Source organism: Plebeiibacterium marinum (assembly GCF_026013615.1).
GTDB classification, from domain to species: Bacteria; Bacteroidota; Bacteroidia; order Bacteroidales; family Marinilabiliaceae; genus Saccharicrinis; species Saccharicrinis marinus_A.
On the sequence record NZ_JAPDPI010000015.1, the window covers coordinates 57,672 to 111,637 of the forward strand.

Sequence of the window (53,966 nt, forward strand, 5' to 3'; positions counted from 1 at the left end):
AATCTCTAAAGCAGCAGCTAATTGTCGTTGAACCATTCCTTTTTCCTCACGGAGTTCTTTGATACGTTTTCCTACAAACATGCTAATTATTTTAAGACTTGTCAGAATTTGACTAAAAGTACAAAAGAATAGAAATGTAATAGCAAAGTGTAGAATAAAGTTATCAACAATATAAAAACATACTCTTTAATAATTATTTGGGACAATATGGATTGTGTATTAAGGATCTTAATTAAGGAGAAGTGAATCAATTAGTACACTGAATCAAATAATAAATAATGGAATGGCTTTATTAAATTTCAAATGGATATGGTATATTGGTATTGATTTAAAATTAATTGTATCATGAATCTATATCACAAATACAAACAAGTTCTTGGTTAAGTATTCATCATTACTTAACTAAAAATGAAACATTTTGAAGAAGATTTTCCTCTTAGATTAAAAGTAAAAACGAAAAAAGAATTTCGTCTTAAAAAAGCGTTTGGATGTTATTATCCTGGAGTAGTTGATATCCCAAAAAAGTTCAATAATGTAAGAATTTCAAGAATTCAGAACTATATTGAAATGGGTGGTTGTCAGTATTGTTTTCCTCATGGCAGAGAAACACCCAACTCAACTATTTCAAAACAACGAAATAAGAATTGGAAAAGATACCGCAAAACAAGATGGAAATGATTTAAAAGGCATCAGTTATGGTGCCTTTTTTTTTAATAATATCTGGCTTTTTTGTATTCCATATTTACATCTTCAATATCAGAATGTACTTCTTTATTTGCTAATGAAAGTCTGGCCTTCAATCTATTTTTTTTATTTTCAGATCTGTTATGAAGTGTTTTCATTCTGCACCATTTACACCCACAATTTAGTGAATGATTTTTGCTCAGATAGTTTGTCCCCCTGTATCCCCAACCAAAGGAATCCCATAATTTCTTTCTTTTTTCTGCGTAATGACGGTCTTTGTTAGTAAGCATCAAGTATAATTTAAATTATATTTCAAAAAAGGCAGAGGTTTTAAATTCATGATGTTCATTTAAATGTACATATCCTAGTTGATTTGTAACTAATTTTGTACCATTAATTTCCTTTTCAGGCATATTATCATGATGATGGCCATAGATCCAGTAATCAACATCTATGTCATAAATCAATGGATGTAATTCTGTTACAAAAGCAGGACTGATAATTGATGTTTTGTACTTCTCTGGATTACACAGCTGACTTGGAACATGATGAGTAACAATTACTTTTTTAGAGGCTTTAGATTTGACAATTGATTGCTGAAGAAATGCAATACTTCTTTCATGTAATTCATTAAAAATGTCTGTATTCAGATCTTTTCCATGATAAGTGATTTTATAAAAATCACTTACGTTATTTTCAATATATAGAGATTTTTCTATAGGTATATTTGACCATAAAGTGCTAAAAAAGAATTCCACTCCTTCAATAGCAATAGATGTGTTGTTAACCATCCATATATTTTCCCTTATGGATTCAAATACAGGTTTATCAATAATTCTTAAATCTTTACCGGTATAGAACTCATGATTTCCCGGAACATAATATACAGCTTTAAAACGTTTTGAAATATAATCAAAGAAAGAGTGTTTAAAATGCTTCTTTCCCCAATAAGTTATATCTCCAGCCAGAACTAGTATATCTCCAACTGGATTAATTGGATTTTTATGAAGATATAAACTATTCTGGATAAACTCCAGATGTAGATCGGAACAATATTGAATAACCATAAGGGAAAAAAGAATTTGAATTCAAACAAAATAAATAAAAAGTTCAATAGTCAACAATGATTTACTATTTTTGAAGCTGAAATATTAAAATAATTGTTGCGTCACTGACGCTTCTCCGTAGATAAAATCGCCAAAATAAATCGAGAGAGAAGCCAGGAAGTGAATGCACCCTGACATGGGTGTGTTCCTTTCGCTTATATGGTTCTCTCAGGTGTTTGGCGATACCTATCTGCGGCTATATATAGCAAAGGTTCACGCCCACCTTCATTTTTAAGGGGTTCGTGAACCAATTAAGGAACGAGCCTATGACCAGTTACCATTTCGATGAATCAAAAATAGATCCGTATTTTAGTAAGTTATCTTATGATGAACTCAAGGAGGTAATTTGCCACTTTCATAAAAAAGATTGTACTCTTCCCAAGATTATGGAAAAGTACAATCTTGAAAAGGTTACTTATACTCAATTCCTAAAATTATTGCCTCCTATTGTGCATACAGATAATATATGCATAACATGTGGAGAAACCTCTCATAAGCTTCATATAAAAAGAGGAAATCTATCGAATCCAATTTGTCTATCTTGTCATAAAACAATGTTTTCAGAGGTTGATCCTTATGAAAAGTTATTTCCAGATGACGGCTTTTGGGATGGAGCAGCGTATTCTTACAAAAAGGGTAACGTCAAAACAATTAAAATCTCCAGAGAAAAATATGAAACGCTTGATCTTGATGTCAAATTATTTTTAGGGAGTTTAATTCATACAGGTATTTCAAAAGACTTTTCTGTAATTGGTGCTGGAATAGTAGGAGATGGAGATCCAGCACCAAATATATTTTACCTTAAACATTTAATGACAGAACTAGGAGCAGGAAACCATTCTCCTTATGCAATTTATATTGAAATTGAAGAAGATATAGCCAGAAAATATTTTATGCCATTTAGAAGACTAGATCTTTCATTGGAAGAGCAAATGGAACTATGGGGAAAAGTTGCATTAAATGAGGTGATTGAGATTTTTTATGGTAGTCTGGACTCTAAAGGCCTTGTTACGAACCAGAAAGAAGCAATTGCACCAATTATGACTGATCTGCTCAAACTATATTCTGTTGGACAAATGGTGAACCTGATATGGCAAGCATTAAATTTCAAATACGATGAATACCTAAAAGGTATGAGAGACAAAAATCATACTGCTAATTCCATTATTTATGCATGTCTGAACTTTGGAGAATCCAAAAAAAGACGAAATCAAAAAGTTCAATGCTTTAATAGGCCAGCACAATTTCCTCAATCAGAATTATCAAAATATCTTTTTAATGATGTATTGAAAATTGGAGATATTGGATATAGAGAAATTCCTTCTGAAATGGAATTAATGAAAGATCCTAATATTACCAAACAAGGAGATAATCTCACATTTAAATAATATAAAATCTAACAATTTACAATTGGGATGCATACATGCATTCCAATACTTTTTGGTTTTCAAGGGAGGCAACGGCCTCCCGATTTTTTATAGCTTTATTGCTTATGAAAAAATATACAGTAAAAGTGCCATATAGCATCATATATAAATAGAGTTCTAGTGTTATTTACTAATAAGAACCATGTGTGATTAGGTGGGTTATGATATCGTATGTAATATAACAACGCTGATAAATAGATGTATAGTGGGATTCACCTAGAAGATGCATGTGTAATTAGGTGGATTATAAACCTAAGTGTAATATAATGCCTCAGATATCATCTTTATAGAATAGTTATCAATTTTATTTTACAAAATATTAAAATGCAAATAATTATAAATTTTCTATATTTAACTGTCAAAAATTAATATAGCGACACAGTATGACTCACCCCATATTTATTTTTGAAATAAGGGTTACCGAAAACTTTTTAGAGTAGGTAAATTTAAAATTTTATGATTATGCCAAGTTTTTGTTGGAAAATTAAAGCATTAAAAAGTAATGGACCAATCGCACAAGGAATGGAAGTTGAAGTAATAAAACAAAACAAAACACAACAGGTGGACCAACGCAAAATGAAATTCGAGATGCTTTTAATTTAAAATATAATATAAAGGCTCAGACTGGTATTTATACTAATAAACATATGTTTGAAATTATTAAACCTAAATAGTTATTTTATGAACATGGAAGATATAAAAACTCAACAGGAAGAGTTATATCAACAGTGGGAGGAACATGCAAAATATGAGTATTTTGTCCGAGATGGGATTCTCAATTATGAAGTATGGAATACTACAAAACCTAAAATTATGTTTCTTTTGAAAGAGACTGCTGATGATTTTGTAAATATTGCAGATAATGACATTGATATTAGAAATGGTAATGGAAGTCATTTTTGGTGGAATATTTGCTATTGGAAGTATGTAGTTTCAAACAAATATATTAATAAGGATATAGTTTTTATTCCAACACGTGAACTTCCAGAAGCACAGAAAGACTACGTTTTAAATGATATTGCATATGTAAATGTGAAAAAGCAATGCGATAATAAAACTAAAACTAGCGATAGTGAAATTCTTGAATATGCAAATAGAGATAAACAATTATTAGTAAGTCAGATAGAGTTGATTAATCCAGATATTGTTTTTTGTAATTCAGTAACGCTTAAGGTATATCTCATAATGTATGGAGATCAATTAACGAAATTAAATGATATATGCTATAAGCATAATAATCGATTGATACTAAACTTTAGGCATCCTAGCTATTTTCAAATAGCAGGAGGAAGACAAACTCATTTTAGCGACTTATACAATGCAATTGATGATTCTGTAATAAAGCAATTTTCTTGGTAATATTGATTTGACACTTTCTGAAAACCAGTTAAGAAATAACAAAAGAAGATAATCTTTTAGAAAAAGATAAGAAAATAGCGACATTCTTTGACAAACCAACTCTTTAGTTTTGTTCGGAACATAACGGAGTGAACCGAAAATCCTAAAGAGTAGGTAAATTTAAAATGTGTCAAATAAAAAAAAAGGTCGTACCAATAACTATTCTTGTAGGCGTAATCCTTTCTTCTTGTTCTGAACCATTTAGTGATTTTAACAAACTAAGCATTAATTATATATTAATTGATGTGCAAAGAATTAATAATCAGTCAAAACAAAGTTTTGTAATAATTGATTATGTGCAGTTAATCCGAGATTACAAAGACAAAAACATCTGGAAAACCTTAAAGGAATTTGCTGAAAACGAAAATTTGATAATATTTATATTATCTCAACTCAAAATAGATTTTGATCCTCAGAATGTATTAAAGGACTTGCACATGCTAAATGTTGAACTTCAATATGTATCCCATACTTAACTTTTAAATGAATAAGCAAATGCAAGACAATCATTTAATAGATATACTTTCCTAATTTTTCTCTAACTGCTTCTGTGATAAATTCCTTTATAGAAAGTCCTTTGTTTTGAGCTACATATACTTTTAGTTCTGTATGTAATGTTTTGGGTAAATAGATTGTTGTTCTAAAATAATCTTCCATTTCTTTTTTTCTTGAATGATGTATTTCAGAAATATCGTCTTCAATCTTTCTGATTTGTTTAGGCTGCTTTGTAAGCTCGACTTTAGGTTTTAATGTACTGCGTATATTTAGACTTTGCTTTTTCATAATTATGTTTTGATGTTTTAGCATAAATATGTCCAGACATATTTATGCTAAAATGTTATTATGCTTTTATGTTTATATGTTTTCGTTAGAAATTAATGTTAGGACTTCATTAGCTAGTAAAGTAATTTCTTCCTTTGCCTTAGGATCCTTGTATTCATAAACACCAAGACCGCAAACAACAGACTCTGAATAGGCAACTCTATTATTGAGCTTAGACTCTAAAGTGGATATGCTAAAATCTTTTAGCACTTCATTAACCTCATTAGTTAATTTTGCGCGAGGATTCACTTGGTTTAGAATAAAATAACCATTTATATCCTGCTTAATTAATAATGCTTGCTCATATTTTTCAATAAACATTTCAGTAGCCCAAAGATCGAGTACTCCGGGTTTTATAGGTATTAATAATAGATCAGATATTAAAATTATAGTACTGGCTAATTCTGAAAGGGCAGGAGTTCCATCTATAATAACGATATCATAATCCTTTTGAAAAGAATTAATATTCTTTCGTAATGCCTTTGGGTCAGTAATGGATACTGATAATACTTCTGGTAAATCGTCAGCTCGTAATCCGGACCACCTTATGGATGAACCATTGGTGTCGGTATCTATAATAATTGTTTTATACCCCATGTGTGAAAAACACACGGCTAAATTTGTTGAGAGGGTACTTTTGCCGGTTCCTCCCTTGAGGGAGCTTATAGATATAATCATTTAATTAAATTTTTGGTTTTAGTTTTTTTACTTTCTTCTTTTTCTTGAATTTATCTTCCTCCTTATATGCTGAAGCATTTGATGAGCTTGTACTCAACGATAAGTTTGAAGTTAGTTGTTCAACCTGATGTGATATACTCTTGTCAACAGATTGAGAACGCATGTTATCTAGATCATCAAAATAGGCTTCCTTTTCTTCCAAAGATGCGTATTTCCAGACTTGATCTGTTTTAAGCTTACTTTCTACTCTGTGATAATTAAATATTTTGTCAAATGCTTTTTCACTTTCAAGGTAGAAATCAACTCTTTTAAATCTGGATTTATCATTTGTATTAGGGGAGAGGGCTATTTTTTGTTCTTTATCACGAGCAGAAACAATTATATGCACATGCATGTTGTTCCCATTGTTATATTCTCCATTTCTTTCATATTCTAACTTGCCAGCCCAAACCAGATTGTCAATCCCTAACTTTTTGCCATCTTTTAAGTTAAAACTTGCGGCGTATTGTTGCATTACCTCACAAGCATATTGCTTAAATTTTAGTGGACTATGGTTTATGTGTTTTAATTCATGTTCGTCCGGAGCAATAACTAATGAATGAAACTTGGTTCTGTTTTTAGCATTCCGTTTAGTGTTATTATCAATCATGCTTATAACTGCATTGGAGCTTAATTCATCATCTATATGATTGAAAAACATTTCTCGTTTGTCTAATGGGTGCTTTTCATTTTCTTTACTTAGGTAGTCAGCCAGAGATTTACAGGAACCCGTATTTGAATAAGTCGTTTTTCCATGAATGGAAGGATTAATTATCTTTATGTACATTTTCTTTCTGTTTAGTATCATTTGATTTTCGAGCCTGTTCGAGTTTTTTGTCAAAAGGGGCTAATATCTTTATTCCCTTATGGACTTTTTCAATTTTAGTGCAGTGTTCTCTTAAAGCTTTGTAGTTTTTAGAATTCTCTCTGTTGGCATCTTCTAACCATTGAAAAGATAAATTGATGGCAAAAAATAAACCTATTAAGACAACTAATACTTTTGAAATCTTTTTTAAATGATTGAACAGCTCAATTCTACTTTCTATCTTTTCGTGTAATAAAGATTCATAGTGTTGTAAAGATTTATTGGTAGTATTTTCTATAGTTGCAATACTATCTTTAAATAATTGCTCATTTTCGGTCCTAGTTGAAACATCTTTTAGTCTTTTAGAAAGGATTAATAGATCTTCAGAAATCCCTCGTAGATGTGTTTTTTCTTGTTGCTTCATCCATCCTCTAAAAGTTGAATCAAGACTCTGTATTTGGTTAAATACATTTTGTTTGACCTCTTTTAATGTTCCTTTTTTTAAGGCTGAATTAATCAGTAATTCAGCTCCTTCTGTAATGCCCTTTTTTTCTCTTGAACATAGTTTTTTAAATGCATCATGTATTTCCGGGGATACTCTTATAATTTTCATAATATATGAAGCGTTATGTATAAGGGTGTAGCAAGAGGGAATGTAACAGCGTTACATTCAGTTTCTGAAAACAGTGTTTTCAGGGCATAATAGATGTTACATTATTAATTTTAATGTAACATCTATTGCTACACCCCTTATTTTAGTTAAAACTTAGTGTTATTTTCTTCCTAATTTCTTTTGTAATGCTATGACGCTTGGTAGTTTGTCAATATTTCTTGCTATGAAGAATAACCTGTCATTTAATGTTGTTATTTCTTTTTTAGATTCCAATAAGGCAGATTTTCTAGTTTCATGTTTTCTTATTGCGTCAAAAACATATTCACTAGAAAGAGATTGATAGAAACTACCATTTTCAGCTTTTGATATTGAAATAATAATAAGTGCAAATTCATCAATCTTAAGATTTCCATGATCCTTTAAGATTATTAATGAAATATAGTTAATAGCATCTTTGGACAAGCATCGTTTAATATTAACCATTTGATTAGCCAAATTTAGCCAGCTTCCAATTAATGCAATTGCAATCTCATATGAAAAATGGATAGTGATTTCATTTAGAGTTGGATTTTTTGAATTGGAGGCATCAATTGGATGTTTGTATCGCCAAAGGTGTTTGATTGAATTATTTGGGCTAAAATCACTAATTGAGGATATGTTAATTTGGTTAGTGCTACTCATTGTTTTTGTCGATTAGTTGATTTATAAAATTAAATTCTTGGCTATTAACAGGATATAAGTCTCTTAATTCGTTAAAATGAGATTGTTCTAATAATTGATTTAAAAAAAAATCATTTTCTAAATGTTTAAAAAGTTTATTTTCTTTTATGTGTTTTATAATGTCTTTATTGTTTTTAATACAGGGCACTGCTGAGTCTTTGGAAAGATTATGCTTGTTGTTTGCTTTGGATGTGTCAAGCTCTTGCTTCGAAAGTGCCTCGTCGAATTTGCCCCAGCATATTTCAATAACATTTTTTGTATATTGGTTAATGCACTTCTCCAATATTATAATAAAACCGAGTTCTTCAATTTCTAAAAGTGTTTTGTTATATGTTTTAGAATTTGAGAAACCTGCAACAGACATGGCTGATTCTGTATATAACGTGAAACTAGATTGCCACATTTTGCTATTCGATAATTCAATTATATACCAAATCAAAGCCATGTGTTGATGTTTTATTTTAGGATTTTGACCAGATATTCGCATAACGGATTTTGTCAGTTGGAATAAATCCACTGATTTTGTACTTTTGTTCATATTATTTCAAGAAAAAGAGTTAATGAATTGGCGTCCTGCAAGGCGCCTTTTTTTTATGCACCTTATTTTCTGTTACGCAATAAGAAGTTGCTTGCTTCTTGATCCAAGTCGCTTTCTGTTAGTATCCTGTTGGTTTCCAGAAGCCAACGGTCAATTTCGTCCTTATCAAAGAATAGTTTGCCACCGCCTGGTTTGCTGTATGGTATTGAGTATGAACTAGTTAGTTTATATAAATACGATGGTTTAAAGCCGGTGTACTCAACAACTTCGTTAAATGTAAGAGACTTTTTCTGACTCAATAGTAGCTTTTCGATTTTCGTCAATCGATCATTTATACATTCGTAATGATTCATTTTATTCTAAATTTAAAATTAAACTTTAATACTGGCCAGTATTTTTTAATTTAGATCTGAAACGAAAGTATAGAAGTCAAAAGAAAGAATAAGGTCACAAATAAATTGTGAAAAAATATTTAGTTAAGGTATTTATTATTAGTGTGTTTTGGATCTAGTGAAATTAAATAGTATGTCACAATTATTAAAAGGTGACATGTTATTTTTGCTTATTAACATATGGTAGTTTAGAAAGATCTAGGTCAAATTCATAGAATTTAAGGTCATTTTTTATTTTTAAGAGCAAATTATGTTCTATGTATTTAAAGGTTCTACTTTTTGCCTTTTTCATATTTTTTATGCTATCACCATCAAACGTAAATCGCGTATGAAGTACTTCGTTTGTGTTTCTATTTACAAAACAATTTCTCTGACCTATTGTGTAAAATATATAAAATAAATCTTTGCTTTCTATTTTATAGTTTATACCTCTAGTTTTAATTGTAATTTTTTCAGATGGAATATCAAATATAGTTTTTGATTCAGGATCGATTAAACCTTTTAATTGAGTAATCGAATAATTTTTAAATAATTTAAGATCTTGAATAAAGTATCTTAAAAGGTTTAGAAAATCTTTCTTTGCTTGTTCGTTTTTAAGTTTGAGATATTTTATATTCAAATCAATATTTTTATTCACATTTTTATTTAAAATCAAGTCAACCCTTGGAGACCATATTACAATTGAAATTATACAAATAATAATAAAAACAATTGATTGAGATATTTGGGATAATTGGATAATTGTGCTCTCGTTATCTAAAGGTTGATTTATATCCTTATAAGAAATATATAATAGAAGTGATATTAGGGAAAGAAGAGTAATTCTAGGTAGCTCAACTTTAGTGTTAAATAAAACCTTTTCATTCAATATTTTATTCCATAATTTTCCGAAGTAAATTGTTGAAATTTTGTAAAAATTATAAATGATAGAAATTATAAATATTGTGATAGTAATAGTATTTAAACTCATATTGTTATAGGTTTATGATTGGAATAATATTGGCCGCCTCCTTTTGTTTTGCATCAACAATTCGGGCATAAATCTCTGTAGTGCGTAACTCTTTGTGGCCTAGGCGTTTAGATACTATATATATGTCGGCACCGTTAGTTAGCATCAATACGGCATTGGTGTGACGACTTGAATGAAAAGTAAATTCTTTATATATCCCAGCGTTATATGCCCATTTCATTAAAATGTTGGTAGTCTGAGCTGTATATTTTAGATCAGGAATAACTAATTCATCCGGAGTACCTCTTTCACCAAGTAAATCTCTTGCATTTTGATTGATGTATAAATACTCAAGTCCATCTGTTTTCTTTTGAGTAAATACGATGCGTAATTCATCCTCGTTTTCACGAACTTCTTTCCATGTAAGTTTTTCTATGTCTGAATATCTTAATCCAGTTAGGCAAGCAAATAAAAAAGCAGTTTTAATGCTTGGGATTCTACATTCAGCTTTTGCTAGTTTTTGAACTTCGCTATGAGTGAGGTAGGGGCGTTCGACTTCTGCTTTTGGAAAACCCTTTACTCTTTTTCCTGGATTTTCGAAAATTATTCTGTCATCAAAAGCTTGGTTTAATGCAGCTTTTACTTTTGCAAAATATGTTAGTTTTGTATTAGGAGATAACTTTTTTCCTTGTGGTGTTGTCGCACTCTTATCAAGATAGTCCTTAAATTCTTTAACTTTTTCTACGGTAAAGTCTGTAAAAGTTAATTTTTCACCAAAAAAGTCGGTAAAGTGTTTATATGCACTATCCCAATTGCCATAATTTCCTTGGCTATCGAATCGCTCATCTGTAAGTTTTCTGAAATACTCTACGAAATTTGCATTAACTATGATATGATTCTGGAAACCATATTTACCAGAGTCGTATTCTGCTTGTTTTTTAGTCCTGATTTTTTCAGCTAAATCCTGATTTGTTTTGTTGTCTTGCTTTTGTTTGGGAGTTTTGGGTTTATCGTATAGATACAATTCAAGATTCTCAAATTCTCGATCATGTTTTATCTTACCATTTGAATCTTTTGTATACCCTTTATAGTATTCCAGGAACAAACTCCTTCGACCATCTTTTAGTTTACGCGATCTTAAATTTATTTTCATCTTTTTACAACTTTTGGTGAGGAATTGTAAAAATAAAGTAAATAAATGTAAAATAAAATACAATTGAAGTAAAATGTCTTAGCCATTAATATACGACTGTATTTTATTGTGTCGTGTGTTAAGAGGTTGTAAATCAGTAGTTATTTGACTTTGTTGTGACTTTAGTTTACTTTGTTTGACCTATGTGAAAAATGAAAAACTCAATCGTTACTTTCCGATACAAAAGTTCTTAAAGATATTGCCTAAAACTTCATCAGTTTGGATTTCACCGCCTGTAATGTGTCCTAAATAAATCAACACTTCCCTGATATCTTGCGCTAGAAAATCGCCTGAAATACCATCTTGCAATCCTGTTACAACTCTAATAATTGACTCATGGGATTGTTTTAAAGCTTCATAATGCCTGGCATTAGTTACAATAACTTCATCATTATCCACAGCTTGTATGTTGATGGTTTTTATTAATTCATGTTGTAATTGTTCAATTCCTACTTGTTTTTTAGCTGATAAGGTGACAATTGCATCGGATCCAGAAAGCTCTTTAAATTTATTTTGATCAAATCGGGTATCTATTTCATCATCATTTAACAGGTCTATTTTATTAATGGCAACAATTAACTGCTGATCCTCTTTCATTTTGTTTTTAACAGCAGAAATAGCTTCATGAATTTTCTCAATCGGATCATTGATATCAAGCATAAGAATTACAATAGAGGCTGATTCTATTTTACTAAAAGTACGGTCAATACCTATTGTTTCAATGGCGTCTTCAGTTTTTCTGATTCCTGCAGTATCAATAAATCGGAAAGTGATTCCTTGAATATTTAAAGTATCTTCAATAACATCACGGGTTGTGCCATGAATGTCAGAAACAATAGCTCTGTCTTCCTGTAAAATAGTATTAAGCAGTGTAGACTTCCCTGCATTTGTATGACCTACAATTGCTACAGGGATACCATTTTTAATAGCATTACCTAAAGAGAAAGAGTTAATTAACTTAGAAAGTAATTGTTCTATTTCATTTACCAATTCTACTAATTGTGAACGATCTGCAAACTCAACATCTTCCTCGCTAAAGTCAAGTTCCAATTCAATTAATGAGATAAAATTAAGCAGTCTTTCCCTCAAATGAATTAATTCAGTCGAAAATCCACCCTTCATTTGTTTAAGAGCAACCTTACGTGCCGCTTCAGATTGAGATGCTATTAAATCAGCAACAGCTTCTGCCTGCGACAGATCCATTTTACCATTAAGAAAGGCACGTTGCGTAAATTCACCAGGTCCTGCTAATTTGGCACCATTTTTAATAAATAACTCCAACACTTTTTGTTGAATATAAGGTGCACCATGACAAGATACTTCAACAGTATTTTCACCGGTAAATGAATTTGGTGCCTTAAAGATACTTACCAGAACTTCATCCAGTTCTTTTTCATTGTCTATTAATGAACCAAAGTGTACTGTATTGGCTGATTGATCAATTAATTTTTTTCCGGATTTAACTGATTTAAAAACATTGTCGCAAATAACAATGCTATCCGGACCAGTTAATCTGATAACAGCAATAGCTCCAGCTCCCTGTGCAGTTGAAATAGCAACGATAGTATCTTCTAAATTTATCATAGATTCAAAATTTGTCACAAAAATAAACAAAGCGTTCCATAGTTAATCCTATGTTGAAAAAAAAGCAAGACCTTTTTTAAAATCTTGCTTTATACTTTTCTTTTTTCATCATCCTAAAAAGAAATATACTCTTCTTTGCTTGTTTTCTTTTCTGGGGATTTATAACCAGATTTGGAGGAGGGTACAATGCTTGGTAATTTCATGTCTGAAAGTTTTTTGTTAATGTCTTTAAGACTGTCTTTCTTTTGACTGTTCTGAGAATTCACGTTTGCTTTTTTTTTATGTTTCTGTTTCTTTTTTTTCTTTTTGGCACTATCCTCAATTATTACAGTTCCATCAACAGAAAAGAACTCAAGCATTTTTTGTAATACTTGTGATTCTTTCCTAAGTAACTCTGATTCTGCCGACATATCTTCAGACATCATGGCAATACGTTGAGTATGCCCATTGAATTCAGACACAGCATTTGAAATTTGTGTAGCTTCACTTTGCTGTTCAATAGCTGAATCTGTTATCTTATAAATATATTCGGTTGTTTGCTCACTTTCCTTTTGAATGCGCATCAAACTAGCCCCTGCAAGCGAGGAATATTCTTTACCTTCGGCAGATATAGAGTTCATATCGCTTGATATTTCCTGGGCTTTTTCAGCTAATTCCCTGATTCCTTTTGCCACAACACCAAAACCTCGTCCATGTGAACCTGCTTTAGCTGCTTCAATACTTGCATTTAGTGCAAGTATATTGGTTTGCAAGGCTATTTCTTTAATATTTACAGATTTAGCAATTAGCTCATCCATTATTTTCATGGCATGTTTAGTTTGAATCATCTCTTGTTCTATTGTATGAGATGATTCTTTATTTATTGTTGCAATTTGTTGAGCATCATTAGCATTTTGAGTAATTAAAGAAGCCATTTCCTCCATAGCAGCAGATAGTTCTTCGGAAGACGATGCCTGTGACGCAGAATGTGTATTTAAACTAACTGCTTTTGTATTAAACCTGTCACTCGAGTTACGGATGCTTTTAGCTGCGTGAGCCAACTTTACAACCATTTCCTTAATTATCCTGTTACTGGTTAAAATACTATGTGCCAACTGACCAATTTCATCTTTTTGAAGCATTTCAAATTCATGATTTAACTCTCCTTTGGCCTGTTGGTCTGCAAATTTCACTAAATTGTGAATAGGGGAGGTGAATGATTTTGTTAAAAACCTTGATGTAACAATACTAACAACCAAAAGTATTAAAACCCCACAGAATAAAATTAAAGTAGAATTATAAGCCAGTACAATATTGTTATTTACTGCTATCTCAGCTTTTCTAAACAAAGCCTCTGAGAGTAGTTGTATTAATAAAATACCATTGTCCATTTGATCCGAAATCAGCAAATTACTTTCGTTGACAGGTTCGGCTTTTTGAGCTTTTGCTACAATGCCTGAAAATGAATCCAATTCAGAGGATAGAATGCTAAGTTGCCCATTCATAGAAGGATCATCTTTTAATTGCAACTTAATTTCCTCAAGAATGTTTTTTGTAAACTGAAGGTGTGTTAATCCATCATATAAGAACTGTTGATTTTTACTATAACCATAGCTCCTTAAATAAAATATAGCCTGCTGCCAATTGCGTTCCAGCTCGGCAACCATTTTTACTGTAGGTAGTTGTTCAACAGATACAGAACTTGCCGATTTTTCGATTTCGTTCATCCGAATTATGGCTAATGTTCCAAACAATACAAACATGGCAAGAAACGAAGAAAAGATAAAGGTTAGTTTTTGGGCAATCTTAAAATTTTTCCATTTCATTTTAATCCCTTTTAGAGTTTTTGTGTGTAAGTGTAAATAAATGTTTCTCTGCGTGTGTGTGATTATCCTTTGCAAATATATTTTTGCAAACTGGTAAGTATGTTATGTAAATATTATCCTGATGTTATCATATTGATTAAACATTTTTTTTACACACTGGTTAATTATCTACTAGTATATTGGGTTACTGTTGAAATTATTTTTAATTTGGAAAGTGTAAATATTTAGATAAACATATATCACATGAGCGTATTAGTTTCAGAAAAATCTAAAGTCATAGTTCAGGGATTTACCGGGAGTGAAGGCAGTTTTCATGCTTCACAAATGATAGAATACGGAACCAATGTTGTAGGAGGTGTAACCCCTGGAAAAGGAGGAACTACCCATATGAACCTACCTGTTTTTAATACTGTTGAGGAAGCAGTAAATAAGACCATGGCTGATGTGTCTGTAATTTTTGTTCCACCACCATTTGCTGCAGATGCAATTATGGAAGCTGCCAATGCCGGTATTGGTGTGATCATCGCTGTTACAGAAGGAATACCGACCTCAGATATGGTAAAGGTAAAAAACTATATTGCAGGTAAAAATGTACGTTTGGTTGGCCCCAATTGTCCCGGAGTCATTTCTCCTGGGTTGGCCAAGGTAGGAATCATGCCTGGATTCATTCATTCAAAAGGCAGAATCGGTGTTGTTTCACGATCAGGAACATTAACATATGAGGCTGTTGATCAGCTTACAAAAGAAGGACTCGGACAAAGTACCTGTATAGGGATAGGGGGAGATCCTATAATTGGAACCACTACAAAAGAAGCTGTGGAGCTATTGATGAATGATGCAGAAACAGATGGAATTATTATGATAGGAGAAATAGGCGGCAGTATGGAAACAGAAGCTGCTCTTTGGATAAAAGAACATAGTACTAAACCTGTTGTTGGTTTTATTGCAGGACAAACAGCTCCTAAAGGTAGGCGGATGGGACATGCCGGAGCTATTATTGGTGGGGCAGAAGATACTGCAGCGGCAAAAATGAAGGTAATGCAGGAGTGCGGTATACATGTAGTGGAATCTCCGGCTGATTTGGGAATCACTATGAAAAACGCACTTTCATAAGCATTTTTACTTTTGAATTAAGGATATAATAATCAAATTCATCTATTGCTTTGAATAGATAGAAAATTCAATACTTTAAAAGGAGGGAAGGGATTTTATTTTATTCTCTTTTCTTCTATTTTAGTTTTATAGGCTTTAAAACCTGCCTTTTTGTATGTAGAAAGCGCGTTAGGGTGATCTAAATCGCAAGTATTTAACTGAATCCATTCAGGATTTAAATTCCATGCTAATTCTATAGTTTTATTGAGTAAGTATTTTCCAAATCCTTTACCGATAAAAGGTTCTGTAAGTCCAAAATACAGGATTTCTACATATTGAGATTCCTTGATTAGTTCACAATATCCAGCAAATTTTTTATTAATGCTGAATGTGTGAATATGTGTATTAGGATGGTTTATCTTTGAGTTAAGTTCTGACGTATCCATAAAAAACCTGTCTAACCAATTGAGTTCAGCTCCAACATCACGGTACATTCTCAAATACTCTGCAATATCAATAGGTTTAGCAAATTCTTTTATAATAATATGCTCCTGAGAGTCTTCCCTTTTTACAGGAGGATTGTCCATTCTTAAAAAAGTGATTACCGATTCAATTGTTTTATAATTCATCCTTTAGCTATAAAGCCTCTAAAATAAAACAAAAATCCCCCGCATTTATAAATGAGAGGGATATTATATATATTATTAGTAAATACTATTAATATTAAGAAAGAATCATACTTTCTATATCAGATTTCACATCTGAAATTCCTCCAATTCCAAAGTTCTCTACTAAAACATTAGCAACATTTGGAGATAGGAACGCAGGCAACGTTGGTCCTAAATTGATATTTTTAACTCCCAGGCTCAATAAGGCAAGCAATACTATAACTGCTTTTTGCTCATACCAGGCAATGTTATATACAATAGGAAGATCATTGATATCTTCTAAACCAAACACTTCTTTTAATTTAAGCGCAGTTACCGCCAACGAATACGAATCGTTGCACTGTCCAGCATCCAAAACCCTTGGTATTCCACCAATATCACCCAGTGGCAATTTGTTATAGCGGTATTTAGCACATCCTGCAGTTAAAATAACCGTATCGTTTGGTAATTCATTTGCAAAATCGGTATAATAGTTTCGGCTATTCATTCTTCCATCACAGCCGGCCATCACAACAAATTTCTTAATAGCTCCTCCTTTAACAGCATCCACAACTTTATCTGCCAATTGAAGTACTTGGTTATGTGCGAATCCTCCTACAATTTCACCTGTTTCAATTTCTGTTGGAGCCGCACATTTTTTAGCATGCTCAATTATTACACTAAAATCTTTTGGCTGACCATCAACCCGGTTTGCAATATGTGTACATCCATCAAAACCACTAGCGCCTGTAGTATAAACACGGTTTTTATAACTGTCATTTGGTGGAACAATACAATTGGTTGTAAACAGAATAGGACCGTTAAACGATTCAAATTCCTCTTTTTGCTTCCACCATGCATTACCATAGTTACCAACAAAATGCTCATACTTTTTAAAGGCAGGATAGTAGTTTGCTGGTAACATTTCACTGTGTGTATACACATCTACACCTGTTCCTTCAGTTTGCTTAAGCAATTCTTCCATATCCTTTAAGTCATGACCGGAGATAAGAATTGCAGGATTGTTTCGCACACCCAGGTTTACCGAAGTAATTTCAGGATTACCATAGCTTTCAGTATTGGCTTTATCCAATAATGCCATAACATCAACACCATATTTACCACATTCTAATACCAAACCTACCAATTCGTCTCCACTTAAAGAGTTATTGGTAGTTGCAACCAAAGCTTTTTGGATAAATTGGCAAATTTCTTTGCTTTCATATCCCAAATTTAAAGCATGCTCTGCATAAGCAGCCATTCCTTTAATACCATATGTAAGCAGTTCTTTCAAAGAACGAATATCTTCATTTTCGATTGAAAGAATACCAATGGCAGGCGCAACTTTTAAGAAATCATCTTTTGATTTACCTGCATATGTAATACTTTTATCATCAGAAGTTACCGAAGCTCCGGCCTTATTTAGTGAAGCTTTAATCTGATCTCTTAACTCAATACCTTCAGTAATCTTAGTTACAATTTTACCTCCATCAAAATTGGCATTAGTAATTGTAATGAATAAAGCATCAATCATGAATTTATAGGCTTTCCCATTTTCTAAATTATGATCTACTGCAACTGTATTTACATGAGCAAGGCCTTTTGTCACAAATAATAATACATCCTGAAGAGCGGCAACCTCGTCGGTTTTTCCACAAACTCCTTTTATTGTGCAGCCGGTTCCCTTTGCTGCTTCCTGGCACTGATAACAAAACATCGACATAGTTTTCGTTTTTATATTAGATATTTTTAAATTACTTACAGATTATTGTTTATTGATAATATTCTATATCCACTCCTCGGAAAGAACCTCTCCTTCAATAGAAATTACTGCCTTTTTAATTGGAATTTTTCGAGAGGCTAATTGCACAGCTTGTTGAGCTAAACCAAGCAACCCTCCACAACAAGGAACTTGCATAATTACAACAGTTAATGAGTTAATTCGGGCATTATCAATTAAGGCAACTAACTTCTGCAAATAAATATCCATACCACTGTCAAGCTTTGGGCATGCATTTGCCATTACCTTACCTTTAAGAAATTTTTGATGAAAATTGCCCATGGCAAAAGGAACGCAATCTGCAGCTAATACCATATCCGCTTCATTAAAAAAACTTGCGCCCGGATTTACCAAATGCAATTGGGTTGGCCACTGACGTAGTTCAGATGTTTGAGGTATTGCAGTTGTTTCTGATGCTAAAGAAAAAGTATTCCTTTTAATTTCCCGATTTTGTGACCCGGGACAACCACCTCCCATATGATGTTCAGCTTGTGGTTTTTCATTATTATGCATAACATTTATAATTTCTTGTAAATCAAAATCATATTTATCCGGATTCTTTTTCAAAAATCCCATAGCTTCTTTTAAAAAATCAATTTCATTATGATCTTTTAAATGCTTTAAGTGGGCTATAACAGTATTTTTCCCCTTTTTAACCATGATCTCCATTACCTTTACTTCATCATAAGGTTCAGCCTCCCTTCTCTCAATTTCCATAGCTCCCATAGGACAATGACCTAAGCAAGCTCCCAAACCATCACACATCAGGTCGCTGATTAATCGCGCTTTACCATCAATAATTTGTAACGCTCCTTCATGACATCCAGGGACACACTCTCCGCATCCATTGCATAATTCTTCGTCTATTTTTATTATATCTCTTTCCATCTTTATGTCAATTATAGTTTTCTTTAATGCAAAGATGTACCTAAATGCACTACCAAGTCTGTAACATATGTTACAATCATGAAAAAAAAATGTATCTTTCTTTATGTTTTTAAAAAAAACATGATAAAAAGCTTTTATAAATAACATGACACAAGATTTTACAATACTTGAAAAGAGTCCCCTGTTTATGGGATTAAGCCTGGATGAAATTGATAATACATTTGATGGAATCCATTATCAGTTAAAAAAATATAGTAAAGGACAAATGGTAGTTTATTCAGGGCAACAGGTGGATAAACTATATATTGTATTATCAGGCAGTGTAAAAGGGGAGATGATAGATTTTTCAGGAAAAACAATTAAGATTGAAGATATTGAAGCTCCTCGGCCCTTGGCTGTAGCCTTCTTGTTTGGTAAATCAAATACATTTCCGGTTAATATAATTGCAAATATTGATTCCCAACTACTAATTATCCCTAAACCTTCTGTATTAAGAATATTTCAAAAAAATGAAAAGATACTTTTGAACTTCTTAAACACAATTTCAAACCGCTCTCAGTTTTTATCACAAAAAATAAAATTTCTTACATTTCAAACAGTAAAAGGTAAAATAGCAAATTACATTTTACAATCCTCTAAAGGGAAAAGCCAAGTAGTACTCGACAAATCACAAAACGAGCTATCTGAATTGTTTGGGGTAACCAGACCTTCTGTTGGCAGGGGAATGCGTGAACTACATAATGAAGGAATTATTTTAGCAAACGGAAAGAACATTGAAATAATAAACATAGAAAGACTGAAAGAGTGTCTGAAATAAAAACTATCAAACGCAACCTCTATATTTTTTTATAGTCATCTTGATATATAATAATTTAAAAATATTGAGTAATGAAGAAGTTGAAGTTTTTTTTGTATACAATTACTACTTTATTAGTTATTACTGCATGCGACGACATTGAAAACTATGATGCCTATGAAAATTACGCATTAAGTACAGGTACTGTCATATTTGAAGACAACTCATTCCATATTATTACTGATGATGGTTTTAAGTTTTTTCAAAAAGATGATATTAATGATGTTGAAGATGGGATGCGTGTATTGTTTAAATATACAATTGTTGAAGAAATTGAAGGTGGGGAAACTAATGATTATTATGTAGTTATAAAAAATATAAAAGAAATATTGACAAAACCAATATTTAATTTCACTAACGAAACTACAACTGAAATCACAGATTCAATTGGGGAAACTCCAATTCATATTGTAGAAACTTGGTTTACGGATAATTATTTAAATGTTCATTTTGAGTATTATGGAAACTACAAAGTCCATTATGTGAATTTAATACATGATATATCAAATCCTGTTACGGAAAATGGCGAAATAATACTAGAGTTAAAGCACAATGACAATGGAGATATGTGGTCATCTGTTATTTGGGGCGTTGCATCTTTTGATATTTCAGAACTAAAAAAAGAAAACCAAAACTCTGTTAACCTGCTAATAAGAAGCTATGATTATAACCAGGATTATGAATATAATAAGGTTTTAACATATAAATATGAGGACGGAGATAATACGCAGTCGGCACATATTTACAGTAGATACAGAAACTTATTAGACAAAATCTATATTAAATAATCCCAAAGGATAAAAAAAGGCAAAAAAAGAACAGTTTAATGACTGTTCTTTTTTTTAGTTAAAAATCTGAATACCTTATTGTTATTCAGATCTACATTTTGGTTAGTCAAAATATTGTTAAGTTTTTAAGTTTTTTAGTTGGTATGATAAAAATAAATTCCCTATATTTGCACCGCATTTGAGAAAAACGATTGCTCAAATATATTAATTGGATCTGTAGCTTAATTGGATAGAGCACTGCGTTACGGCCGCAGAGGTTAGGGGTTCGAGTCCCTTCAGATTCACTTTTTTAAGATGTAATAATCTGAAAAAAATATTTAAGATGGACCTGTAGCATAACTGGATAGTGCACTGCGTTACGGCCGCAGAGGTTAGGGGTTCGAATCCCTTCAGGTTCACAAAAAAAGTCATAACTGTAGTTATGACTTTTTTTGTTTTATGTGTTAGAATACATTTTTTCTATTAAAATTTAAGCCCTCCTTAAAACAAATAAGAAGGCCATAAAAATTTATAAGGATATTAATCCTTCAATTTTTGATGCTTCTGCAGTAATTTTAACAATACTTTCAGCGTCTTTCATAGAAGCTTTACAGGTGATTGATACAAACTTCAGGTTTTTTGTATGTTTAAAGGATAAAGAACCATGTTTGGGGAGCAAAGCTTTTACCTGATCAACTTTGCCACCTTCATTTGGTACAATAAATTTAAACATGTATAGCATTGGCCACTTTTTGTTCTCCTTTAGTTTTTCCAACAACTTTTGATATTCTTGCATTTTCAATCCTTTTATTTAAATGCAAAAGTAATTAATTATGTTTGAATTTGTTTTTATTTCCGTTTCATTAATCCGTAATAATAAAGCACCTTGTCAGTTTTTACAGGAATTTCATAGGAAACCATTAATCCATTATGCATGGGGGATACCCTTAAAACCAGTTTGAATTCTTCTTGTTTAGAAAAATACACAGAGTATGGCATATTATGGTTGAACTCTGAAATTGAGTAAAAGCATTTCTGCTCTTTACCATCACTAAAAAACAAGGTTGCTAAATCATCTTGCTGTATTTCAATTTTAAAAATATTATAACAACTGATACTATCTGCTACATCTAAAACATTGATACCAACAATTCCCGATTCAAAAGGATCTCCTTTAATTGATAAAGGATTTAAAAACAGATTCCACTGCCCAACCAATTCTTTCTCGGACTTTGGATAAAAGGGTTCACTTAAAGAACTTAATATTAACTTCCTATATATATCATTATTTTTCTCTAATTCAGTACTAATTTTGCTAAGTGTTGCAATGGAATCTCTTAATTCAACATTAATATTGCTATTCTTTATTAATTGGTTTTCGATATTTGAATACAATTGATCAAATCTGCTTATCGCTTCATTTACAGATAAGTTAATTTCTTCAGGAGGGAAGAATTTATCTTTTACATGCATAAAGAACTGATTATAAATATTCCATTCTTTTTTCAACTGATTATAATCCTCATGTAAATTTTTATTAGATTTTATCAATGTATCTAAAGTGTACTGAACTTCTTTTTTGGTTTGTGCGTGCGCAATTATTGATATTAAAACAGCAAATACAATAATTATATATTTTTTCATAATGATTTAATGTTTAAAGAATTATATAAAGCTATAAACTTAAGAAAATCATTATTAAATGTCCAGTAAATCTTTTTTATTACATTTAATCTTTATTGCGAAAAGTTTAAATAGACCAGTATTCAGAAAGGTTCATTTTAAAATCCCCTACAATATTAACATAATATCAACTATAAGACAATTTGAGTTCTATATTTTCAAAGTAGTATTGTAATACAAATTTAATTAGAGTGAGAAATTCATTTTGTAAACAGGTTCGTCATCTTCATTAACCATCCAATTAGAAAACTCATCTAACCATTTCCAAAAAGACAATAATATTTCAAAAGGTACTTCTGTAAGATTACAAATTACTTCTCTATAACATTTCAACCAAACAATTCTAGCCTTAGGTGTAATTTTAAACGGCAAATGCCTATCTGCCAACATTGGGTTTCCTCGCGTCATTTTATAATATTCCGGACCTCCAAAACGTTGAATAAAAAAATCAGCAGATCTTTTTTTTGCACCTTCAAGTAATTGATCTGAATCTGGGAATATATCTTTTATTTCACTTTTGACTAATAAGTCATAATGATCACTGACCATTTTTCTAATCCCATCTTCTTTTAAATACTCAAATAATTTCAAATCAGGTTTGAAATTTTTCCTTCTTTCACCAAAGGGTAACTTAGTTATAGTGAAGCTCTCAGTTTTGTACATATATCTTATTTAACTTAATTTATACGCTTAGATTTTGAAATATACAATCACTTTTAGGATAAGTGCGAAATTTCAATGCTATCTTAAAAGCATTTAAGATCTAAACAAAATAGAGAGACAAAGGTTTATATAAAGGCTAAGCAATGTAGTATAAAAGCGGGCAACTCAATTGTAATTAAAATATAATTCTTTTGCGTGAAGGTTTTTCTTTTGTCTTTAGATCAAAAAGGTTTTGTGTTGGCCATTCGTCAATCTTAGCAATGCTGCGGTCCATCATATATTTAATGTCATTAGCAAACTCAGGACCTTTCCATGAACTGGTATTAAATACAATTGCATATGAAATGCCATCATCGCGTCGCATAACTAAAGCAGATGTTCCTGCTAATGTTCCTGTACGATACCAATATTTACCATCCCGAACACCGCGCCATCCTAGTGGACTTCCTCCTAGAAGCTCTTTACTGACCATTTCATTTATGCTTTCTTCCGAAAGTATATCTTCAGGTTCATCAAAGCCATCTATTGCTACAACAAGTTTCAGAAGATCTGTTGTGGAACTTACCCAACCACCGGCTGCACCTAAGGTTTTTATGTCGTTGCCACCATAACTTCTTAATACTTGTTCTGCACCTCCCATATGATCTTTTACAAAATATCCATCCTGAGGTTCATAGTACTTTACTTCCAGGTCCAGGCGCTCCCAGGGATAGCTTCTTCCTATTTGCATATCAAAAATCTCCAATGGATATAATACATTGGTTTTCACATACATTTCATAATCTAAACCGGAAGCTTTTTCTATAACTTGTTCAAGAATTGTATAACCAAAATTGCTATAGGACGACATTGTTCCAGGAGGATAATGCAAACGCTTTTGAAGCATAAATTGAATAATATCTTCACTTTCTATAGGATACTCTACCCCAAGCTTTTGACTAATGACCGTTGGCATAAACATAGGATCACCCCAGCGGTTTGTCCAACCTGCAGAATGGTTTAATAACTGACGTACTGTAATCCTTTCTACTTTTTTATCCCTATAATTCAGGTATATAGAATCATTTAAAATTCCATCAGATCCAAAAACTTTACTTTCTAAAGTCAGTTTTCCTTCTTCAGAAAGCTTCATGATGGCCACAGCTGTAATTAATTTTGAAACACTGGCTATTCTAAACAAATTATAAGGTTCAACACTAATAGAACGTTCTTTGTCTGCATATCCATACCCTTTTGCAAAAACTAACTTGCCATCTTTTGCGATTGATAAAGAAGCTCCTGCCAAATTATTTCTCCTAAGAAACCTATTTACATTGTAATCAACAACTTCAAATTCTTCGAGGTCCGAAAAAACATTTGATATACGATGTGACGAAACTGTTGGTTTAGGGGGAATAAAATCTCCACCAAACGAGTTTCCTGAATCAAATACAGAAAGACTTATAATTCCAAGCGTTAATAATATGGTTGTAGACGTTGTTATTTTATATAATAATGACATTAAGCTCGATATTTATTGGCTCAAAAATACACAAATACTAGAAATATCCCACTAGATATATACTTTAAAATTGTACTCCAGCCTGCATATACACACATTTTAATGGCCTATACGATAATTTAATGCAATTGTTACCCTTTTGCCCGTTACTAAGGGGTTTGTAATTCCATAAAAACAGGTTTAATCCTACTTATTATTCTATATAATATAATGATTGAGAAAGGCAAACTTGCTTGAGGAAAATCCTGCGGAATCCAGTACCATCCAATTATAAAAATTGTAACCAAGACCAGGTTAACCCACAATAATTTCTTGTTTTTATTTGATTTCCAATTGAATAAAGCAATAATTATAAATGATGGAAAAGACCATAAAATATTCATATTATACCTGGTAACCTGATGATCAGTAGCCAGCCATAGATATAATATTAATAGCCCGATTAAACCACATACACCAAACAAAATTCTATCAAAAATATTCCATGCAAAATGTGCTTTATTAATTAAAAATGATCCTAATAAAACTAAAATAAGAAGCATCCATGCACAAAAGATTGGGGTAATTCTAAAATTGTCTCCAGTTTTAGTCAAATCTTTTTCTAATAAAATATTTGTTTTTGCTATCAAATCTCTTGAATTATCTGTGCTACTGATTTCAGAATTATTTAAAACTTCCATTAAAAAATCAGGTAAAAAAGTAGATTCTTTTGGGGTAGCAATTTTATCTGCCGGGAGTCCAAGAAGAATTTTTAGCCCCATTTCTATCCATGGAGATTCTGATAAATAATGATGTAAGTAATTTCGAAAAGTCCTATCGCAATTTATTGTATCGCGCTTAATTATAACTTCACCATCAATATTGTCCTTAATTATATCAAATATTCTGGTGGCACAATTGTCATAAAAAAAATCATATTTATAAAAGCGATTCTCTGGCTTATAATTCTCAATTAGTGCATTAAAAATTTGTTGTTTCTCTTTGTATGAAAGGTTCAATTCCTGTTCAATCACACCCCGGTTATCTGAAAAATATTCTGGTAAAAACCTTTTAAATTTATTATAACTAAGAAGATAATTCAATTTCCCGTTTGCAAACTTCAGGTAAAAGTTTGGCGTATTAAAATCAAAAGTTCCATAATTGAATACCAAATCAACATTACGTTCCTTATCAAATACCCTAATTGCCGAGTGCCCAAATGCAGAATATAATTCATCTCCTTCCGAACAAGTTAATATCGAAACAGTTGCGCTTTTTGATAGTATATTTTTGCTATACAGGCTTACAGGTAATATTACCAGGATGACAAATCCAATTAAATGCCTAAAAAAATTATGCATATATTTTAAATTTGCTCCAAATATAATCAATCAAACCATTCCTTGTAATAGTAAAGGGTGCAGAAATTTTAATACTCTTGAAAATTCAACTTTGTTTAGTCCCTTAACAGCATTTCTTACTCTATCCGTAGTGTAATATATACCATTAGAAATATTGGAAATTAACGAATTAAATACTTTGTTTACAACGAATATTTCATAATCGAGCATACCCTTCTTTTTATCACTTGTTTTTTGTTCGCAAGAAGTATTAACTGTTTGCATTTTTTTGCCAGGATATGTTTCTGCAACCCAATAATATTCCGGATCAGCGAAAAGGTTCATAAACCAATCAATACACATTTCGGTTATCTGAATTAACCATTTCTCAAAACTTAATTTTATTTCCAACATAACTTAAATACTTTATTAGGTGATTAATTAATTTACTAATATGATTTCAAAACTAATACTGTATTTTGTTGTATTAAAGACATTTAAGTAACTTTTTCAATATTTAAGTTAAACTTGATCGACTTAAATTCAAAAATAAACTCCTTAATTATTACTTAATTATACACTTAATTATTTCTTAAAATACCTATATTTGTGGATTAAAAGCCTGTAAATGACAAGTATTAGAAACCAACATACGATCAAGTTGTTTTCTACTATCCTCAACCATATTTCCGAACTGGTTGTGGGTGTAGATAAAATTGTTGGTATCTATAACCAGGAAGATGGAAATAATCTTCTTGAAGGAATTAGCTTATACATGCAGAATGGTAGTCTTGTTGAGCACAGGTTAGAAATAGACCAAAATAACCAAGGTCTACTTCAACTACAGAGCGATCGAATACAATACAAATGGTTAAACTCAGCTCAAGTTCCGTTTGAAGAAAGGCATTTGGGTACAGGACAATTAAATATTTTTAACGAATATGAAAACCTGATATTGTTAATATCAATACCTCAGTACAATAGCTTAAAAAGAAACTTGGTTTTTATCTATTTTAAAGGTGATTTTGATCAATTTGGAGTTCAACACGATAAAGCTAAACTTAGTACACAGAATAAATCTATAATTGGACATTTAATATCAAAGTCTGTTATTTCCCTAAACAAAGTTTATTGGAATCAAGAAGCCAAGTTAATGCGATTTGCCAGGAAATCACAGGAGGTCATTAAGTATCAGAAAAATTCTATTGATAGTGTAGCAAAAAGTGAGGCATTAGAAAATCTGGTTATTGGCTGGGTAATGGATTATCTAAATAATTTAAGTCAAGCAGGTTCGGTTAATTATGTTTTACAGAATGAGGCACTCCAAAAGATTACAGATTATAAAGGTGAATTTTCAGAACTAAAAAAAGCTATCCAGGAAGCAGCAGAGTATGCGTTTTTATTAAATAGCTATAGTGGATCTGATATGGTTACCATTGAGGCTGATTTCATAACCTTAAATACATATGTAAACAACAGCGAGTTTACATATGAAAACATAAATTTGCCACCACGATTGAAAAAAACACATGAATTATTAGACCGGTTGGAAAAATATGCGCTAAAAATTTCTCATGAAGGACTTAGCCTTACCAGCTATAATGTTGGCAAGTCAATGAATAGACCAATAACAGCTGCTGCAATTTCTGATTCACTAAGTAAAAACAAGGATCGGATAAACACCTTATTTAAGCAGTTTCCTGATAAATGGAACTTTATAAAAAACAATTTCAGACCAATAATCAATGTTACAGCAAGGGATAATATTCACTTAAAAAATTGGGGATAGTCGTTTATTTACTAATCCTTACTCGATAACAGGAAATACAACTCATTTTACATATGTATACACAAAATACGTTATCCTTATTAATAGCCTCTTTTGAAAATTAGTGGTTACATGTAACTTAAAACAAATTTGTTACACATGTAACTAACACATTAATCACCCCTGTTTAATATTATAAAAAAAGGATGCATATATTCTATGCACCCTTAATATTATTATATCCGATTTATTCTGTAATTAAGCCACCTACAAGATCATTAACATCATTAATATCGTGACGGTGCATATAATCCTTTATTCCATCAATAACCTTTATGGTTACCTGTGGATCAATGAAATTAGCAGTACCAATCTGGATAGCCCTGGCACCAGCCAACATAAACTCTATGGCATCATTTGCATTCATAATACCCCCCATACCAACAATAGGAACCTTAACAGCATTGTAAACCTGCCATACCATCCTTAATGCAACAGGCTTAACACATGGCCCCGATAAACCACCTGTAATAGTAGATAAGGAAGGTTTACGTTTTTCTGCGTTTATGGCCATGCCCAATAAAGTATTTATAAGCGATAAGGAATCTGCTCCCGCGCCTTCAACTGCTTTCGCTATCTCTGTTACATCTGTAACATTAGGCGACAACTTTACCATTAGGTGCTTTTTGTAAACTTTTCTAACTGCTTCTGTAACAGCAACAGCTGAAGGACAATGTACTCCAAAAGCCATCCCGCCTTCTTTTACGTTAGGACACGAGATGTTAAGCTCTATTCCCGGTATATTATCCAGTTCATTAATTTTCTCTGCCGTTGCCACATAATCCTCAATTGCAGAACCAGATACATTAACAAATATTCCAGTATTATAGTGTTTTATCCTTGGATATATATCACTGATAAAATAATCAACACCTTTATTCTGTAATCCAACAGCATTGAGCATTCCACTAGGCGTTTCTGCCATCCTGGGATATGGATTACCTTCCCGATGGTGTAATGTAGTTCCCTTTACTACAATACCTCCTAAATCATCAATATTTATAAAATCCTCATATTCTTCTCCAAAACCAAAGGTTCCAGAGGCAGTCATAACCGGGTTTTTAAGGGATAGTCCGTTTAAATCTACAGCTAAATTTACCATTCTTTTAAGTCTTTAATATCAAACACCGGTCCTTCAGTACAAGTACATTTATGACCCTCTTTAGTATCTACAACACAGCATAAACAAGCACCTATACCACAAGCCATCAGGTTTTCTAAAGAAACCTCACATTTAATATCCTTGTTTTTTGCTTTAGCAGCTACGGCTCGCATCATGGGATCCGGTCCACATGTATATACTATATTCATTTGGTTCAAATCCTCATTCATCAATGGATGATCCGTTACAAAACCTTTTATCCCCTGAGAACCATCTTCTGTGGTAACAGCCACTTCAGCAATCTTCTCATAGTTATCCAGTTCCATTAAGATTTTGTTATTTCTGGCTCCCAAAAGGAAGAAAGGTTCAACACCATTATCCTTTAATATCCTACCTAATATTAACATTGGCGCTACTCCAACACCACCTCCCACAAGCAAAGCTTTACTGCCTTTTGCAGGAATTGTAAATGAATTTCCCAAAGGATAGATCATATCAATTGAATCTCCTTCTGAAAGCTTAGCAATTAGGCGACTTCCTTCGCCAACTTCCTGAATCAATAGGATAATCTCATTTTTACTTTCATTTACTTCGTGTATTGAAATAGGACGCCGTAAAAACGTATTGGGACCATTTTCTACTTTTATGTCTACAAATTGACCGGGGTAAATCGAAGGCAATTTATCTTGACTGGCAGCATGTATAATCACATACTCATCGTTAATTCTTCGATTTTTAGTGACAGTTAATAACTCTACTTTTTTGCTCATTGTATAATTACATAATAAAATTTGTTGTTTACTCATGTAAACACCTTGCGATAAATCATGCAAATATAGAGATTTTGAGTTGATTATCAATCATCAGGATTATAATGCAGAAAAATCCTTTTTGCCTTTTTACATTTAACAGAACAGGATGTTAAACTCCCGAGCTCTGCATATAGGAAACTTCATCCTACCCATTAATTTTATCACTAATCTAATTTATAGGCAGTTATCCTCAAGGCTTTAATTATTATTTATAGTTAGTACATACTCACCTGAGGATGATCGTTGAAATAATAGCAAATGATCAATGCTTTCTTTCCGGATAGTAAGTTTCAAATGAATAATCAGAATAAAAGAATACAATCTTTTCTAATACTTTTTCATTATTTTCTTCAGAATCTTGAATAATATTCTCGGAACTCTTTTTCGTAGATGGTTTTATAGACTTTTCTATGGTTGATTCACTTTCCTTTGCTTTATTTAAATCAGGACTTTTTTTCACATGTACAGGAGGCTCATCTGTTTGAATTTCTTCAGTCCTAAAGAGTTCTTTATTTACATGTACATTTTCAACCTTTTCATGTTGGTTACGATACATATTACCTTGCCCTAACATTAACCAATCCGGATTAATATGAGGGAATTTAGTAAGGACTTTCTGCAGAATATCCAGACTAGGGTTATTACGCCCTGATAAAAGATGAGATACACTAGATCTGTTTACACCGATCATATCGGCAAACTTAGATGATGATATTCTTTCTGACGATAATAATGTCTGTAACCGCTGTTTCATTAATCAACACAATTAACAATTGTAATACTAATTTTATTACACATGTAATATATAAAAATGAATATTTATATTACTTATGTAATCACAATAGAATGCACTAATAATATACAAATGTAATTAATATTCTATTATATACAAACGTAAAATACTATCAGACTAATAAGCCATTAAAACACCTTGCTATATTACAGGAAGAATGTTTTGGATCTGGCACTATAGTCAAGCTATTGTTTATATATATAGTATATGTAGTTAATTAACTGCACTTTAAAATTTATTACATAAGTATATATTTTCATGGTTTTATGAATATTTCCTTCAATTGTACAATATAAAACAATGTCTAATGCACACATATTCAATATATTAACACTTGCTAAAATAATAGGTTTAAATAAATGATTAATAGTATTGGTTATTAGCTATATAAGTGTATTATTTTGGTTGAATTGAGTTCTTTTTTCTTCGCTATGACAGTATTCTTGTTAATATTTAAATATATACTCCATTTAACCTATATAATAGTCTGAATATGTGCTATATATACAATATGAATAAAGGTGTTATAGAGGATAATTTAATTTGATCAATAATTATTACTTTTGTAATTTATTTACATTAATCTGCACTACTCTCCTGCTCTATTAATATATATTACACTTATAAAAGCATTAAAAATTTACATATGTGATTATATATGTAAATTAATTACCTGAGGATTAGATTACGTATGTAATCTTTTTCATTGGTGGGGAATTCGTATAACTATACTTTACTGGAGGATATTGAATAATCAGTTTTATAAAAACCTACGTTTTTAAGCATTCTTCATTCCTCTACAGTAAATATTTTATACTTAAAAATTAAATTGACTGAATAGATACTAGTTTTTATCAATTTATAGCGATTTTGGTGTATTCAAACCTTATATAAAGAGTCCGTAAATATTAAAATCTAATGCCCTATATTATGTTAATTTTGTAAGTACAAAAAAAGGGAGGTAAATCCCTCCCTTGTATTCATAAAAATATATGTAACTCTAATTAAATTCTTTTGCTATCATTTTTGTCCAGTTCAAAATCCGTTCATCTGTTAAGGCTGCTTGATTTTCAATATCCAACGCTAAACCAACAAACTGATTTCCTCTAAGTGCTTTTGATGATTCAAATTCATATCCTTCTATAGATGTAAAACCAACAACTTTCCCCCCTCGTTTTTCAATAAAGTCTGCCATTATGCCAATTCCGTCCACAAAGTTTTCCGGATATCCCTTCTGATCACCACCTCCATATAATGCAAATGTCTTTCCCTTTAAAGATTCTTCTTCAATAGAAGGCAAAAACTCATCCCAATAGTTTGGCAATTCACCATCAAACCAAGTTGGCACTGCTAATATATAATTAGTGAATTTCATAAATTCTTCGTTGCCTATATCTTCAACATTGACCTCTTCAATATTACCGTTTCCTAACCCTTTTATTATTTTTTGGGCTTGTTGCTTTGTTTTAATACTATTAAAACTATAAAACAGACCTATGTTTTTCATAATCTACCTCTTTGATTAAAATGTTAAGATTTCCCTTGCTGCATTCTCTATTTTTTCAGTATTGGGTAAAATAGCTGCTTCTAAAATCCTGTTGAATCCTACAGGTGTAAATTCAGCCCCAACTCTCATTACCGGTGCATCTAAAAACTTAAAAGCATGCTCCGAAATATAGGCAGAAACTTCTCCTCCAAAACCTCCAAAAACCTTATCCTCATGTACAACCAAAACGCGCGACGTCTTTTTTACAGATTCCAAAATAGTTTCTTTATCAAGTGGCACTAACGACCTTAAATCTACCACCTCGCATTCTGCTATACCTTCTTTTGATAATTTCTCAGCTACATCCATACACATGTGCGTAGTATTGCCATATGTTATCATAGTTAAATCAGATCCATTTCGCCTTATCCTAGCCTTGCCAAATGGGACCTCAAAATCTTCTGGTATTGGTGTAGCAGCTTTAGGGGAATTGTATAATGCCTTAGGTTCCAAAAACAATGTCATTCCTTGCGAACGCATAGATGTTCGTAGTAAACCAGCTGCATCATCTGCATATGAAGGATAAACAACCCTTACTCCCGGAAAAGTGGTCAGCGCTCCCTCAATTGTTTGCGAATGATATAATCCACCGCCAATATAACCACCAGAAGCCAACCTTACTGTTACATTTGGGGAATACTGACCTTTGGTTCTCCAATATTCATGCGTAGTTTCTACAAATTGCTCCATGGCTGGCCAAAAATAATCTGCAAATTCAGCACCCTCTACAACTACCCTTATATTTTTATTGAAACGCGACATTCCGTTGGCTGTTCCCATGATAAAGTCCTCGGCTATAGGCGCATTAAACACTCTCTGGTGACCAAACTCCTGTTGCATTCCTTTTGACACATTGAAAATGCCGCCTTTATCCTTATTTGCCATATCCTGTCCATATATAAAAGTGTCCGGATTGCGGCGAAACTCAGCTTTTAATGTACTATTTAAGGCCTCTATAATCTTCTTTGGTTCAGATGTTTCATTATGAGTTCCATCTGGAAACTTCTGAGGTTGATATGCTGGAGCATAAACAAAATCATGTACGCTGTCAGGGCTTGGATCGGGTGCAGCCATGCCAGCTTTATGAGCTTTTTTCACTACCTCTTTTACGTGTTCATCAATCTGATTCAGTTCATCTTCTGTAGCCCTGTTATACCTGATTAACAACCTTCTGAACTTAGCAATCGGATCATATTCCCTTACATAATTTAATTCTGCTTTATCGCGATACAATTCATGCCTGTCAGAATTGGAATGCGAATGGATTCTGACACAATTGGCATGAACGATAACCGGCTTTTGATTTTCTTCTGCCCACTTAACTGCTTCTGTCATGGCATTCATTGAGTCAAAAACATCTTTTCCATTACAGTAAAGGATTCTGATATTCTTTAATCCTTCAAAATTTTTAGCAACCTTCCTGTTGGCCTGTTGGTCTTTTTTGGGGACTGAAATACCATATCCATTATCCTGGAAAACGAATACCACAGGAAGCATTTCTTTTGAGGCTCCATTTATAGCCTCATAAACATATCCTTCTGATACAGAAGACTCCCCCTGCGAACTGATGGCTACACCTTTAGATTTATAATATTTAATTGCCCTGGCTATACCAACAGCATGCAAAGTATGATTCCCGGTACAAGACGATACATTGTGAATGTTCCACTCTGGTTTGGCAAAATGGTTCGACATATGCCGGCCTCCTCCAGCAACGTCTGTATCTTTTGAAATTCCATTATATATTATTTCTTCAGCCGTCAAGCCTGCAGATACAGATGTTTGTAAATCTCTATAATATGGAAACAAATGATCCTTGTTCCTGTCAAAAACCTGACCTATTGCCAACTGTATAGCATCATGACCCGCCGCCGGAGCATGGTACGACCAACCTATAGCCTGCTTTAAATAATTAGGAGCACGATCATCAAGGCTTCTTCCCAACCTCAATAATTGATACCATTTTAACAAAGTTTCCTTATCTGTTGTTTTTATTTTGTATATTTCTTTTATATCCGGATTCATAGCTAATGTTTTAAATTACAGACTGTATTAACGATTTACTGGCCATTATATATCTCTGTTGATATCAAATTCTTCCAGGTAATCTCCAACTTTTTTCACAAAGTTGCCTCCCAGGGCACCATCCACAATCCTATGATCATATGAAATCGATAAAAACATTTTATGCCTGATTCCAATAACATCTCCCGTTGGGGTTTCTATCACTGCAGGTTTCTTTTGGATTGCACCTGTTGCTAAAATAGCTACCTGTGGCTGATTAATAATAGGGGTTCCAATTATATTCTGGAACGATCCAAAATTGGTAATTGTAAATGTTCCTCCCTGAATATCATCTGGTGACAGTTTGTTTTCTCGTGCCTGTTTTGCTAATTTATTCACTTCAGCAGCCAAGCCAGTCAGGTTTTTATGATCAGCATTCTTAATAACCGGAACTATCAGATTGCCAGAAGGTAAAGCAACTGCCATACCCACATTGATATTTTTTCGATAAATAATTTTATCTCCATCCACCGAAGCATTAATGCCTGGAAAATCTTTTAGAGCCTTGGCTACCGCCTCAAAAAATATTGGAGTAAACGTGATCTTCTCCCCATATTTTTTTTGAAATTCCTCCTTATTGTTATTTCTCCAGATAACAATATTGGTCATATCTACCTCAACTACAGCTGTTACATGCGGCGAAACCTGCTTTGACATTACCATATGGTCGGCAATCAATTTACGCATACGGTCCATTTCAACAATATCATCACCTCCATTAACCGACACCGGAGGTCTTTGCACCTCTTTTCTTTTAACAGCTGGTTTAGTAACGCTTGGTTGTGATGGTTTTACAACAACCTCTTCATCTGAAACTTGAGAAACATTACGTTTTTCAATATAACTTAAAATATCATTTTTAGTAACTCTATTATCTTTACCCGATCCCGATATTTTATCTAGTTCAGCAACAGTTACGCCTTCTTCTTTAGCAATGCTTTTAACCAAAGGAGAATAAAACCGCCCGGATGCCCCAAATTCCTGACTTACCAGAGAGGTATCTTCTTGCGTAATTTCGGTTACCGATTGCTCAATTTCAGCAGAAACCTTTTCTGCAACACCGTCTTGTTCTGATTCTTCAGCACCTTCTAAGGATATAATAGCAACAGGTTTGCCCACTGCAACCAGAGAATCTGTATCGTATAAAATTTCCTTTACAACACCGGCCACAGGCGATGGTATTTCTGAATCAACCTTATCTGTTGCTATTTCCAAAAGAACATCATCTTCTTCTATCTTATCTCCAACAGACACAAACCATTTTGTAATTGTTGCTTCTTCAACGCTTTCGCCCATCTTAGGCATAAGTATTTCAAATGTTGACATATGTATTGTTGTTTTATTAGAATGTTAACTATATTCGTTTCCGAATGTTAAACAACCATTATTTAAAATGGTTCTAGTTAAATGCAAAATATTAATACCCAATGAAACACTTAAATTTTAAAAACATCCTTTATGTGCCACTGGCAGCTTTAATTGGATGTGCTACTCCTCCTACAGAAACAAAACAGATTCCCACATTATCTGTAGCACAATTAAATCAGGATGTTAAACCTGGCGAAAACTTTTATGCATATGCAAATACGCACTGGATGAAAGCGAATCCCATTCCTGATGATAAAAGTCGTTACGGATCTTTCGATGAACTTGCTGAAAATAATAAAGAGCAGTTAAAGGTTATTTTCCAGGAAGCTTCAAAAAACAATACTCCCGGTAGCATTGCCAAAAAAATCGGAGATTTTTATAATTCGGGGATGGATACTATTGCCATTGAAGAAGAGGGACTAAAAAACTTAATGCCTATATTAAATAAAATTGAGCAAATTGATACGAGTGATGACCTTGCTGCGGCAATTGGCTATCTGCACACCTATCAACTTGCCCCTTTCTTTTACTATTTTGCTAGTGCCGACAAAATGAATAGCGATATGAACATCGCCAACATCTATCAAAATGGTTTAGGTTTACCCGACAGGGATTATTATTTGCAAACAGATGAGCAATCTGAAGAAATTAAAAAAGAGTATAAAAACTACATTGTTAAGCTTCTTTCATATGCAGGTGAAGATGAAGCTAATGCTGTAACCTATTCAAATAAGATTTATGATTTTGAATATAAGATGGCTGATATATTTTATACAAGACTTCAGAATCGTGATCCACATTTGACTTATAATAAAATTGAAGGCAATGCATTATATTCAACATATGCAGACTTTAATTGGAGTAAGTATTTTGAAGGTTTACAACAGTCAATGCCTACTGAAATCAATATCTACCAAACATCTTACCTTAAAAACATGAGTAAGCTGATTGGTGAAACTAGTTTAGATGTTGTAAAAGAATATCTTAAACTTTATACATTAAGATCAATGAGTGAGTATTTGGGATCTTCATTTGTTAATGCCGATTTTGATTTTTATGGCAAAGTTATCCAGGGAAAAAAATCAAAAGAACCCCGTTGGAAAACAGTTCAGGGCGTTGTGAATAGCGGTTTAGGTGAAGCTATTGGTCAATTATATGTTGATAAGTATTTTCCCCCTAAAGCAAAAGTCAGAATGGATGCTTTGGTAGAAAATATACGCGGAGGTTTTGCAAAAAGACTAAAGCAATTGGATTGGATGAGCAACGAAACCAAGGTATTAGCACAGGATAAACTGGCAGCTATTTCTGTAAAAATTGGATATCCAAATCAATGGAGGGATTATACTTCGCTTGATATTGTTGCTGATTCTTATATACAAAACATATTAAACTCCGGAAGTTTTGAGTTTAATTACGAAATGAGCAAAATTGGTAAGCCGGTAGATAAAGAAGTGTGGCACATGAATCCGCAAACCGTCAACGCGTATTACAATCCTTCTGCAAATGAAATTGTTTTCCCTGCGGCAATACTTCAGCCCCCATTCTTTTATATGGATGGTGATGATGCCGTAAATTACGGAGCTATTGGCGTTGTAATTGCCCATGAAATTACACATGGTTTCGACGATCAGGGGGCTAAATATGACAAAAAAGGTAATTTAAATACATGGTGGACAGAAGAAGATACTGAGAAATTCAATAGCAGAACTCAGAGATTAGTTGACCAGTTTAATAACTATGTTGTTATTGATACCATGCACGCCAACGGTGAGTTTACTCTTGGTGAAAACATTGCTGACCTGGGAGGTTTAAATATTTCATATACGGCATATTTAAATGCTATTAGCGGACAAGAACCTATTGCTGAAATTGGAGGTTTAACTGATAAACAAAGATTCTTTTTAGCATACAGTGCCATTTGGGCGCAGAATATTAGAGAAAAAGAGATTGTAAGAAGAACAAAAACAGATCCTCACTCACTTGGTAAGCTGAGAGTTAATGGACCACTACCAAACATGCAGGAGTTTTACGATGCTTTTGGTATTGACGAGAACGCTGAAATTTATATCAAGCCTGATGAAAGAGCTTTGATTTGGTAATAATTAATAACAGATATTATGAAGCGGGATTTGTAATTTATTATAAGTCTCGCTTTTTTTGTATTTCTATCACTTATCTGGATAAGACATCATCTACACATCTGACACATAAAAACCACCTGCTTTCCCATGCAAAAAAAGGTTGACTCAACTAATGAATCAACCTTTAAATTATGTAATCTGAATTAGTTACGCTTATTCTACATCCGGAAACTCTACTGCACTATATTCATTTACAGCAGCCTCAGGAATATTACAATTGTATTTCTCATTAATGGCCTTAATAAACTCATTGGCAATAATGGCAGAACCTCTTCCTGTAGCATGAATCCCGTCAAGAGAAAATACACCTCCCGTAACAAAAGTTGATGTATATTCAATCCCATCAACTACAAACACCTCATTACTTACCTTGTTCATCAATGCATTCAGATCAACAAAAGCAAGGTTGTAATCCTGACTATTTGCAATGGCTTTAATTGTGTTATTATAGGCAACAGTAGCCGTTGCTATACCTGCAATTTCTGTTTCATCCAAAACATAGTCTTCAGGGATAGCTACTTTTGATCCCCATCCTATTTCTGAATTTTTAATACTACTCAATGCCGGCAGCAACACCTTTTCTCCAGCTTTTATTTGACGTATTTTACCAGGATGGGCATATTCTTCATCTGCAATTACTAGTGCATTAAAACCAGATTTAAATTCAATCTTTGGTAAGCCCATCATATCAGATGCCACGTTATATTGAGCATAAGCAGCATTTAATAAATCTGCAGTAGCCTTATCTATAAACAACGCATTATAAGGAATAGTACTTATATATGGCAGATCATTAATATCGGGCACATTGGCAATTACCCCCTTTGTACCGTTTGAAAACAATGAAGCTGCTACTGTTTGCATATATTGACCAAATGCTTCCGGAGCAGTAATTTCATCCGCCTCACCCCCAGCCAATGCATAGGTTAAAACGTCGTTACCACCTATCCAAAGCGATACAAATGTTGGATTTTGAGCAATAGCATCTGCAACCACAGATGTAGATGCAGCATCACTTGCAAAACGCCAAAAATATGGGTTCATAGTTCCATATCCGGGAGCCAACAGATGCGATACTTTTGCTCCTGGAACACCCAGATTCTGAACTGGCCCATTGGCATCATACACCCTTTCTGTAAAAATTCCCATATCACCAACTGTTGGTACTGGAGTCAGGGATGAGCCTGAACCCTGCAATTCATAATATCCGTTCATTACACCTGGTGCAATTTCTGTTGATCCAACACTTTTTTCGGATTCAACTAAAGGCTGAATAAAGCCAGTACTCCCAACTTGTTCCAATTGTTTTGCAAGAATATAGCTAAAACCATTTTCCTGCCCCTTTTTACCCAAGGCTCCATCTGTATATCCTGCAGTATAAGAGTCGCCTAATGCCACAAAGGTTGTAAAATCTGCCTCCCCGTTCGAAGGCTTAAAATCGTTATACTGCACTTCGCACTGAGTAAATAACAACGTACAAAGTGAAATTCCTATATATTTTATCTTTTGCATATTTCTGATATTATTCAATTAAAAAGAATAGGTTAAACCAATACCCGGTATAATTGCTCTACTGTTATAGGTCCCTTTAAAACCTGCCGGTTTATATTGGGAAGTTCTTTCGATACCAAGTATGTATAGAAATGATGCATCTACCGTTAGTTTATCATTTACAGCTATAGAACCTCCAAAAGATAAACCTACCTTGTTCATTCCGGGAGTTTCCGGATTTAGATAATCATCCGAAATCGGTGTTTCATCATAGTAGGCTCCTGCCCTGATTGTTATTATGTTATTTAAAATATACTCGGCTCCCAAACGGTAAATTAATGTGTTGTCATAATTTCTTGGATTATTCGAGTCTGCAACCAGTTCCGACTCAAAATCAAAGTTTAACTCTTCATATGCATTCCAAAATACATATTGAAAATCTGCTGCCAGGGTAAGTTTTTTATTTAGTTTATATCCCATACCCAAAGTTAAATTGGCAGGCAAAGGTAGCTCTGCATCAAATTTAGTTGACCGGGGGAAAGCATAATCATATAATGATTCTGGTCCCGTAAATGTTACATCTCCCCCTTCCAGTTTTACTTTAACCTTTGATCGGTAGTTTAAGCCTACAGAAAAAGCTTCGCTCGCCTGGTAATAAATTCCGGTATTAAAACCGAAAGAAGTTTTATTTCCTTTAAGGTTTACAGAAGCACTTTCTTCGGCACTGCCAACGGGTAAAGCCCGGTTTAAATCAACAGCGCCATATACTACCATGGCTCCAATACCAAAACCAAGTTTATCATTTATTTTATAAGATAAAGTTGGTTGAGCAACAATGGCCTGTAAAGAAATATCCTGAATTAGATAGCGACCATCCCATTCCTTATCCCAAGCCAAAGAGTTTCCATAGGGTGTGGTAATACCAAGACTTAATACAAACTTATCTGAAAGTTTACGCGCTCCATAAAAATAAAAGGGAGTACCTGTTGGACTATCTGTTTCGGCCTGATAATTAGAATCATATTTTGAATAAGTAACCTTTGAAAACACTAATGTCCCTCCAAAAGAAAAATCATATTTTTTTTGCATCAATGCTAATGCTCCTGGATTAAAATGTACCGATGATGATCCTAACATTAATCCTGCACCCGTATGTCCCATTGATACATTTTTTTGACTCTGGGTGTTAACCTGATATCCTTCAGCTTTGCCTGTATATGATAATGCCGCCAAAGAAATTGCGAAAATGAGTTTTTTCATTCTTGTTGAATTATGGTAAAATTTTCTCAAAACAGGCGCAACCTACAAACAATATTCTTTTTTATACCAATACAAAGTACAAATTTATGCAGAAGTTCAAATAATTTAGGATTTAGAATTAAATAGTCGTAGTGTCAACATCCGTCCAAAACGCGAATACTAAGCATATTCAACACTTTTGAGTGTTTTACAAATATTTTACGTTCGAATATATTGCATATATAATTTAAACAGTCGACTGTTCAAATGACAATCCAGCCTAATCCGATCGTACCCCCTAAAAAGTAAATTGAAAGCCATAACATAATCGTTAAAACAATAAGCTATCACTATTGGGAGCAGTATAAAAAAAAGGCTGCCTTTAATATTTTAAAGACAGCCTCTTTTGTATTTTTTGATACAGCTTATTAAATACGCTTCATCATATGCTCCACTTCTTTTATTTGGGCAGTCAACATTTTTCGCGTATCCAGTTTTTTGCATTCCATAACGTAAATCTTTGCCAACTTTTTATTGCGACGGTTCAAAGCAATTCCGGCCAGATTTAGTTTTGCCACAGCCTGGTCTGTTTTCATCCTAAGCCCATTCTTCAACGACATCTTTAAGAGCTTATCTGCTTTTGAAATTTCATGTTTCTGTGTAGCAACCAAACCTGAAAGAAAATAGAAATAACCTTCCTGACTTTTAATCATAACTGCAGGATTTTTAACTGAACTTAAAATCTTGTCTGCCGCTAAAAACTTATTTTTTCTCACAAAAAACAATGCAAGTAAATTTCTTGGGTTTTTAAAATAAAACAGCACAAATATCCCGGAAATCAAAATGGCAAGAATACCATATGATATTTCCCCTTCAATAAACAAAAACACAGAACCAACCAAAAGAAAGCCTGCTATAATTAACTTTAAAAACTTTATTACCATACTTTGAGTTCTTTAATTTCCGGTTGCAAAACAAAGGATTTTTATCAATAAAACAATAAGTTCTTGATAAAAATGCACCAATACGCAGAAAACAAGAAATATTTTAAGATGATGCACTGATGCATTTTTTACTTAGTTTTGCAAAAAAAATTATGGAAGGATTATCTATCAATAAAGAATCATCAAAAGATGATATAATTAAGGAACTAATGGTATTATTTATACCCTATGCAAAGGAGTTGATAAATTCAGGGGCAGATTTTAGTTACATGAATATGTTTGCTGATAATTTTCGTGAGCAACTGCAAAATATTACCAATTTTAATGAGCATGAGATATTTGAAATACTCAATGAAGCCTGTGATGCTAGTTGGAAATCGCAAATAATATAAAAAAAGCCATTGTTATTAAGAAAAACAATGGCCTTTATAGATGTAGAAAAGTTGTTAACGATATAACTAATTATTTATCAATTGGATTTTCTTTTTTTCTCCTGATCTGCCTGATATTTCAAATCATCCATCTTATTTAACCGTTTTAATATATCATCAAGTACATTTTCAGTAACTCCTACAATATCAAGTTTTTCATATACTTCTTCATGTAAAAACAGGGCCATAATGACCTCTTTAATATGGCGAGTCCACATATAATAATCATCAGGAACAAGTTGGTTTAGCATAAATTTTCCTGATAAAAACAGATTATCACTACACAAAAACATCAATCCCTTGCGAATATCTTTATACAACTGCTGAATATGCATCCTTTCCTTTTCAAACTTCTGAATTAAGGGATTTTCGTTGATATTTAAGTCATTATAACTATCCGAAATTGATTTTAAATTTCGGTTTAGTTGTGCATTTTGAGGTAACTCTCGTCTTTTAGGGTTATGCAAGGCATTCATCTTTAAACTTTTTCTTTTGTTTTCTAGACTTTTGGTAATTAATTCTGGCATAAGATTTCTTTTTTGTGGTTAAAATTAATTGGTTATTTATTCATTTATGTTACATATTTAGTCGTTTTTAATAAACACCATGTAAATACAAGTGTTTATTTGTTAATTATACTATTTGTTATAAATCAGGTTTTTATATAAATGATTTAGATTATTCAAAAACAAATAAATGACTTCATGTTAATATCAATTTGTTCATTTTTTGAATAACCATACTGAAATTATACATTTTTTAACAAAGCTCAAAAGATTTAAGTATATTTTTTACCAAAAAAAAGGATAGTGTGCAAATTTCGACATTTCACTATCCTTTTTCGATAAAATTTTAACTAAAAAAGGCAAGACAACAATTCTTCAACTTATTTTCTTATCCTGACAGGGTAAGGTGGTCTTATACGCTCAACAGACGTTTGTTCTTCCAGATTTTTCATTATTATATCTATTGCTTTTTCTAATTGAGGATCCCTGCCTCCAATAATATCTTTGGGCCATTGCTCTACCTCAAAATCAGGAGCAACTCCAACATTTTCTATTCCAAAGCCTTCTTCTGTTGTCCAAAAAGCAAGGTTGGGGGCGGTCACTATACCGCCATCAATAAATTCCGGGTATCCACTTATGCCAACCAATCCGCCCCATGTTGTAGTTCCCACAATAGTACCCAAAGCAAATTTTCTGAACATCCAGGGAAAATAATCTCCACCGGAACCAGCCCCTTCATTAATAAGCAAAACCTTAGGTCCCTGAATAGAGGCTGTTGGTGCTTTAAAATCCTTTCCATATCTACAATGCCAACTCGATACATAGGGTCTTTTTAAAATATCGATATAATAATCGGCCAACTGACCTCCCCCATTATATCTTTCATCAATAATTATGGCTTTTTTATTTACCTGCGGAAAAAAATAGCGTTTAAAATATTGATGACCTTTAACAGTTGTGTTAGGCACATAGACATATGCCACTTGTCCGTTAGTAGCTTTATTTACCTTCTTTAAATTGGTTTCTACCCAATCCATATTTCTCAGCTCATATTCACTTTTTACAGGTACAACTTTATAGGTTCTTGGATTATTCCCATAGATATCATCGCTCACCGTAAGCTTTACAATTTTTTCGGCTGTATTTTCAAAAAAACTATAAAAATTATCACTTGAATAAACTTGTTTGCCATTTACCTCTATAATACAATCTCCAACCTTAATATTAACCCCTGGTTCTGTTAATGGAGATCTTAATTCCGGTGTCCAGTTTAAGCCTCCCAATATCTTGCTTATCTTATAGCGGTTGCCATCAACAACAAAATCTGCACCCAGCAGCCCCCCCTGCACTTTTGGCGATTCATGGTATTTATCACCTTTGCTATTAAATCTATGATGCCCAACTGCCAGCTCGCTAAACATCCACTGCATTACCCGGTAAAGGTCACTTTTACACGACAGGCCTGAAAGAAATGTTGAATATTTGTTTTTCATAGCTTCCCAATTGCAACCATGCATCCCCGGATCATAAAAGTAATCCCGGTTCACCCTCCATGCCTCGTAAAAAATATTAGCCCATTCCTTTTGCGGATCTATTTTAATTTTAATGTTCTCAGTCGTTAAATTTTCCTTTTCAGGCTTTGTTCCCACATCTGTAATGCACCATTTATCTTTATCTTTATATAGCATCTTTTTGTTGTTGGCAGATACAACAAACATACTGGCCTCCATAATCTCCTCCTCTTTTCTTTCATTTAAATCATACTTTTTCATTTTACCAGGAGATGAGAAATCCCAAAAATCACTTTTTACCAGATAATATATTATACCCTCCTGGGTACTGTACAAATTATAATACAGATTGGGTTTTATCGGCAATGCTACTATCCTTTGACTAAGGCCTTCCCAATCAATAACAACTTTAACCTCTTTTTCGTCAGCATTCTCATCTTCATCCTTTTCCTTTTCCCCTTTTTCAATATCATTTTCTTTAGCTAACGGATTGGGTGTATCTTTTTGTAAGGTGACAACATAAATTGATGAACTCATATCCATATCCAAACTGGATTGATCAAAACCATTTACAACAGGGCCTGCATCAGTTGAGGCCAACATATAAATATATTTCCCGGATGGATCAAATACCGGATTATATACCATTGACAATCCATCTGATATGGCATAGGATTTTTTCTCATCTATTGAATAAAGGTAGGCTATTTCGTAATTTGTTTCTGTATTCATAGAATAGGCAATCCATTTTGAATCAGGAGACCATGAACTAAAGAAGTCAATATATGGTCTATCGCTATAAATTGGATTTGTTCCTATCTTTGAAATACCAGAGGTTTTTAAATCGTACAAATAAAAATTTCTCCTATTGTCCACAAAACATAGACTCTCACCATCAGGAGCCCAATGAATATAGGCATAAAAGCCACTGCCACTTAACTTTTCCTTTTTAACACTGTTGGTAGCAATATTCATAATATGTAATGCATATTCCCCGGATTCATCTGAGAAATAGGCCATTTTATTACCATTGGGCGACCATGAAGGAAACCGCTCGTGCACTCCGGTTGTCTGTGTAAGATTTTCCATATCGCCTTTATCGGCAGGGACAGTAACAATATCCCCTCTATAATCAAATACCGCCCTAACTCCGGATGGAGAAATATGTGCACTACGTATATAAGAGTTCCCCGTTACAAAACGCTGTCGTAGCTCCAGCAAGTCCGTATTTATTGTCAGCTTTACATCTATTATAGTATCCGATATTCGATCATAAACATGCAACGAACCTGCTTGCTCAAACAATATACGGTTTTGGTAAGCCGAAATATTTAGCACAGGGAAATCATTATAAAAGGTGTGTTGCTTAATGTTTTTAGAAACAGTATTGTATGAATATATATTAAACTCACCGTTTCTGTCACTCAAAAAGTAAATATCATTCAAAATCCACCGAGGCTTATAATCATTGCTACCCCCTTGCGGCTTTGGAATTACTTCAACATCATGTGTTTTAACGTCATAAATCCATAGTTTTGACTGTGTTCCACCCCTGTAGTTTTTCCATTGATGAAAAGCTTCAAAAACAGGAGAATATACAACATAGTTGCCATCAGGGGAAAAACAAGAGCTAAATGCTGTAGGTATGGGAAGTTTTACAGGGTTTCCGCCTTTTATAGGTACAGTAAACAATTCCATATACCTATTGGTAAAAACATGCCTTCCTGAATTGAACAATACCGTTTTGTCATCCGGAGAAAACCCCCTGACCAAATCGCGTCCCGGATGCCAGGTTAACCTTTGGGGCACACCTCCTGTTGAAGGAACAATAAAAACATCAACATTTCCATCATATTCTGCACTAAATGCAATCATTTTTCCATCATTGGAAAAAACAGGGTTTGATTCTACTCCTTCATCTATAGTCAGCCTTCTTGGATTAGAGCCATCCATATCGGCAACCCATAGGTCTTCAGCATAAACAAATGCAATTTGATTTTCACTTAAGGCCGGACTATGCATCAGCTTTGTACCTGATCCATTATTTGCCATCACAGTAGTACTAAAGGCTACTGCCACAGCAATACAAAACAAATGAAACTTTTGCATGATTTTATAAATTATATGATGACAGACAAGAAATGACACTCCTACAACCCAGGCTCTTTTAAAAAAGTAGAACCAGATTAATAAAAATAACCAAACAATTTATAAAAGTCAATTTTACCAGGTGATTATTAACAACTTACTCATTGTGTGATGAATAATTATATATCCAACACCAGCTCGTCATAAGCCAAATTTATATTAGCAGGAAGTAGTGGATTCTCTTCATTATACAACCCTAGCTGATGCGATATATGGGTTATATATCCTTGCGCTGGCACGGCCTTTTGGATAACAGCAACAGCTTCATTCAGGCAATAATGTGAGATATGGGGTTCTTTTCGCACTGCATTAACAACCAACACCCTTGATCCCTTCACTTTTTCCAATTCAGTATCCGATATAAAATTAAAATCAGTAAGGTAGGTAAAATCATTAATTCGATATCCCAATACAGGCAAATTCAAATGTTTTCCCCTGATGGGAACCACCTTTAAGCCTTTAATGGTAAATGGAGCTTCCGTAATAGTGTTTAATTCTATTTTTGGAACACCTGGATATGGATTTTTATCAAAAGCATATGAAAACTCAACCCTAAGGGCATCAACAACCCTTTGTTCTGCAAAAACATCCGCATGGCGCCTGGTGATCCAATTAAAAGCCCTTACATCATCTAAACCGGCAATATGATCCTTGTGCTCGTGAGTAAACAAAATTCCATCTAAAGTTTTTACATCAGCCCGTAACATTTGTTGCCTGAAATCTGGGCCGGAATCTATAACCAAGGTAACATCATCCGTCTCTATCAAAACAGATGAACGCAGCCTGACATCCCTCAGATCATTGGATTTACAAACCTTACAATCACAAGCTATAACCGGCACACCCTGTGAAGTTCCCGTGCCCAAAAACGTAACCTTCAATATGAATATTTTTACTGTTAACACAACAAATATACAAATCCTAATCTTGTCACCTATCCTGCATTTGTATTGTATTTCATTTTTACATCAAACCTTTTTATTGTCTGTTGGTTATTACTTCATAAAAAATGACGATTGAAATATTAAGATGGGCACCACTACAAAATCAAAATACAATCACGCAACGGATATACATACAGATGTAATAGCATTTAAGCAAAAACTATACGAACTCAAAAACCAAAATCAATCTCAAAAAGAAAAACATAAAAAACGGGGAAAATTATTGGTTCATGATAGAATTGATATGCTTATCGACCCCCAAACCCCGTTTATTGAGTTGTCTGGTTTTGCTGCGTACAACCAGTACGATAATAACTTTCCTTCGGCAGGTATTATAACAGGCATTGGGCTTATTGAAGGCCGTGAAAGTGTTATAGTTGCCAACGATGCAACTGTTAAAGGCGGAACATATGTTAAGGAAACAATTAAAAAACATCTGCGTGCGCAGGAGATTGCAGAACAAAACAATCTGGCCTGTGTATACCTGGTTGATTCCGGGGGTATTTTTTTACCTGAACAATCAAAAGTTTTTCCTGACAAAGAAGATTTTGGCAGAATTTTTTACAACCAGGCACGCCTTTCTGCTAAAGGAATACCCCAAATAAGTATTGTCATGGGATCTTGTACTGCCGGGGGTGCATATATCCCGGCTATGAGTGACGAAACTATTATTGTAAAAAACCAAGGTACTATTTTCCTGGGAGGCCCCCCGTTGGTCAAGGCTGCCACAGGTGAGGAAGTAACAGCGGAAGAACTAGGCGGAGGTACTATGCACACAAGCACTTCCGGAGTTGCAGACCATTTGGCAAATGATGATTTTGAAGCAATAGAAATCTGTCGTAAGATTTTCAGGAGTTTGCCATTGCCACATAAGGAAAACTTCCTAAAAGAAAAAAGCTATCAGCCTTTAAAAAACAACCAAAATATCTATAAAGAAATACCTATAGCCGGGTCGTACCAAAAAGACGTGCGTAACTTAATAAAATGCATTACCGACAAAAGTGAATTTGATGAGTTTAAGGCGGATTACGGCAAAACACTGGTTACAGGTTTCGCAAACATCAATGGCTTTAGGGTAGGTTTTCTTGCTAACAATGGGGTATTATTTTCTGAATCTGCACAAAAGGGAGCACATTTTATTCAGCTTTGCAATGCTCGAAATATTCCAATGGTGTTTTTACAAAATATTACAGGCTTTATGGTAGGTAAAGATTACGAGCAAAGAGGAATTGCTAAAGATGGAGCTAAAATGGTTAATGCCCTTGCTAATACAAAGGTTCCTTTCTATACAATAATCATTGGCGGGAGCTATGGAGCAGGGAACTATGCCATGGGCGGCAGGGCTTTTAACCCGCGTTTACTTTTTTCATGGCCAGGTGCAAGCATATCGGTTATGGGCCCCAAACAAGCAGCTGAGGTATTAACCACCGTTAAAAGAGACCAGGCCAACACTGCAGGTGTTAAAGCAAATGAAAAAGAACTTGAGGAATTAAAGCAAAAGACTATTGACCGTTTCGAAAGTGAGGCTTCGGCGTATTATGCCAGCAGCCGGTTATGGGATGATGGAATAATAGATCCTGCAGATACCCGACTGATATTATCAATTGGTCTTTCTATAGCCCAAAATAAACCAAATAAGGAATCCGGATATGGAGTATTCAGGATGTGAGCCCTTTGCTACATTTAATCACCCTTTGTTTTAAACAATCAAAACAATGTACAAAAAGTTACTTTTTAATATCGAAGATAACATTGGTTTTTTAGGGTTAAACCGTCCCGAAAAACGAAATGCACTGAATAAAGAACTGATTACAGAAATCTTGATGGTGCTAAACAAGCACAAAGCTGATCGACGCTTTCGGGTCTTAGTAATTTATGGAGAGGGCGGCACTTTTTGTTCAGGGGCAGATCTTGACTGGATGAAAAATGGCACCCTGCAATCAAAAGCCCAAAATATTAATGATGCCAAGTTATTTAATGCACTTTATCATGAAATATACAATTTCCCAATCCCCGTAGTCTGCGAAGTTAGGAAGTCGGCCTTTGGTGGTGCAACCGGAATTTTAGCATGTGCTGATATAGTTATTTGTGAAGAGGAATCAAATTTTGGCTTTCCCGAAGTCAAATTAGGTCTCATCCCTGCTACAATTGCACCTTATATTATCAATAAAATGGGACAAAGCAACGCTAGCAAAAGGATGCTGATGCCTGTCCCCTTTTCGGCATACGAAGCCCTACAAGAAGGATTGGTACATTTTATTACATCTAAAATTCATTTAAGGGAAAAAACACTTCAGGTGGCAAAAAATATTGCACTAGGAGCTCCTGATGCTTTGATTCAAACCAAAACACTTATCCACAACCTCCTGCAAATGGAGGATGAAACCTCACTTCTGCACTGTGCCCGCACCATAGCAAATGCCCGCACATCACAAGAGGGTCAGGAAGGTGTAAATGCATTTTTAGAAAAAAGAAAACCAATTTGGAATAATGGAGAGAACATACCATCTGTTTAAAAGAATATTAGTTGCCAACAGAGGCGAAATTGCTGTTAGAATTATGAGGGCAGCAAAAAAAATGGGTATTGAATCTGTTGCTATTTACACAACAGAAGAAACTGACGCTCTACATGTTGAAAAGGCTGACCTAAAAGCCCTTTTAAAAGGAAGTTCATTGAATGAAACCTATTTAAATGCTCAACAGATTGTTGACTTAGCAAAAAAATATCATGCTGAAGCTGTCCATCCAGGATATGGTTTTCTGGCTGAAAATGCTGCTTTTGCAGAACTTTGCGGTAAAAACAATATAGTATTTATTGGCCCATCTCCTAAAAACATAGCAATGATGGGCGATAAAGAACAAGCCAACAATATCGCATTGCAATGTGGAGTCCCGCTTTTACCAAAAATCCAGGGCTCCAGGGATGAAATGCTTACCAAGGCCCCAAACGTTAAATTCCCTGTTGTGATAAAAGCATCAGGTGGTGGCGGAGGAAAAGGCATGCGTATTGTCCAAAAGCCTGATAAATTATCAAAAGAAATTGATCTGGCAGCAGATGAAGCCAATCGGTATTTTAAAAACAACCTTGTGTATATCGAACCTTATATTCAAAATCCACGGCATATAGAAGTGCAGATATTAGGTGATACTCATGGAAACATTATTCACTTATACGATAGGGATTGCTCAATTCAGCGACGCCATCAAAAGGTAATTGAAGAAGCCCCTGCTCCCAATGTCCCGGATCTGATTCGCAATAAAATAATTGACGACAGCTTAAAGATGGCCAGGCATATCAACTACAAAAATGCAGGGACTATGGAGTTTCTTTTAACTGCTGACAACAAACATTATTTTCTGGAAATGAACACACGTATCCAGGTTGAACACCCGGTAAGTGAACAAATTACCGGAATTGATATAGTAAAGGAACAAATCCTGATTGCAGCTGGACATCCCCTTGCCTACTCTCAAGATGATATTCAAATTTGCGGGCATGCTATCGAAGCCAGAATATATGCCGAAGATCCTGACAATAATTTTCAGCCATCTTTTGGAAAGATTAAAAGTATTCATATACCCTCACATCCACACATCCGAATTGACGGTGGATCAAAAGCAAAGGACAATCTTAATCCCAACTTTGATCCTTTGCTAAAAAAGGTTATTGCCAGTGGAAAAAACCGAAAACAAGCTATTGACAGATTACATGACTTTATAGAAAACTATGCTCTTTTTGGCGTAAAAACCAACCGTGAATTAATATTTCAAACATTATCAGATCGTGATTTCATAAAAGGTAATTACGGCACTTCGTTCTTTAATAAGAAGTTTTTTAAATTATTAAACGAAATAAAACTAAAGAATAAGGATATCAAAATTTTAACTGCTGCCTATTTGCTAATTAAAAAGAAAATTAAAAATAAACTATCAACAGAATGGCACAATGCCGGTCATTGGCGAATTAATGACAGTTATAAAATATGCCTTGAAAAACAGTGGATTGAGATACTCGTGCTACATGAGGATGAACATGAGATGCAATACTCTGCAAACCAGACAAACTTCTCAATAAGGGATACACAAATAGAAGAGAATTCCATCAGTTTTATATTGGATGATGAATATATGTATATGCATTACTGGAATGATGGCAAAGGCTTATTCCATATCCAATACAAAGGTCTTGTCTGGGAGATATCCGATATACCCGAAAGAAGAGAAAAACAACATCAGGATTCACTACCAATTACAAAAACTTTGAACGCTCCTATACCAGGAAGAATTATTGAAATATCAGTACACGAAGGTGATGCTGTAAAAAAAGGGGATCTCCTGATGGTGTTGGAAGCCATGAAAACAGAGAATAATATTATGGCATGGACAGACGCTGTGATTTCTAAAATTGAAGTAGCTAAAGGTCAACATGTAGGCCTTAACCAACTTTTGCTTGAAATTGAATAGCAGGAGTAATTAAAATTCTATGAAAGAAACTAATATAACCATTAGATAAAGACAATCATAATGACACCATTTTATTCAAAAGAAAAAGAAGAAATAAGACAACAGGTAAGAGCTTTTGCTGAAAAAGAAATTAAACCAATAGCAGCCGAACTGGATGAAATAGAGATGTTCTCTGTAGAATTATCTCAAAAGATGGGGCAAGCTGGCCTGTACGGAATGGATATCCCTCAAAAATATGGAGGAAGGGGGCTGGATACACTCTCTTATATTATTGCAGTGGAAGAGCTGGCTCGTATAGACAGTTCCCAGGCCGTTACCATGTGTGCGCATAACTCACTTGGCGTAGCCCCTATTTATAATTTTGGAACCAAAGAGCAAAAGGAGGAGCTGCTACCTAATCTGCTGAATGGATCTAAACTTTGGGCTTTTGGGCTAACTGAAGAAAATGCTGGCTCTGATGCCAGAGGGGTTGACACGGTTGCCTCAAAAACTAAAGCAGGTTGGGTTATTAATGGTAAAAAAAGATATATTACCAATGGAAGCAACTCCTTACTGGCAGGCCTGACTGTAATGGCTAAAACAGGAGAAAGAGATGGAAAACCCACCTACTCTACTTTCTTATTGCCCAGAGAAACGGAGGGATTCACAACACAACGCATGTTTGGAAAGATGATGTGGCGTGCTTCTGACACCTCAGAGATTACTTTGAAAAATTGTGTGGTAAGAAATAACGATCTGTTGGGAGAAGAAAACAAAGGCCTTTCCCAGATTTTAAAAACGCTGGATTCGGGTCGCCTTTCTATTGCCGCAATGGGATTAGGATTAGCACAGGGGGCTTTTGAAATGGCTCTAAAATATGCAAAGGAGCGCAAACAGTTTGGTAAAGCTATAGGCTCTTTCCAATCCATTCAATTTAAACTGGCCGATATGGATATGAAAATAGAACTGGCTCGCAATACATTATATAAGGCTTGTTGGCTAAAGGATAACCAGCAACCCTTTAGTAAAGAAGCTGCCATGGCTAAATTATACTGCAGCGAAATAGCCGGTGAAATTTCTGATGATGCCGTACAAATATTTGGAGGGGCTGGTTTGTTCAAAAACAAGGATATTGAAAGATTTTACCGCGATCATCGAATTTTAAGAATTGGTGAAGGCACTACTGAGATACTGAAAATGGTTATTTCAAGGCATCTGGGATTGTAATTATCTAAAAACTTTGTTTATTTGTGTGAACATAAAAGATCTTATACTGCCGGATGGGTAAGAATCCGGCTATATTTCATGATGTTGCACAACTAACGGCTCATAAGATTAATTTTGATGGAAGATAGAAAAAAAGACCATATCCATATGGCATTTAAAGCATCAGTTGATAAAATGCTGGTTGATAATCGTTTTATGTATGAACCTTTATTGGCTGCCCATCCAAATCAAGATCTTGCTCCTTTTCAGTTTCTGGGCAAAACCATGAAAAACCCATTTTGGATTTCTTCAATGACCGGCGGTACACAAAATGCAGCTTGCATTAATTCAAAGCTGGCAAAAGTTGCCAACGAGTTTGGCTTAGGAATGGGTTTAGGCTCTTGCCGTGTTCTTTTAGACTCTGATGACCACTGGAATGATTTCAAAGTACGTTCTATCATTGGCAACCAATATCCTTTTTTCTCAAATTTAGGTATTGCCCAGGTTGAAAACCTGGTTGAAAAAGGCGAAGTGGAAAAAATTGACTTGCTTAATAAACAGTTGGATACCGATGGGACTATTATCCATATAAATCCTTTTCAGGAAGCTTTTCAACCGGAAGGAGACAGAATCAAACACCCTCCCATTGAAACAATACAAAAATTACTGGAAGAAACTAAATATCCGGTTATAGTAAAGGAAGTTGGGCAGGGAATGGGATATGAAAGCCTAAAAGCATTATTAAAACTGAATGTTGCAGCCATTGAGTTTGGAGCCTTTGGTGGAACAAACTTTACAAAACTGGAACAAATGAGAAGAGAAAATCCACATTCTCTTTCCGAAAACTTTGCTCACATAGGTCACACAGCACACGATATGGTTTTAATGGTGAATCAAATTACTGAAGAAACAGAAACCCAATGCAAACAAATCATCATTTCGGGAGGAATAAAATCCATACTCGATGGATTCTATTTGCATAAAATATCAAAAATTCCTTCAGTAATAGGAATGGCTTCTTTGTTTCTACAATATTCACTGAAAGATTATGAGCACCTTAAAAATATGGTAGAAAATATGGCGGAAGCATGGCTTTTGGCAGAGAACTATTTAAGGGTGCGTAGTATTTAGCAAATCAGTATCAAGAATCAAGATGGCAAGTGCGGAGTGCAAAGAGCAGAGGGTTAAGAGCGGAGAGCAGCCTTCTCCTACGAAAACCAATCTTCCTCTTTGCCCTGAGGCAAGGGGGAAGTACCATGCAGCAGGCATGGGGATGGGGGTCATTTAGAGAATAACTCATTGCACGTAGGCCCATAAGATATAAGTTAATCCGGAAAACAATGTTCCTAAAAAAAAGATGCTGCAGTAGCAAGTAATCAAGCTAAAGCGCAGCGTCCTAAAGGCGTAGCCGTCCTATCAGCTAATAGCTATATTATACGGATCCGATCTTATTTACAGGGAGCTTATAAAGATCGGATCCAGATGCGGAAAATGCTGTTCC

51 protein-coding genes and 2 tRNA genes (1 of these 53 only partly in view) are annotated in these 53,966 nt (G+C 33.7%); 18 read left to right on the forward strand and 35 right to left on the reverse strand.

Going from position 1 to position 53,966, the window contains the following annotated elements; translation table 11 throughout:
- Nucleotides 1-81 carry the start of a helix-turn-helix domain-containing protein gene (locus OM074_RS08835; protein WP_301199099.1) on the reverse strand. Its footprint begins 195 nt before the window's first position, so 81 of the gene's 276 nt are visible here — the first part of the coding sequence; its start codon is at nt 79-81; its stop codon lies off the left edge, out of view.
- A gap of 327 nt (nt 82-408) precedes the next feature.
- Between OM074_RS08835 and OM074_RS08840 the strand changes: the two genes are divergently transcribed.
- Entirely contained in the window at nt 409-678 is a 270-nt protein-coding gene (locus tag OM074_RS08840) for a hypothetical protein (protein WP_301199100.1), read from the forward strand.
- A 32-nt stretch (nt 679-710) separates the two neighbouring features.
- On the opposite strand, the gene OM074_RS08845 is transcribed toward OM074_RS08840, so the two are convergent.
- On the reverse strand, nt 711-974 hold the full coding sequence (locus OM074_RS08845) for a hypothetical protein (protein ID WP_301199101.1): 264 nt from the start codon (nt 972-974) through the stop codon (nt 711-713).
- Nucleotides 975-989: 15 nt separating this feature from the next.
- Nucleotides 990-1,751 carry a metallophosphoesterase gene (locus tag OM074_RS08850; protein WP_301199102.1) on the reverse strand — a complete coding sequence of 254 codons (762 nt, stop codon included), beginning with the start codon at nt 1,749-1,751 and terminating at the stop codon, nt 990-992.
- A 305-nt stretch (nt 1,752-2,056) separates the two neighbouring features.
- Between OM074_RS08850 and OM074_RS08855 the strand changes: the two genes are divergently transcribed.
- The 4 genes from OM074_RS08855 to OM074_RS08870 all read left to right on the forward strand — a co-directional run bounded on the left by OM074_RS08855 (nt 2,057) and on the right by OM074_RS08870 (nt 5,091).
- Nucleotides 2,057-3,178 (forward strand): hypothetical protein, encoded by a 1,122-nt coding sequence (locus OM074_RS08855; protein WP_301199103.1) that lies wholly within the window; start codon nt 2,057-2,059, stop codon nt 3,176-3,178.
- 501 nt (nt 3,179-3,679) lie between these two features.
- Nucleotides 3,680-3,820 (forward strand): hypothetical protein, encoded by a 141-nt coding sequence (locus tag OM074_RS08860; protein ID WP_301199104.1) that lies wholly within the window; start codon nt 3,680-3,682, stop codon nt 3,818-3,820.
- A 78-nt stretch (nt 3,821-3,898) separates the two neighbouring features.
- Nucleotides 3,899-4,576 (forward strand): hypothetical protein, encoded by a 678-nt coding sequence (locus OM074_RS08865; RefSeq protein WP_301199105.1) that lies wholly within the window; start codon nt 3,899-3,901, stop codon nt 4,574-4,576.
- 164 nt (nt 4,577-4,740) lie between these two features.
- Nucleotides 4,741-5,091, forward strand: coding sequence for a DnaB-like helicase C-terminal domain-containing protein (locus tag OM074_RS08870; RefSeq protein ID WP_301199106.1), 351 nt, complete (start codon nt 4,741-4,743; stop codon nt 5,089-5,091).
- Nucleotides 5,092-5,125: 34 nt separating this feature from the next.
- Here the strand turns inward: OM074_RS08870 and OM074_RS08875 are convergent, their stop codons facing one another.
- The 11 genes from OM074_RS08875 to OM074_RS08925 all read right to left on the reverse strand — a co-directional run bounded on the left by OM074_RS08875 (nt 5,126) and on the right by OM074_RS08925 (nt 14,752).
- Nucleotides 5,126-5,398: a ribbon-helix-helix domain-containing protein gene (locus OM074_RS08875; RefSeq protein WP_301199107.1), complete on the reverse strand. Its 273-nt coding sequence runs from the start codon at nt 5,396-5,398 to the stop codon at nt 5,126-5,128.
- A gap of 72 nt (nt 5,399-5,470) precedes the next feature.
- Nucleotides 5,471-6,115, reverse strand: coding sequence for an AAA family ATPase (locus OM074_RS08880; RefSeq protein WP_301199108.1), 645 nt, complete (start codon nt 6,113-6,115; stop codon nt 5,471-5,473).
- Between the two features lie 4 nt (nt 6,116-6,119).
- Nucleotides 6,120-6,941: a DUF5712 family protein gene (locus tag OM074_RS08885; protein WP_301199109.1), complete on the reverse strand. Its 822-nt coding sequence runs from the start codon at nt 6,939-6,941 to the stop codon at nt 6,120-6,122.
- Entirely contained in the window at nt 6,922-7,572 is a 651-nt protein-coding gene (locus OM074_RS08890) for a hypothetical protein (RefSeq protein WP_301199110.1), read from the reverse strand. Before OM074_RS08890 ends, OM074_RS08885 begins: the two co-directional genes overlap by 20 nt.
- Before the next feature lie 159 nt (nt 7,573-7,731).
- A complete protein-coding gene (locus OM074_RS08895; protein WP_301199111.1) occupies nt 7,732-8,253 on the reverse strand; it encodes a hypothetical protein in 522 nt (173 codons plus the stop codon).
- Nucleotides 8,246-8,830, reverse strand: a complete 585-nt coding sequence (locus OM074_RS08900; RefSeq protein ID WP_301199112.1) for a hypothetical protein — start codon at nt 8,828-8,830, stop codon at nt 8,246-8,248. Before OM074_RS08900 ends, OM074_RS08895 begins: the two co-directional genes overlap by 8 nt.
- A 62-nt stretch (nt 8,831-8,892) precedes the next feature.
- A complete protein-coding gene (locus OM074_RS08905) occupies nt 8,893-9,183 on the reverse strand; it encodes a helix-turn-helix transcriptional regulator (RefSeq protein ID WP_301199113.1) in 291 nt (96 codons plus the stop codon).
- A gap of 199 nt (nt 9,184-9,382) precedes the next feature.
- Nucleotides 9,383-10,192: a hypothetical protein gene (locus OM074_RS08910; protein ID WP_301199114.1), complete on the reverse strand. Its 810-nt coding sequence runs from the start codon at nt 10,190-10,192 to the stop codon at nt 9,383-9,385.
- Nucleotides 10,193-10,196: 4 nt separating this feature from the next.
- The gene (locus tag OM074_RS08915) at nt 10,197-11,324 is read right to left on the reverse strand and encodes a tyrosine-type recombinase/integrase (RefSeq protein WP_301199115.1); all 1,128 of its coding nucleotides are present in this window, start codon (nt 11,322-11,324) and stop codon (nt 10,197-10,199) included.
- Between the two features lie 207 nt (nt 11,325-11,531).
- On the reverse strand, nt 11,532-12,947 hold the full coding sequence (mnmE, locus tag OM074_RS08920) for a tRNA uridine-5-carboxymethylaminomethyl(34) synthesis GTPase MnmE (protein WP_301199116.1): 1,416 nt from the start codon (nt 12,945-12,947) through the stop codon (nt 11,532-11,534).
- A gap of 113 nt (nt 12,948-13,060) precedes the next feature.
- Nucleotides 13,061-14,752, reverse strand: coding sequence for a methyl-accepting chemotaxis protein (locus OM074_RS08925; protein WP_301199117.1), 1,692 nt, complete (start codon nt 14,750-14,752; stop codon nt 13,061-13,063).
- A 243-nt stretch (nt 14,753-14,995) separates the two neighbouring features.
- Between OM074_RS08925 and sucD the strand changes: the two genes are divergently transcribed.
- The gene (gene sucD / locus OM074_RS08930) at nt 14,996-15,865 is read left to right on the forward strand and encodes a succinate--CoA ligase subunit alpha (protein ID WP_301199118.1); all 870 of its coding nucleotides are present in this window, start codon (nt 14,996-14,998) and stop codon (nt 15,863-15,865) included.
- A 95-nt stretch (nt 15,866-15,960) separates the two neighbouring features.
- Here sucD and OM074_RS08935 read toward each other — a convergent pair whose 3' ends face one another.
- The 3 genes from OM074_RS08935 to OM074_RS08945 all read right to left on the reverse strand — a co-directional run bounded on the left by OM074_RS08935 (nt 15,961) and on the right by OM074_RS08945 (nt 19,159).
- Nucleotides 15,961-16,473 carry a GNAT family N-acetyltransferase gene (locus OM074_RS08935; protein ID WP_301199119.1) on the reverse strand — a complete coding sequence of 171 codons (513 nt, stop codon included), beginning with the start codon at nt 16,471-16,473 and terminating at the stop codon, nt 15,961-15,963.
- A 94-nt stretch (nt 16,474-16,567) separates the two neighbouring features.
- Nucleotides 16,568-18,214 carry a hydroxylamine reductase gene (gene hcp, locus OM074_RS08940; RefSeq protein ID WP_301199120.1) on the reverse strand — a complete coding sequence of 549 codons (1,647 nt, stop codon included), beginning with the start codon at nt 18,212-18,214 and terminating at the stop codon, nt 16,568-16,570.
- A gap of 63 nt (nt 18,215-18,277) precedes the next feature.
- Nucleotides 18,278-19,159, reverse strand: coding sequence for an ATP-binding protein (locus OM074_RS08945; RefSeq protein WP_301199121.1), 882 nt, complete (start codon nt 19,157-19,159; stop codon nt 18,278-18,280).
- 145 nt (nt 19,160-19,304) lie between these two features.
- On the opposite strand from OM074_RS08945, the gene OM074_RS08950 reads away from it, so the two are divergent.
- The 4 genes from OM074_RS08950 (at nt 19,305) to OM074_RS08965 (ending at nt 21,201) form a co-directional block, all read left to right on the forward strand.
- Complete coding sequence (locus OM074_RS08950; protein WP_301199122.1) at nt 19,305-19,976, forward strand: Crp/Fnr family transcriptional regulator; 672 nt, start codon at nt 19,305-19,307, stop codon at nt 19,974-19,976.
- A gap of 71 nt (nt 19,977-20,047) precedes the next feature.
- On the forward strand, nt 20,048-20,803 hold the full coding sequence (locus OM074_RS08955; protein ID WP_301199123.1) for a NigD1/NigD2 family lipoprotein: 756 nt from the start codon (nt 20,048-20,050) through the stop codon (nt 20,801-20,803).
- Between the two features lie 210 nt (nt 20,804-21,013).
- Nucleotides 21,014-21,087: transfer RNA gene (locus tag OM074_RS08960), tRNA-Arg, on the forward strand.
- A 40-nt stretch (nt 21,088-21,127) separates the two neighbouring features.
- A tRNA-Arg gene (locus OM074_RS08965) sits at nt 21,128-21,201 on the forward strand.
- 110 nt (nt 21,202-21,311) lie between these two features.
- On the opposite strand, the gene OM074_RS08970 is transcribed toward OM074_RS08965, so the two are convergent.
- The 6 genes from OM074_RS08970 to OM074_RS08995 form a co-directional block, all read right to left on the reverse strand.
- Nucleotides 21,312-21,578 (reverse strand): DUF493 family protein, encoded by a 267-nt coding sequence (locus OM074_RS08970; RefSeq protein WP_301199124.1) that lies wholly within the window; start codon nt 21,576-21,578, stop codon nt 21,312-21,314.
- Nucleotides 21,579-21,631: 53 nt separating this feature from the next.
- A complete protein-coding gene (locus OM074_RS08975; protein WP_301199125.1) occupies nt 21,632-22,426 on the reverse strand; it encodes a hypothetical protein in 795 nt (264 codons plus the stop codon).
- Nucleotides 22,427-22,651: 225 nt separating this feature from the next.
- Complete coding sequence (locus OM074_RS08980) at nt 22,652-23,128, reverse strand: globin domain-containing protein (protein ID WP_301199126.1); 477 nt, start codon at nt 23,126-23,128, stop codon at nt 22,652-22,654.
- 175 nt (nt 23,129-23,303) lie between these two features.
- A complete protein-coding gene (locus OM074_RS08985) occupies nt 23,304-24,629 on the reverse strand; it encodes a serine hydrolase domain-containing protein (protein ID WP_301199127.1) in 1,326 nt (441 codons plus the stop codon).
- A 149-nt stretch (nt 24,630-24,778) separates the two neighbouring features.
- The gene (locus tag OM074_RS08990) at nt 24,779-25,969 is read right to left on the reverse strand and encodes a lipoprotein N-acyltransferase Lnb domain-containing protein (RefSeq protein WP_301199128.1); all 1,191 of its coding nucleotides are present in this window, start codon (nt 25,967-25,969) and stop codon (nt 24,779-24,781) included.
- 30 nt (nt 25,970-25,999) lie between these two features.
- Nucleotides 26,000-26,362 (reverse strand): hypothetical protein, encoded by a 363-nt coding sequence (locus OM074_RS08995; RefSeq protein WP_301199129.1) that lies wholly within the window; start codon nt 26,360-26,362, stop codon nt 26,000-26,002.
- A 214-nt stretch (nt 26,363-26,576) separates the two neighbouring features.
- Here OM074_RS08995 and OM074_RS09000 point away from each other — a divergent pair, with 214 nt between their 5' ends.
- On the forward strand, nt 26,577-27,737 hold the full coding sequence (locus tag OM074_RS09000) for a hypothetical protein (RefSeq protein WP_301199130.1): 1,161 nt from the start codon (nt 26,577-26,579) through the stop codon (nt 27,735-27,737).
- A gap of 226 nt (nt 27,738-27,963) precedes the next feature.
- Here the strand turns inward: OM074_RS09000 and OM074_RS09005 are convergent, their stop codons facing one another.
- The 6 genes from OM074_RS09005 to OM074_RS09030 all read right to left on the reverse strand — a co-directional run bounded on the left by OM074_RS09005 (nt 27,964) and on the right by OM074_RS09030 (nt 35,419).
- Nucleotides 27,964-28,878, reverse strand: coding sequence for a dihydroorotate dehydrogenase (locus OM074_RS09005; RefSeq protein ID WP_301199131.1), 915 nt, complete (start codon nt 28,876-28,878; stop codon nt 27,964-27,966).
- On the reverse strand, nt 28,872-29,648 hold the full coding sequence (locus OM074_RS09010) for a dihydroorotate dehydrogenase electron transfer subunit (protein ID WP_301199132.1): 777 nt from the start codon (nt 29,646-29,648) through the stop codon (nt 28,872-28,874). Before OM074_RS09010 ends, OM074_RS09005 begins: the two co-directional genes overlap by 7 nt.
- Before the next feature lie 304 nt (nt 29,649-29,952).
- Nucleotides 29,953-30,444, reverse strand: a complete 492-nt coding sequence (locus tag OM074_RS09015) for a helix-turn-helix domain-containing protein (protein WP_301199133.1) — start codon at nt 30,442-30,444, stop codon at nt 29,953-29,955.
- Nucleotides 30,445-31,483: 1,039 nt separating this feature from the next.
- Nucleotides 31,484-31,990, reverse strand: a complete 507-nt coding sequence (locus OM074_RS09020) for a flavodoxin (protein WP_301199134.1) — start codon at nt 31,988-31,990, stop codon at nt 31,484-31,486.
- A 15-nt stretch (nt 31,991-32,005) separates the two neighbouring features.
- A complete protein-coding gene (locus OM074_RS09025; RefSeq protein WP_301199135.1) occupies nt 32,006-34,054 on the reverse strand; it encodes an alpha-ketoacid dehydrogenase subunit alpha/beta in 2,049 nt (682 codons plus the stop codon).
- A 45-nt stretch (nt 34,055-34,099) separates the two neighbouring features.
- Nucleotides 34,100-35,419: a dihydrolipoamide acetyltransferase family protein gene (locus tag OM074_RS09030; protein WP_301199136.1), complete on the reverse strand. Its 1,320-nt coding sequence runs from the start codon at nt 35,417-35,419 to the stop codon at nt 34,100-34,102.
- Between the two features lie 101 nt (nt 35,420-35,520).
- Between OM074_RS09030 and OM074_RS09035 the strand changes: the two genes are divergently transcribed.
- Complete coding sequence (locus tag OM074_RS09035; protein WP_301199137.1) at nt 35,521-37,560, forward strand: M13 family metallopeptidase; 2,040 nt, start codon at nt 35,521-35,523, stop codon at nt 37,558-37,560.
- A gap of 195 nt (nt 37,561-37,755) precedes the next feature.
- Here OM074_RS09035 and OM074_RS09040 read toward each other — a convergent pair whose 3' ends face one another.
- The 3 genes from OM074_RS09040 to OM074_RS09050 all read right to left on the reverse strand — a co-directional run bounded on the left by OM074_RS09040 (nt 37,756) and on the right by OM074_RS09050 (nt 41,276).
- Nucleotides 37,756-39,114, reverse strand: a complete 1,359-nt coding sequence (locus tag OM074_RS09040; protein WP_301199138.1) for an SGNH/GDSL hydrolase family protein — start codon at nt 39,112-39,114, stop codon at nt 37,756-37,758.
- 18 nt (nt 39,115-39,132) lie between these two features.
- The gene (locus OM074_RS09045) at nt 39,133-40,353 is read right to left on the reverse strand and encodes an OmpP1/FadL family transporter (RefSeq protein WP_301199139.1); all 1,221 of its coding nucleotides are present in this window, start codon (nt 40,351-40,353) and stop codon (nt 39,133-39,135) included.
- 407 nt (nt 40,354-40,760) lie between these two features.
- On the reverse strand, nt 40,761-41,276 hold the full coding sequence (locus OM074_RS09050; protein ID WP_301199140.1) for a hypothetical protein: 516 nt from the start codon (nt 41,274-41,276) through the stop codon (nt 40,761-40,763).
- A 152-nt stretch (nt 41,277-41,428) separates the two neighbouring features.
- On the opposite strand from OM074_RS09050, the gene OM074_RS09055 reads away from it, so the two are divergent.
- Nucleotides 41,429-41,668, forward strand: coding sequence for a hypothetical protein (locus OM074_RS09055; protein WP_301199141.1), 240 nt, complete (start codon nt 41,429-41,431; stop codon nt 41,666-41,668).
- A gap of 77 nt (nt 41,669-41,745) precedes the next feature.
- On the opposite strand, the gene OM074_RS09060 is transcribed toward OM074_RS09055, so the two are convergent.
- The 3 genes from OM074_RS09060 to OM074_RS09070 form a co-directional block, all read right to left on the reverse strand.
- Complete coding sequence (locus tag OM074_RS09060; RefSeq protein WP_301199142.1) at nt 41,746-42,234, reverse strand: hypothetical protein; 489 nt, start codon at nt 42,232-42,234, stop codon at nt 41,746-41,748.
- A 359-nt stretch (nt 42,235-42,593) separates the two neighbouring features.
- A complete protein-coding gene (locus OM074_RS09065; protein WP_301199143.1) occupies nt 42,594-45,833 on the reverse strand; it encodes a S41 family peptidase in 3,240 nt (1,079 codons plus the stop codon).
- Between the two features lie 158 nt (nt 45,834-45,991).
- A complete protein-coding gene (locus OM074_RS09070) occupies nt 45,992-46,753 on the reverse strand; it encodes an MBL fold metallo-hydrolase (protein WP_301199144.1) in 762 nt (253 codons plus the stop codon).
- Between the two features lie 148 nt (nt 46,754-46,901).
- On the opposite strand from OM074_RS09070, the gene OM074_RS09075 reads away from it, so the two are divergent.
- From OM074_RS09075 to OM074_RS09095, 5 genes are all read left to right on the forward strand, one after another.
- Nucleotides 46,902-48,485, forward strand: coding sequence for a carboxyl transferase domain-containing protein (locus OM074_RS09075; RefSeq protein WP_301199145.1), 1,584 nt, complete (start codon nt 46,902-46,904; stop codon nt 48,483-48,485).
- Nucleotides 48,486-48,531: 46 nt separating this feature from the next.
- Complete coding sequence (locus OM074_RS09080; protein ID WP_301199146.1) at nt 48,532-49,332, forward strand: enoyl-CoA hydratase/isomerase family protein; 801 nt, start codon at nt 48,532-48,534, stop codon at nt 49,330-49,332.
- Nucleotides 49,307-51,280: an acetyl/propionyl/methylcrotonyl-CoA carboxylase subunit alpha gene (locus tag OM074_RS09085; RefSeq protein WP_301199147.1), complete on the forward strand. Its 1,974-nt coding sequence runs from the start codon at nt 49,307-49,309 to the stop codon at nt 51,278-51,280. The genes OM074_RS09080 and OM074_RS09085 overlap by 26 nt, the downstream gene beginning before the upstream one ends.
- Nucleotides 51,281-51,340: 60 nt before the next feature.
- Complete coding sequence (locus OM074_RS09090; RefSeq protein ID WP_301199148.1) at nt 51,341-52,486, forward strand: acyl-CoA dehydrogenase family protein; 1,146 nt, start codon at nt 51,341-51,343, stop codon at nt 52,484-52,486.
- Between the two features lie 117 nt (nt 52,487-52,603).
- Complete coding sequence (locus tag OM074_RS09095; RefSeq protein ID WP_301199149.1) at nt 52,604-53,596, forward strand: beta/alpha barrel domain-containing protein; 993 nt, start codon at nt 52,604-52,606, stop codon at nt 53,594-53,596.
- Nucleotides 53,597-53,966: the final 370 nt, after the last annotated feature.

Excerpts from the sequence above, each read along its gene's own strand:
- OM074_RS08870 (WP_301199106.1), top strand. The coding sequence starts at position 4,741 with ATGTGTCAAATAAAAAAAAAGGTCGTACCAATAACTATTCTTGTAGGC.
- OM074_RS09085 (WP_301199147.1), top strand. The coding sequence starts at position 49,307 with ATGGAGAGAACATACCATCTGTTTAAAAGAATATTAGTTGCCAACAGA.
- OM074_RS08995 (WP_301199129.1), bottom strand. The coding sequence starts at position 26,362 with ATGTTGGAAATAAAATTAAGTTTTGAGAAATGGTTAATTCAGATAACC.
- OM074_RS08885 (WP_301199109.1), bottom strand. The coding sequence starts at position 6,941 with ATGTACATAAAGATAATTAATCCTTCCATTCATGGAAAAACGACTTAT.
- OM074_RS09095 (WP_301199149.1), top strand. The coding sequence starts at position 52,604 with ATGGAAGATAGAAAAAAAGACCATATCCATATGGCATTTAAAGCATCA.
- OM074_RS09005 (WP_301199131.1), bottom strand. The coding sequence starts at position 28,878 with ATGGTAAATTTAGCTGTAGATTTAAACGGACTATCCCTTAAAAACCCG.
- mnmE (WP_301199116.1), bottom strand. The coding sequence starts at position 12,947 with ATGATAAATTTAGAAGATACTATCGTTGCTATTTCAACTGCACAGGGA.
- sucD (WP_301199118.1), top strand. The coding sequence starts at position 14,996 with ATGAGCGTATTAGTTTCAGAAAAATCTAAAGTCATAGTTCAGGGATTT.
- OM074_RS08915 (WP_301199115.1), bottom strand. The coding sequence starts at position 11,324 with ATGAAAATAAATTTAAGATCGCGTAAACTAAAAGATGGTCGAAGGAGT.
- OM074_RS09050 (WP_301199140.1), bottom strand. The coding sequence starts at position 41,276 with ATGGTAATAAAGTTTTTAAAGTTAATTATAGCAGGCTTTCTTTTGGTT.
- OM074_RS08875 (WP_301199107.1), bottom strand. The coding sequence starts at position 5,398 with ATGAAAAAGCAAAGTCTAAATATACGCAGTACATTAAAACCTAAAGTC.
- OM074_RS09020 (WP_301199134.1), bottom strand. The coding sequence starts at position 31,990 with ATGAAAAACATAGGTCTGTTTTATAGTTTTAATAGTATTAAAACAAAG.
- OM074_RS08840 (WP_301199100.1), top strand. The coding sequence starts at position 409 with ATGAAACATTTTGAAGAAGATTTTCCTCTTAGATTAAAAGTAAAAACG.
- OM074_RS08925 (WP_301199117.1), bottom strand. The coding sequence starts at position 14,752 with ATGAAATGGAAAAATTTTAAGATTGCCCAAAAACTAACCTTTATCTTT.
- OM074_RS08980 (WP_301199126.1), bottom strand. The coding sequence starts at position 23,128 with ATGTACAAAACTGAGAGCTTCACTATAACTAAGTTACCCTTTGGTGAA.
- OM074_RS09035 (WP_301199137.1), top strand. The coding sequence starts at position 35,521 with ATGAAACACTTAAATTTTAAAAACATCCTTTATGTGCCACTGGCAGCT.
- OM074_RS08955 (WP_301199123.1), top strand. The coding sequence starts at position 20,048 with ATGAAGAAGTTGAAGTTTTTTTTGTATACAATTACTACTTTATTAGTT.
- OM074_RS08935 (WP_301199119.1), bottom strand. The coding sequence starts at position 16,473 with ATGAATTATAAAACAATTGAATCGGTAATCACTTTTTTAAGAATGGAC.
- OM074_RS08855 (WP_301199103.1), top strand. The coding sequence starts at position 2,057 with ATGACCAGTTACCATTTCGATGAATCAAAAATAGATCCGTATTTTAGT.
- OM074_RS08850 (WP_301199102.1), bottom strand. The coding sequence starts at position 1,751 with ATGGTTATTCAATATTGTTCCGATCTACATCTGGAGTTTATCCAGAAT.
- OM074_RS09010 (WP_301199132.1), bottom strand. The coding sequence starts at position 29,648 with ATGAGCAAAAAAGTAGAGTTATTAACTGTCACTAAAAATCGAAGAATT.
- OM074_RS08945 (WP_301199121.1), bottom strand. The coding sequence starts at position 19,159 with ATGGAAAGAGATATAATAAAAATAGACGAAGAATTATGCAATGGATGC.
- OM074_RS09015 (WP_301199133.1), bottom strand. The coding sequence starts at position 30,444 with ATGAAACAGCGGTTACAGACATTATTATCGTCAGAAAGAATATCATCA.
- hcp (WP_301199120.1), bottom strand. The coding sequence starts at position 18,214 with ATGTCGATGTTTTGTTATCAGTGCCAGGAAGCAGCAAAGGGAACCGGC.
- OM074_RS09060 (WP_301199142.1), bottom strand. The coding sequence starts at position 42,234 with ATGCCAGAATTAATTACCAAAAGTCTAGAAAACAAAAGAAAAAGTTTA.
- OM074_RS09090 (WP_301199148.1), top strand. The coding sequence starts at position 51,341 with ATGACACCATTTTATTCAAAAGAAAAAGAAGAAATAAGACAACAGGTA.
- OM074_RS08895 (WP_301199111.1), bottom strand. The coding sequence starts at position 8,253 with ATGAGTAGCACTAACCAAATTAACATATCCTCAATTAGTGATTTTAGC.
- OM074_RS08865 (WP_301199105.1), top strand. The coding sequence starts at position 3,899 with ATGAACATGGAAGATATAAAAACTCAACAGGAAGAGTTATATCAACAG.
- OM074_RS09055 (WP_301199141.1), top strand. The coding sequence starts at position 41,429 with ATGGAAGGATTATCTATCAATAAAGAATCATCAAAAGATGATATAATT.
- OM074_RS08890 (WP_301199110.1), bottom strand. The coding sequence starts at position 7,572 with ATGAAAATTATAAGAGTATCCCCGGAAATACATGATGCATTTAAAAAA.
- OM074_RS09030 (WP_301199136.1), bottom strand. The coding sequence starts at position 35,419 with ATGTCAACATTTGAAATACTTATGCCTAAGATGGGCGAAAGCGTTGAA.
- OM074_RS08975 (WP_301199125.1), bottom strand. The coding sequence starts at position 22,426 with ATGAAAAAATATATAATTATTGTATTTGCTGTTTTAATATCAATAATT.
- OM074_RS09075 (WP_301199145.1), top strand. The coding sequence starts at position 46,902 with ATGGGCACCACTACAAAATCAAAATACAATCACGCAACGGATATACAT.
- OM074_RS09000 (WP_301199130.1), top strand. The coding sequence starts at position 26,577 with ATGACAAGTATTAGAAACCAACATACGATCAAGTTGTTTTCTACTATC.
- OM074_RS08990 (WP_301199128.1), bottom strand. The coding sequence starts at position 25,969 with ATGCATAATTTTTTTAGGCATTTAATTGGATTTGTCATCCTGGTAATA.
- OM074_RS08950 (WP_301199122.1), top strand. The coding sequence starts at position 19,305 with ATGACACAAGATTTTACAATACTTGAAAAGAGTCCCCTGTTTATGGGA.
- OM074_RS08860 (WP_301199104.1), top strand. The coding sequence starts at position 3,680 with ATGCCAAGTTTTTGTTGGAAAATTAAAGCATTAAAAAGTAATGGACCA.
- OM074_RS08985 (WP_301199127.1), bottom strand. The coding sequence starts at position 24,629 with ATGTCATTATTATATAAAATAACAACGTCTACAACCATATTATTAACG.
- OM074_RS08880 (WP_301199108.1), bottom strand. The coding sequence starts at position 6,115 with ATGATTATATCTATAAGCTCCCTCAAGGGAGGAACCGGCAAAAGTACC.
- OM074_RS09040 (WP_301199138.1), bottom strand. The coding sequence starts at position 39,114 with ATGCAAAAGATAAAATATATAGGAATTTCACTTTGTACGTTGTTATTT.
- OM074_RS08900 (WP_301199112.1), bottom strand. The coding sequence starts at position 8,830 with ATGAACAAAAGTACAAAATCAGTGGATTTATTCCAACTGACAAAATCC.
- OM074_RS09045 (WP_301199139.1), bottom strand. The coding sequence starts at position 40,353 with ATGAAAAAACTCATTTTCGCAATTTCTTTGGCGGCATTATCATATACA.
- OM074_RS09025 (WP_301199135.1), bottom strand. The coding sequence starts at position 34,054 with ATGAATCCGGATATAAAAGAAATATACAAAATAAAAACAACAGATAAG.
- OM074_RS08845 (WP_301199101.1), bottom strand. The coding sequence starts at position 974 with ATGCTTACTAACAAAGACCGTCATTACGCAGAAAAAAGAAAGAAATTA.
- OM074_RS08970 (WP_301199124.1), bottom strand. The coding sequence starts at position 21,578 with ATGCAAGAATATCAAAAGTTGTTGGAAAAACTAAAGGAGAACAAAAAG.
- OM074_RS08905 (WP_301199113.1), bottom strand. The coding sequence starts at position 9,183 with ATGAATCATTACGAATGTATAAATGATCGATTGACGAAAATCGAAAAG.
- OM074_RS08910 (WP_301199114.1), bottom strand. The coding sequence starts at position 10,192 with ATGAGTTTAAATACTATTACTATCACAATATTTATAATTTCTATCATT.
- OM074_RS09065 (WP_301199143.1), bottom strand. The coding sequence starts at position 45,833 with ATGCAAAAGTTTCATTTGTTTTGTATTGCTGTGGCAGTAGCCTTTAGT.
- OM074_RS09080 (WP_301199146.1), top strand. The coding sequence starts at position 48,532 with ATGTACAAAAAGTTACTTTTTAATATCGAAGATAACATTGGTTTTTTA.